At 69.0% G+C, this 56,510-nt stretch carries 53 protein-coding genes (1 of these 53 running past the window's edge); 40 read left to right on the forward strand and 13 right to left on the reverse strand.

Annotation, left to right across the window (positions count from 1 at the left end; translation table 11 throughout):
* Positions 1 to 152: 152 nt before the first annotated feature.
* Positions 153 to 590, reverse strand: a complete 438-nt coding sequence (locus ACFXI3_RS30435) for an Lrp/AsnC family transcriptional regulator (protein WP_344268601.1) — start codon at positions 588 to 590, stop codon at positions 153 to 155.
* Between the two features lie 126 nt (positions 591 to 716).
* On the opposite strand from ACFXI3_RS30435, the gene ACFXI3_RS30440 reads away from it, so the two are divergent.
* From ACFXI3_RS30440 to ACFXI3_RS30460, 5 genes are all read left to right on the forward strand, one after another.
* The gene (locus tag ACFXI3_RS30440) at positions 717 to 1,136 is read left to right on the forward strand and encodes a rhodanese-like domain-containing protein (RefSeq protein WP_378404130.1); all 420 of its coding nucleotides are present in this window, start codon (positions 717 to 719) and stop codon (positions 1,134 to 1,136) included.
* Positions 1,133 to 1,882 carry a type 1 glutamine amidotransferase gene (locus tag ACFXI3_RS30445; RefSeq protein ID WP_378404132.1) on the forward strand — a complete coding sequence of 250 codons (750 nt, stop codon included), beginning with the start codon at positions 1,133 to 1,135 and terminating at the stop codon, positions 1,880 to 1,882. The genes ACFXI3_RS30440 and ACFXI3_RS30445 overlap by 4 nt, the downstream gene beginning before the upstream one ends.
* Positions 1,883 to 1,976: 94 nt before the next feature.
* Positions 1,977 to 3,107 (forward strand): anion permease, encoded by a 1,131-nt coding sequence (locus ACFXI3_RS30450; RefSeq protein WP_378404134.1) that lies wholly within the window; start codon positions 1,977 to 1,979, stop codon positions 3,105 to 3,107.
* A gap of 30 nt (positions 3,108 to 3,137) precedes the next feature.
* Positions 3,138 to 6,113: a bifunctional [glutamine synthetase] adenylyltransferase/[glutamine synthetase]-adenylyl-L-tyrosine phosphorylase gene (locus ACFXI3_RS30455; protein WP_378404135.1), complete on the forward strand. Its 2,976-nt coding sequence runs from the start codon at positions 3,138 to 3,140 to the stop codon at positions 6,111 to 6,113.
* Between the two features lie 10 nt (positions 6,114 to 6,123).
* The gene (locus ACFXI3_RS30460) at positions 6,124 to 6,552 is read left to right on the forward strand and encodes an acyl-CoA thioesterase (RefSeq protein WP_378404137.1); all 429 of its coding nucleotides are present in this window, start codon (positions 6,124 to 6,126) and stop codon (positions 6,550 to 6,552) included.
* 235 nt (positions 6,553 to 6,787) lie between these two features.
* Here the strand turns inward: ACFXI3_RS30460 and ACFXI3_RS30465 are convergent, their stop codons facing one another.
* Positions 6,788 to 7,339, reverse strand: a complete 552-nt coding sequence (locus ACFXI3_RS30465; protein ID WP_344268626.1) for a TetR/AcrR family transcriptional regulator — start codon at positions 7,337 to 7,339, stop codon at positions 6,788 to 6,790.
* Between the two features lie 232 nt (positions 7,340 to 7,571).
* On the opposite strand from ACFXI3_RS30465, the gene ACFXI3_RS30470 reads away from it, so the two are divergent.
* The 25 genes from ACFXI3_RS30470 to ACFXI3_RS30590 all read left to right on the forward strand — a co-directional run bounded on the left by ACFXI3_RS30470 (position 7,572) and on the right by ACFXI3_RS30590 (position 38,829).
* Positions 7,572 to 8,024 carry a (2Fe-2S)-binding protein gene (locus ACFXI3_RS30470; protein ID WP_344268629.1) on the forward strand — a complete coding sequence of 151 codons (453 nt, stop codon included), beginning with the start codon at positions 7,572 to 7,574 and terminating at the stop codon, positions 8,022 to 8,024.
* Positions 8,011 to 8,973, forward strand: a complete 963-nt coding sequence (locus ACFXI3_RS30475; RefSeq protein ID WP_378404139.1) for an FAD binding domain-containing protein — start codon at positions 8,011 to 8,013, stop codon at positions 8,971 to 8,973. The genes ACFXI3_RS30470 and ACFXI3_RS30475 overlap by 14 nt, the downstream gene beginning before the upstream one ends.
* Complete coding sequence (locus ACFXI3_RS30480) at positions 8,970 to 11,141, forward strand: xanthine dehydrogenase family protein molybdopterin-binding subunit (RefSeq protein WP_378404141.1); 2,172 nt, start codon at positions 8,970 to 8,972, stop codon at positions 11,139 to 11,141. Before ACFXI3_RS30475 ends, ACFXI3_RS30480 begins: the two co-directional genes overlap by 4 nt.
* Positions 11,142 to 11,700: 559 nt before the next feature.
* On the forward strand, positions 11,701 to 14,556 hold the full coding sequence (locus ACFXI3_RS30485; RefSeq protein ID WP_378404143.1) for an AAA family ATPase: 2,856 nt from the start codon (positions 11,701 to 11,703) through the stop codon (positions 14,554 to 14,556).
* Positions 14,557 to 14,681: 125 nt separating this feature from the next.
* On the forward strand, positions 14,682 to 16,133 hold the full coding sequence (locus ACFXI3_RS30490) for a DUF4157 domain-containing protein (RefSeq protein WP_378404145.1): 1,452 nt from the start codon (positions 14,682 to 14,684) through the stop codon (positions 16,131 to 16,133).
* A gap of 102 nt (positions 16,134 to 16,235) precedes the next feature.
* A complete protein-coding gene (locus ACFXI3_RS30495; RefSeq protein ID WP_344268644.1) occupies positions 16,236 to 16,994 on the forward strand; it encodes a BTAD domain-containing putative transcriptional regulator in 759 nt (252 codons plus the stop codon).
* Positions 16,995 to 17,038: 44 nt separating this feature from the next.
* Positions 17,039 to 17,254 carry a hypothetical protein gene (locus ACFXI3_RS30500; RefSeq protein WP_344268647.1) on the forward strand — a complete coding sequence of 72 codons (216 nt, stop codon included), beginning with the start codon at positions 17,039 to 17,041 and terminating at the stop codon, positions 17,252 to 17,254.
* 55 nt (positions 17,255 to 17,309) lie between these two features.
* Positions 17,310 to 18,941 (forward strand): phage tail sheath family protein, encoded by a 1,632-nt coding sequence (locus tag ACFXI3_RS30505; RefSeq protein ID WP_378404147.1) that lies wholly within the window; start codon positions 17,310 to 17,312, stop codon positions 18,939 to 18,941.
* A 15-nt stretch (positions 18,942 to 18,956) separates the two neighbouring features.
* A complete protein-coding gene (locus ACFXI3_RS30510; RefSeq protein WP_344268654.1) occupies positions 18,957 to 19,478 on the forward strand; it encodes a phage tail protein in 522 nt (173 codons plus the stop codon).
* Entirely contained in the window at positions 19,475 to 20,176 is a 702-nt protein-coding gene (locus ACFXI3_RS30515; protein ID WP_378404149.1) for a hypothetical protein, read from the forward strand. The genes ACFXI3_RS30510 and ACFXI3_RS30515 overlap by 4 nt, the downstream gene beginning before the upstream one ends.
* Positions 20,173 to 21,027 carry a hypothetical protein gene (locus tag ACFXI3_RS30520; RefSeq protein WP_378404151.1) on the forward strand — a complete coding sequence of 285 codons (855 nt, stop codon included), beginning with the start codon at positions 20,173 to 20,175 and terminating at the stop codon, positions 21,025 to 21,027. Before ACFXI3_RS30515 ends, ACFXI3_RS30520 begins: the two co-directional genes overlap by 4 nt.
* Entirely contained in the window at positions 21,024 to 22,259 is a 1,236-nt protein-coding gene (locus ACFXI3_RS30525) for a DUF4255 domain-containing protein (RefSeq protein WP_378404153.1), read from the forward strand. Before ACFXI3_RS30520 ends, ACFXI3_RS30525 begins: the two co-directional genes overlap by 4 nt.
* Positions 22,256 to 24,070: an ATP-binding protein gene (locus ACFXI3_RS30530; RefSeq protein WP_378404155.1), complete on the forward strand. Its 1,815-nt coding sequence runs from the start codon at positions 22,256 to 22,258 to the stop codon at positions 24,068 to 24,070. The genes ACFXI3_RS30525 and ACFXI3_RS30530 overlap by 4 nt, the downstream gene beginning before the upstream one ends.
* Entirely contained in the window at positions 24,067 to 24,297 is a 231-nt protein-coding gene (locus ACFXI3_RS30535) for a hypothetical protein (protein WP_378404157.1), read from the forward strand. Before ACFXI3_RS30530 ends, ACFXI3_RS30535 begins: the two co-directional genes overlap by 4 nt.
* A gap of 78 nt (positions 24,298 to 24,375) precedes the next feature.
* The gene (locus tag ACFXI3_RS30540; protein ID WP_378404159.1) at positions 24,376 to 25,032 is read left to right on the forward strand and encodes a hypothetical protein; all 657 of its coding nucleotides are present in this window, start codon (positions 24,376 to 24,378) and stop codon (positions 25,030 to 25,032) included.
* Between the two features lie 10 nt (positions 25,033 to 25,042).
* A complete protein-coding gene (locus ACFXI3_RS30545; protein ID WP_344268678.1) occupies positions 25,043 to 25,357 on the forward strand; it encodes a LysM domain-containing protein in 315 nt (104 codons plus the stop codon).
* Positions 25,350 to 26,471 carry a hypothetical protein gene (locus tag ACFXI3_RS30550; protein ID WP_344268681.1) on the forward strand — a complete coding sequence of 374 codons (1,122 nt, stop codon included), beginning with the start codon at positions 25,350 to 25,352 and terminating at the stop codon, positions 26,469 to 26,471. Before ACFXI3_RS30545 ends, ACFXI3_RS30550 begins: the two co-directional genes overlap by 8 nt.
* Complete coding sequence (locus ACFXI3_RS30555) at positions 26,468 to 27,001, forward strand: phage baseplate assembly protein V (RefSeq protein WP_344268684.1); 534 nt, start codon at positions 26,468 to 26,470, stop codon at positions 26,999 to 27,001. Before ACFXI3_RS30550 ends, ACFXI3_RS30555 begins: the two co-directional genes overlap by 4 nt.
* A gap of 11 nt (positions 27,002 to 27,012) precedes the next feature.
* A complete protein-coding gene (locus ACFXI3_RS30560; RefSeq protein WP_344268687.1) occupies positions 27,013 to 27,339 on the forward strand; it encodes a hypothetical protein in 327 nt (108 codons plus the stop codon).
* A gap of 5 nt (positions 27,340 to 27,344) precedes the next feature.
* Positions 27,345 to 27,704 (forward strand): GPW/gp25 family protein, encoded by a 360-nt coding sequence (locus tag ACFXI3_RS30565; RefSeq protein ID WP_344268690.1) that lies wholly within the window; start codon positions 27,345 to 27,347, stop codon positions 27,702 to 27,704.
* A complete protein-coding gene (locus tag ACFXI3_RS30570) occupies positions 27,701 to 30,472 on the forward strand; it encodes a putative baseplate assembly protein (protein ID WP_378404162.1) in 2,772 nt (923 codons plus the stop codon). The genes ACFXI3_RS30565 and ACFXI3_RS30570 overlap by 4 nt, the downstream gene beginning before the upstream one ends.
* The gene (locus ACFXI3_RS30575; RefSeq protein WP_378404164.1) at positions 30,469 to 33,723 is read left to right on the forward strand and encodes a putative baseplate assembly protein; all 3,255 of its coding nucleotides are present in this window, start codon (positions 30,469 to 30,471) and stop codon (positions 33,721 to 33,723) included. The genes ACFXI3_RS30570 and ACFXI3_RS30575 overlap by 4 nt, the downstream gene beginning before the upstream one ends.
* Positions 33,720 to 35,846 (forward strand): hypothetical protein, encoded by a 2,127-nt coding sequence (locus ACFXI3_RS30580; RefSeq protein ID WP_378404166.1) that lies wholly within the window; start codon positions 33,720 to 33,722, stop codon positions 35,844 to 35,846. Before ACFXI3_RS30575 ends, ACFXI3_RS30580 begins: the two co-directional genes overlap by 4 nt.
* Positions 35,847 to 35,855: 9 nt before the next feature.
* Positions 35,856 to 37,922 carry a DUF6519 domain-containing protein gene (locus ACFXI3_RS30585; RefSeq protein ID WP_378404168.1) on the forward strand — a complete coding sequence of 689 codons (2,067 nt, stop codon included), beginning with the start codon at positions 35,856 to 35,858 and terminating at the stop codon, positions 37,920 to 37,922.
* On the forward strand, positions 37,909 to 38,829 hold the full coding sequence (locus ACFXI3_RS30590; RefSeq protein ID WP_378404170.1) for a glycoside hydrolase domain-containing protein: 921 nt from the start codon (positions 37,909 to 37,911) through the stop codon (positions 38,827 to 38,829). The genes ACFXI3_RS30585 and ACFXI3_RS30590 overlap by 14 nt, the downstream gene beginning before the upstream one ends.
* A gap of 113 nt (positions 38,830 to 38,942) precedes the next feature.
* Here ACFXI3_RS30590 and ACFXI3_RS30595 read toward each other — a convergent pair whose 3' ends face one another.
* A complete protein-coding gene (locus tag ACFXI3_RS30595) occupies positions 38,943 to 39,794 on the reverse strand; it encodes an oxidoreductase (RefSeq protein ID WP_378404171.1) in 852 nt (283 codons plus the stop codon).
* 72 nt (positions 39,795 to 39,866) lie between these two features.
* Here ACFXI3_RS30595 and ACFXI3_RS30600 point away from each other — a divergent pair, with 72 nt between their 5' ends.
* Positions 39,867 to 40,469 carry a TetR/AcrR family transcriptional regulator gene (locus tag ACFXI3_RS30600; protein WP_378404173.1) on the forward strand — a complete coding sequence of 201 codons (603 nt, stop codon included), beginning with the start codon at positions 39,867 to 39,869 and terminating at the stop codon, positions 40,467 to 40,469.
* On the opposite strand, the gene ACFXI3_RS30605 is transcribed toward ACFXI3_RS30600, so the two are convergent.
* Positions 40,466 to 41,437, reverse strand: a complete 972-nt coding sequence (locus ACFXI3_RS30605; RefSeq protein WP_378404175.1) for a zinc-binding dehydrogenase — start codon at positions 41,435 to 41,437, stop codon at positions 40,466 to 40,468. The genes ACFXI3_RS30600 and ACFXI3_RS30605 overlap by 4 nt on opposite strands.
* 63 nt (positions 41,438 to 41,500) lie before the next feature.
* Between ACFXI3_RS30605 and ACFXI3_RS30610 the strand changes: the two genes are divergently transcribed.
* Complete coding sequence (locus tag ACFXI3_RS30610; protein ID WP_377928536.1) at positions 41,501 to 41,809, forward strand: ArsR/SmtB family transcription factor; 309 nt, start codon at positions 41,501 to 41,503, stop codon at positions 41,807 to 41,809.
* 156 nt (positions 41,810 to 41,965) lie between these two features.
* On the forward strand, positions 41,966 to 42,853 hold the full coding sequence (locus tag ACFXI3_RS30615) for a hypothetical protein (protein WP_378404177.1): 888 nt from the start codon (positions 41,966 to 41,968) through the stop codon (positions 42,851 to 42,853).
* Between the two features lie 100 nt (positions 42,854 to 42,953).
* Here the strand turns inward: ACFXI3_RS30615 and ACFXI3_RS30620 are convergent, their stop codons facing one another.
* The 8 genes from ACFXI3_RS30620 to ACFXI3_RS30655 form a co-directional block, all read right to left on the reverse strand.
* Positions 42,954 to 43,799, reverse strand: a complete 846-nt coding sequence (locus ACFXI3_RS30620; RefSeq protein WP_378404179.1) for a hypothetical protein — start codon at positions 43,797 to 43,799, stop codon at positions 42,954 to 42,956.
* Positions 43,799 to 45,001: an RNA polymerase sigma factor gene (locus ACFXI3_RS30625; protein WP_378404180.1), complete on the reverse strand. Its 1,203-nt coding sequence runs from the start codon at positions 44,999 to 45,001 to the stop codon at positions 43,799 to 43,801. The genes ACFXI3_RS30620 and ACFXI3_RS30625 overlap by 1 nt, the downstream gene beginning before the upstream one ends.
* Positions 44,998 to 45,360, reverse strand: a complete 363-nt coding sequence (locus tag ACFXI3_RS30630; RefSeq protein ID WP_378404181.1) for a YciI family protein — start codon at positions 45,358 to 45,360, stop codon at positions 44,998 to 45,000. The genes ACFXI3_RS30625 and ACFXI3_RS30630 overlap by 4 nt, the downstream gene beginning before the upstream one ends.
* 139 nt (positions 45,361 to 45,499) lie before the next feature.
* Positions 45,500 to 46,321: a carbohydrate-binding protein gene (locus tag ACFXI3_RS30635; protein ID WP_378404182.1), complete on the reverse strand. Its 822-nt coding sequence runs from the start codon at positions 46,319 to 46,321 to the stop codon at positions 45,500 to 45,502.
* A gap of 50 nt (positions 46,322 to 46,371) precedes the next feature.
* Positions 46,372 to 47,307 carry an AraC family transcriptional regulator gene (locus ACFXI3_RS30640; RefSeq protein ID WP_344268731.1) on the reverse strand — a complete coding sequence of 312 codons (936 nt, stop codon included), beginning with the start codon at positions 47,305 to 47,307 and terminating at the stop codon, positions 46,372 to 46,374.
* Between the two features lie 176 nt (positions 47,308 to 47,483).
* Positions 47,484 to 48,020, reverse strand: a complete 537-nt coding sequence (locus tag ACFXI3_RS30645; RefSeq protein WP_344268734.1) for an XRE family transcriptional regulator — start codon at positions 48,018 to 48,020, stop codon at positions 47,484 to 47,486.
* A gap of 13 nt (positions 48,021 to 48,033) precedes the next feature.
* The gene (locus ACFXI3_RS30650; RefSeq protein ID WP_378404183.1) at positions 48,034 to 49,539 is read right to left on the reverse strand and encodes a sodium:solute symporter; all 1,506 of its coding nucleotides are present in this window, start codon (positions 49,537 to 49,539) and stop codon (positions 48,034 to 48,036) included.
* A 4-nt stretch (positions 49,540 to 49,543) separates the two neighbouring features.
* Positions 49,544 to 49,762 (reverse strand): DUF3311 domain-containing protein, encoded by a 219-nt coding sequence (locus ACFXI3_RS30655; protein WP_344268740.1) that lies wholly within the window; start codon positions 49,760 to 49,762, stop codon positions 49,544 to 49,546.
* Between the two features lie 149 nt (positions 49,763 to 49,911).
* Here ACFXI3_RS30655 and ACFXI3_RS30660 point away from each other — a divergent pair, with 149 nt between their 5' ends.
* The 3 genes from ACFXI3_RS30660 (at position 49,912) to ACFXI3_RS30670 (ending at position 53,098) form a co-directional block, all read left to right on the forward strand.
* Positions 49,912 to 51,183 (forward strand): amidohydrolase family protein, encoded by a 1,272-nt coding sequence (locus ACFXI3_RS30660; RefSeq protein ID WP_378404186.1) that lies wholly within the window; start codon positions 49,912 to 49,914, stop codon positions 51,181 to 51,183.
* A 34-nt stretch (positions 51,184 to 51,217) separates the two neighbouring features.
* Positions 51,218 to 51,868 carry an HAD family hydrolase gene (locus tag ACFXI3_RS30665; protein WP_378404188.1) on the forward strand — a complete coding sequence of 217 codons (651 nt, stop codon included), beginning with the start codon at positions 51,218 to 51,220 and terminating at the stop codon, positions 51,866 to 51,868.
* A gap of 87 nt (positions 51,869 to 51,955) precedes the next feature.
* Positions 51,956 to 53,098 (forward strand): TetR/AcrR family transcriptional regulator, encoded by a 1,143-nt coding sequence (locus ACFXI3_RS30670; protein WP_378404190.1) that lies wholly within the window; start codon positions 51,956 to 51,958, stop codon positions 53,096 to 53,098.
* On the opposite strand, the gene ACFXI3_RS30675 is transcribed toward ACFXI3_RS30670, so the two are convergent.
* Positions 53,095 to 54,306: an oxygenase MpaB family protein gene (locus ACFXI3_RS30675; RefSeq protein WP_378404217.1), complete on the reverse strand. Its 1,212-nt coding sequence runs from the start codon at positions 54,304 to 54,306 to the stop codon at positions 53,095 to 53,097. The two genes, ACFXI3_RS30670 and ACFXI3_RS30675, sit on opposite strands and share 4 nt — an antisense overlap.
* A 205-nt stretch (positions 54,307 to 54,511) precedes the next feature.
* Between ACFXI3_RS30675 and ACFXI3_RS30680 the strand changes: the two genes are divergently transcribed.
* The 4 genes in view from ACFXI3_RS30680 to ACFXI3_RS30695 are tightly spaced (at most 22 nt apart) and all read left to right on the forward strand, a layout consistent with a single transcriptional unit that may run on beyond the window.
* On the forward strand, positions 54,512 to 54,688 hold the full coding sequence (locus ACFXI3_RS30680; protein WP_378404191.1) for a hypothetical protein: 177 nt from the start codon (positions 54,512 to 54,514) through the stop codon (positions 54,686 to 54,688).
* A 22-nt stretch (positions 54,689 to 54,710) separates the two neighbouring features.
* Positions 54,711 to 54,971, forward strand: coding sequence for a hypothetical protein (locus tag ACFXI3_RS30685; protein WP_378404193.1), 261 nt, complete (start codon positions 54,711 to 54,713; stop codon positions 54,969 to 54,971).
* On the forward strand, positions 54,971 to 56,071 hold the full coding sequence (locus ACFXI3_RS30690; protein ID WP_378404195.1) for a hypothetical protein: 1,101 nt from the start codon (positions 54,971 to 54,973) through the stop codon (positions 56,069 to 56,071). Before ACFXI3_RS30685 ends, ACFXI3_RS30690 begins: the two co-directional genes overlap by 1 nt.
* On the forward strand, positions 56,049 to 56,510 hold the 5' portion of the coding sequence (locus ACFXI3_RS30695; protein WP_378404197.1) for a hypothetical protein. 375 nt of this gene lie beyond the right edge of the window; only the first 462 of its 837 coding nucleotides appear in the window; it begins with the start codon at positions 56,049 to 56,051; its stop codon lies beyond the right edge, outside the window. Before ACFXI3_RS30690 ends, ACFXI3_RS30695 begins: the two co-directional genes overlap by 23 nt.

Raw genomic sequence — 56,510 nt, forward strand, 5'->3', positions numbered from 1 at the left:
AAGGGTTGTGGGAGAGTAGGACACCGCCGAACTTAACCAAACAGTCTGGGCCCCGGTCGAGAACCCGCAGCGGTTCTCCCGGGGCCCAGACTCATTTCCAAGCCCGTCAAGGCCCGAACCCCGGCGGGGTTCGGGCCTTCGTCATGTCCAGGTCACAGCGGCAACCCGCGGCTCCGAACGGGAGAAGAGAACACCAGCGAGGTCGTCGTCTCGCCGTAGCGATGGGCCCGCTCCACGAACTGCTCCAGCTCCGCGGTCGTACGGCAGTGCACCCGGAGCAGCCAGCACTCGTCCCCGGTGACGTGGTCGGCGTCGGTGATCTCCGGCAGCGGGAGGATCGTCTCGCGGAACCGCGGGCCGTCCAGGCTGCGGACTCGGACCCGGACCATCGCCTGGATCGGACGGCCCAGCTTCTCCGGATCAACCCGCGCGCCGTAGCCGGTGATCACCCCGCGCTGTTCCAGCCGGCGCACCCGTTCCGTCACCGCCGGCGCGGACAGCGAGACCCGGCGGCCTAGTTCCGAGAACGTCAGGCGGCCGTCATGCTGGAGCAGCTCCAGCAACTGTCGATCGACGTCGTCCAGATCCACTCGCGGCACCCCTTCCCAAGACTCAAGGCTAACTGCCGTCCAGACCTGGAAAACCCTGGTGAAGACAGCGGCACACCTGGATCTTCCCCTGTCTCCCGACCGCAGCGGAACGGGAGGATCAACAGCGTGAAATCTCGCATCCTCTCCCTTCCCCTCGAAGCTCCTGCCAACGCCGCCGAGTACTTCGGGCGCGAACTCGCCTTCGAAGTCGACCCGGTCGATCTCGTCCTGGACCTGGCGGACGGACGCACCGACGGCTACGTCCTCGTCGAGACCCGCAGCCCCGGCGCGTACGAGGAAGCGCACCTGCCGGGCGCGATCTGCTTGCCGTACCGGGAAATGGCCGAGGAAAGCACCTGTGACCTCGACCGGAACCTCGTCTACGTCTGCTACTGCGAGAGCATCTACTGCAACGCCGCCACCCAGGGCGCGTACCGGCTCGCGCGGCTCGGCTTCACGGCGAAGCGGCTCTCCGGCGGCATCACGACCTGGCTCGCCCACGGCTATCCGACGGAGGCCGGCATGGCCGTACCCTGGACGCCGTGACTCGTCTGCTCATCATCCAGCCCGACGCCACTGACCCGCTCGGCCCGCTCGGGGAGTGGCTCACCGAGGCGGGGGCGGAGCTCGACGTGCGGCTGCCGCCGGAGCAGGACCTGCCCGCGAGTCTCGACGGCTACGACGGGCTGATCTGCCTCGGCGGCGGCATGGGCGCGCTCGACGACTCCCGGCACCCGTGGCTCATCGACGTCCGGAAGCTTCTCGCCGCCGCGGCCGGGAAGGCCGTGCCGACGCTGGCGATCTGTCTCGGCGCGCAGCTGCTCGCCGTCGCGACCGGCGGGCAGGTGGCGGAGGGCGAGGACGGACCCGAGGTCGGGCCGGGGCTGGTGTCCAAGAAGGACGCCGCGTGGATCGATCCGCTCTTCGCGGACATGCCCTTCCTCCCGGATGTCCTGCAGTTCCACCGCGACGTCATCACCGTCCTGCCGCCGAGTGCCGAGCTGCTCGCGTCCACGCCGAAGTACGCGAACCAGGCCTACCGGATGAACCGTTGTGTCTACGGTGTCCAGTTCCACATCGAGACCACGCCGGACGTCGTCCTCGCCTGGGCCGAGGCGGAGCCGGAAATGGCGGAACTCACCCGTCCGGGCGCGCTGGAGAGCGACACCTTGATCTCTGCGCACGCGGACATCGCCGAGACGTGGCGTCCGTTCGCGCGCCGGTTCGTCCAGTTGGCCGCCGGTCAGCTACAGGCGGCTCCGGAAAGTCAACGCCAGTTGCCGTTGGCTTAACGGATGACGTCGGAATCACTTACGGCGAGTTAACGGTTCACCCAAACGGTCAGGTACCTTGCGAGAGGTATTTCCGTAGGGTTCGGAGGTCGGGGTGGACCCCTCGCTGCTCGTCGTCGTCGTGATCTGCACGGCGCTGGTTTTCGATTTCACGAACGGCTTCCACGACACGGCGAACGCGATGGCGACCTCGATCGCCACCGGAGCACTCCGGCCCCGCGTCGCCGTCGCGATCTCCGCGGTCTTGAACCTGGCTGGCGCGTTCCTGTCGGTCGAGGTCGCGAAAACGATTTCCAGCGGTCTGGTCGACGAGACGAGGATCGGGCCCGCCATCGTGTTCGGCGGGCTCATCGGGGCGATCGTCTGGAACCTCTTCACCTGGTACGTCGGCCTGCCGTCGAGTTCGTCGCACGCGCTGTTCGGCGGCCTGATCGGCGCGACCTGGGTGTCCGCCGGCGCGGATTCCGTGCACTTCGCCAAGATCGTGGACAAGGTGCTCGTGCCGGCCGCCGCGTCGCCGATCATCGCGGGAGTGGCGGCGGCCGCGGTCACCTTCCTCGTCTACCGGTTCCTGGTCCGCAAGCGCGGCGGGCGCGGATTCCGGGTTGGACAGATCATCTCCGCGTCTCTCGTCTCGCTCGCGCACGGCACCAACGACGCGCAGAAGACGATGGGTGTCATCACCCTGACGCTCGTGGCGGCCGGCAGTCTCCCCGCCGGGTCCGCTCCGCCCGTCTGGGTGATCATCAGCGCCGCGTCCGCGCTCGCGCTGGGCACGTACCTCGGCGGCTGGCGGATCACCCACACGCTCGGCAAGGGCCTCACTGACATCGAAGGTCCGCAGGGCTTTTCCGCGCAGACCAGCAGCGCGGTCGTGATCCTGCTGTCCTCGCACCTCGGTTTCCCGCTGTCGACCACACACGTGTGCTCGGGTGGCATCGTCGGCTCCGGCGTCGGCCGTCGCGAGGCTCCGGTGCGCTGGCGGATGGCGGGCCGGATGGTCGTCGCTTGGCTGTTCACGCTGCCTGCCGCGGCTGTCGTCGGTGCGGCGGCGGGCAAGATCGCGTCGCTCGGCGAGGCCGGGACCATCGCGGTCGGCGTCGCCGGGATTCTCTTCGCAGCCGGGATTTACCTCCTGTCGCGGCGCAAACCCGTCACCGCGCACAGCTTCCAGGTCCCCGAACCGTCCGCCGCCGATACCGAACCGGACCGCCTGGCTGCCTGAACCGCCCCGTGTCCGGCTACGGTGTGAGCGATGGCAGAGCGCGCGCGGACCACAGCTTCGGCGGCCAGGTACGGCTTCACTGACACCCGGGCCGACGGTCAACTGCGCGCGGCGGGCTGGTGGACCGAGGGCGGACCAGCCGACGGCGCCACGGACGTCCTCCTTGCGTTGTCTCGCGCTGCCGATCCCGACCTCGCGCTAGCCGGACTCGACCGCATCCGCGAGGCCGACGAACCCGGCTGGCCTGAGCTGGACAGCACGCTCCGAGAGAACCGCACGTTCCGCGGACGGCTCCTGGGCGTGCTTGGCACTTCCACCGCGTTGGCGGATTTCTTGGTCGCCAATCCCGGTGAGTGGCGCTGTCTCGCGGACAACCGCTGCACCGATCCGGCGAAGTTCGCGGAACGGCTGCTCGAGCGGGTTCGGCAGGACGACGGAACGTACCTCACCGGGACGGCGGCCGAACACGAGTTGCGTGCTGGCTATCGCGGACTGCTGCTCGGCATTGCCGCCGCGGACCTCGGCCACCTTGTGGAGCCCGGGCTGGAACACCCGCAGTTCCGCGACGTCGCCAGCGAGCTGACCACCCTCGCCGAGGCGTCGCTGCAGGCCGGGCTCGTGGTCGCCGAGCAGGAGGTTGGCGCGTCCGCCGAAGGCACGCTCGCGGTGATCGCGATGGGCAAGACCGGCGGTCGCGAGCTGAACTACGTGAGCGACGTCGACGTCATCTTCGTCGGGGCGGGTGACCTCAGCGTCGCGACCCGGCTGGCCAGCACGATGATGCGGCTGGTCGGCAACGCGTGCTTCGAGGTCGACGCGGCATTGCGGCCGGAAGGCAAGAGCGGTGCGCTGGTGCGCACGCTCGAAGGGCACACCGCGTACTACCAGAAATGGGCGAAGACCTGGGAGTTCCAGGCTTTGCTGAAGGCGCGTCCGGTGGCGGGCGATGTCGAACTGGGGCGGCAGTACGCGGAGATGGTCGCGCCGATGGTGTGGTCGGCCGCGGACCGCGAGAACTTCGTGACCGAGGTTCAGCAGATGCGCCGGCGGGTGGAGGACCACGTCGCTTCGGAGCATCTCGAACGCGAGCTGAAGCTGGGCCGCGGCGGGCTGCGGGACGTCGAGTTCGCGGTGCAGCTGCTGCAACTCGTGCACGGCCGGGTGGATCCCGCGCTGCGCTCGCCGTCCACTTTGGAGGCTTTGGCCGCGCTCGGCGATGGCGGGTACGTTGGCCGCGCGGACGCGGCGGAGATGAGCTCGTCGTACGAGTTCCTGCGCACCGTCGAACACCGGTTGCAGCTGCGCCGGTTGCGGCGGACGCACCTGTTCCCCGCCTCGTCGGACACCGATGAGCTGCGGATTCTCGCGCGCGCCTGTGGGATTCGGCCGGTTCGCGGGCGTAGTCAAGGCGAGGCGCTGCTGGCCGAGTTCCGCCGCCACGCGCAGGGGATTCGGCGGCTGCACGAGAAGGTCTTCTACCGTCCGCTGCTGCAGTCGGTGGCGAATGTGCCGACGGAAGCGTTGCGGCTCACCACGAAACAGGCCGCCAGCCGGCTCGCCGCGCTCGGGTACGCCGCGCCGGAAGGGGCGCTGCAGCACATCAAGGCGCTGACCTCGGGGGTCTCGCGGCGCGCGGCTATTCAGCAGGCGCTGCTTCCGGTGTTGCTCGACTGCCTGGCCGACACGCCGGATCCGGACGGCGGGCTGCTCTCGTATCGCAAGGTGTCCGAGGCGCTTCAGGACACACCTTGGTACCTGCGCGTGCTGCGTGACGAGGGCACTGTCGTCGAGCGCCTGGCCTTCCTGCTCGGCACGTCGAATTTGGTGCCGGACCTGCTCGTCCGCGCACCGGAAGTGCTGCAGCTGCTGGGAGATCCGGCGCGGCTGACCGGACGTACTCCGGCCGAAGTGGCGACGTCGCTGCGGGCTGCTGTACGTCGTCAGCCTGGGTTGAGCGCCGCCGTCACCGCTGCGCGGTCGCTTCGTCGGCATGAGCTGCTGCGTGTCGCGTGCGCGGATTTGTTGGGGCTGCTGGATGTTCCGTCGGTCTGCGAAGCGCTGTCGAGCGTGTGGGTGGCGGTGCTGCAGGGCGCGTTGTCGGCGGCTTACCGGCAACGGCAGGCTGAGCTGGGACGTACTCCGGCGACGATCGCGGTCATCGGCATGGGGCGGCTCGGCGGAGCGGAACTGGGCTACGGCTCGGACGCCGACGTTCTCTTCGTCTGCGAGCCCGCCGAAGGGGTTCCGGACGCCGAAGCGGTGCGGTTCGCCTCGTCGGTCGCGGAGACGGTGCGGAAGATCCTCGGCGCGCCGAGCGCGGACCCGGCGCTGGTCGTCGATGCCGATCTCCGGCCGGAAGGGCGCAGCGGGCCGCTGGTGCGGACGCTGGAGTCGTACCGGGCGTACTACCAGCGCTGGGGCGAGGTGTGGGAGTCGCAGGCGCTGCTGCGGGCCCGGTTCGTCGCCGGCGACGAGGACCTCGGCCAGCGGTTCATCGAGATGATCGACCCATTGCGCTACCCGGAGGGCGGGCTCGACCCGACGGACGCGCGCGAGATCCGGCGGATCAAGGCCCGGGTGGAGACCGAACGCCTCCCGCGCGGCGCCGACCCGACGCGGCATACGAAACTCGGCCGAGGCGGTCTCGCCGACGTTGAGTGGACCGTCCAGCTTCTGCAGTTGCAGCACGCGCACGAGGTGCCTGGCCTGCGGACGACGTCGACCCTCGACGCACTGACCGCCTTGGCCGAAGCGGGTCTCGCGCCCGCGGAGTCGGTGGAGTCGTTGCGCGAGGCCTGGCTGCTGGCCACGCGCGTGCGCAACGCGACGATGCTGGTGCGCGGGAAGGCCGCGGACGAGGTGCCCGGCACCGGCCGCGACCTCGCCGCGGTGGCGCGCGTGTTCGGCTACTCGGTGGACGACGACCCTGGCGAGTTCCTCGACGCCTACCGCCGTGTGACGAGGCACGCGCACGCGGTGGTCGAGGAACTCTTCTACGACAACTAACGTGGGCTGCGTGACTGACCGCGAACCGTTCCGCACCCGGATCAAGGTGCGCCACTACGAACTCGACACGCTGGGCCACCTGAACCACGCCGTGTACCACTCGTACGGCGAGGTCTCCCGGCTGGAAGTCTTCGAGGCAGCGGGCGGCAACACCCTGCACGAATCGCGTCTCGCGCCGGTGCTGCTCGAATCGAACATCGTCTACCGGCGGGAACTGCGCGCCGGCGACGAGGTGGACGTAACCTGCGACGCTTCGTTCGGCGACGGCAAGGTGTTCTGGATGACCTCGCGCATCGTGAAGCTGGACGGGACGCTGTCGGCCGAGATCAAGTGCACGCTGGGGCTGATGGATCTGGAGAAGCGCAAGCTGGTGCCGGATCCGCGGGGGCATTTCGAGCGGGCTGGGGTGGATTTGAAGGTGTTGTCTACTTCGGAGTGAGGACTGCGGCGGGTGCGGATTCGCGGTCTGTGAGGGGAACCCTGAGGTAATCAGATTCCCTCAGGGTTCCCCTCGCAGACCGGAAGAGGCGGTCACGTGGGCATCGATCGGGCGTTTCGACGGTGCAAGTGTCCTTTGTGGACGGGAAACTGGCTGAGGCGACGCAGCTTAAGTTCCCGACATTGACTCTAATTCGCTCAGGGTTCCCCTCGCGGACTTGAAGCTTCGCTGAGCGTCAGTCCAGCCGCATTCCGTGCCACACCAGGTCGACCACTCCTTCGGTCTCCGCCTTCCAATCTCCGTCCGGGGTAAGGAAAAACAGCCCGCCGAGGCCGCGCATCAGGGTTTCCGTTTTCAGGTCCGGCCGGATCGTGCCCGCTTCCGCGTTCGCTTTCCGCAGGGTGTCCAGCGCGTCGATCATCCGCGCGTACGCCTGCGTCGGCAGTTCGCTCTGCGACGCGCGCAACGCGTTGGCCAGCCCGCGTTTCGTCATCATGTAGTGCGCCAGGTGGTCCACGATCCAGACGCGCAACGCCTGATCGGGGGAATGTTTGGCGAGTAATTCGGGCACGATCTCGACGAGCTGGTTCACCTCGCGCTCGTAGACGGCCAGCACCAGCGACTCCGGCGTGGGGAAGTGCCGGTACACCGTGCCGACGCCGACGCACGCTTCCTTGGCGACCGCGTTGAACGACACTTCTCCCGCTCGGCTCACGGTTTCCGCGGCCACCGCCAGGATCCGTTCGTGGTTGCGCCGGGTGTCCGCCCGCCGCGGGCTCACCGGCATCGCGCCTCCCGCGTTTGCTTCGCCTTGTCTGACCTGGAGCTGCTCCAGCCTCACCTGGAGCAGCTCCACTTCGTTGCGTAGCGGATTCTAATCCGCTAGCCTCGTTCAAAGCGAGCCAAGCGGATGAATATCCGGTTTACCCCGGCGGCTCGTGTTCCCGAAGGGCCGTCACCACCACCATCACGCCGCAGGACGTCCGCCGCGGACGGGCTGCGGGAAAGCGAACCCTACTGTGGACATTTCCCTTGAAGTCAATGGAAGAACCGAACAGGTCAGCGTCGAGCCGGGAGTGACCCTCCTGGACGCGCTGCGCGAGCGGCTCGGCATCACCGGCCCGAAGAAGGGCTGCGACCGGGGTCAGTGCGGCGCCTGCACCGTGCACGTCGACGGCAAGCCGGTGCTGTCCTGCCTCACGCTCGCGGCCGCTGTGCGCGGTCCCGTCACCACCGTCGAAGGACTGTCCACTGAGGACGAACTGCACCCGGTGCAGCAGGCGTTCGTGGACCAGGACGCGCTGCAGTGCGGGTTCTGCACGTCCGGCCAGGTGATGTCGGCGGTCGCCGCGGTGCGCGACGACGTGTCCGACGTCCGCGAGTTCATGTCCGGAAATCTGTGCCGCTGTTCGGCTTATCCGAACATCGTGCGCGCCGTGGAACAGGCGAGGCAGGCCGATGCGACCGTTTGAGCTCACCGCACCCGCCACGGTCGAGGACGCGCTGGGCAGCGCGGGCACCTACCTGGCAGGCGGCACCACCCTCGTCGACCTGATGAAGCTCGACGTCCTCACCCCGCAGCAGGTGCTGGACATCAACGACCTCCCGCTGCGGGGCATCGACACCGCCGACGGCCTGCGGTTCGGCGCGCTGGAACGGATGGGCGACATCGCCGCGCATCCCGGCGTGTACCCGGCGATCTCGCGCGCGCTGCTGCTCAGCGCGTCGCAGCAGCTGCGGAACATGGCCAGCATCGGCGGCAACCTGATGCAGCGCACGCGGTGCTCGTACTTCCGCGACGTCGCCATGCCGTGCAACCGGCGCTCACCGGGCAGCGGCTGTTCGGCGATTTCCGGCGTCAACCGGATGCACGCGATCCTCGGCACCAGCGACTCCTGCGTGGCCACCCACGCCAGCGACGTCGCGGTGGCGCTGGTCGCGCTCGACGCGGAGGTCGTGCTGGCCGGCGCCGAGGGCACCCGGACGGTCGCGCTCACCGAGTTCTACCGCGAACCGGGCGACACCCCGGAAATCGAGCACGACCTGCGTCCCGGTGAGCTGATCACCGAGGTGCGCGTGCCGCGGCTCGACTGGGCGGCGAACTCCACGTATATCAAGATCCGCGACCGGCAGTCGTACGAGTTCGCGCTGTGCTCGGCGGCGGTCGCGCTCGACGTGCGCGACGGCAAGATCGCCGACGCGCGCGTGGCGGCGGGCGGGGTCGGGACGGTGCCGTGGCGGCTGCCCGCCGTGGAGGAGGCGCTGCGCGGCGCGGAGCTGACCGAAGAGGCCTTCGCCGCTGCCGCCGCGGTCGCGGTGGACGGGGCGAAGCCGTTGTCCGGCAACGTGTTCAAACCTTCGCTGCTGAAGCGGACGATCGTCCGCGCGCTGCTCGAACTGACCGAAGGGAGCCGGGCATGAGCGCGCGGCTGGACGCTCCGCGGAAAGTCACCGGTGCCGCCGACTACGCGCTGGACCGCACTCTCCCGGGCATGCTGTACGGGTACATCGTGCTCAGCACGATCGCGCACGGCGAGATCACCGCGATGGACGTGACCGCGGCGAAGGGCGCGCCCGGGGTGGTCAGCGTCTACAGCCCGTTCGACCCGCTCGAACTGCACCCGTTCAAGTCGCAGCTGATGGGGGACGTGTGGCTGCCGCTGCACGACCGGGACGTGGTGTTCTACGGGCAGCCGATCGGGCTGGTCGTGGCGGAAACGTTCGAGCAGGCGCGGGACGCGGCGGGGCTGATCGAGGTCTCGTACCAGGAAAAGCCCGCGCAGACGTCGATGGAAGACGGGCTCGCGACCGCTGAGGACGCGCCGGAGAGCCGGGGAGCGGCGCCGTCGATCGAGGTGCTCGCCGACGGCGTCGAGTCCATTGTGGACGCGCTGGCGCAGAGCCCGGTCGTCGTCTCGCAGACGTACCGCACCGCGACGCAGAACCACGCGGCGATGGAACCGCATTCGGCGGTCGCGAAGTGGGACGGCGGCGAGCTCACCCTCTACAGCGGAAACCAGGCCAGTCACCTGCAGGCCATGGAAATGGCCGGGGTGCTGGGCATCGAGCCGTCGGCGATCCACGCGGTGAACCCGTATGTGGGCGGGGCGTTCGGCGGCAAGGCGGGCACCTCGGCTCCGGGGATGCTGGCCGCGGCCGCGGCCAAGGCGCTGGACCGTCCGGTGAAGTGCGCGCTCACCCGCGAGCAGGTGTTCACGGCGACCGCGAACCGGCCGGCGACGGTGCAGAAGGTCGCACTGGGCGCGGACCGCGACGGCACGCTGATCGCGGTGCAGCACGATTCCTGGTCCGCCACGTCGATGAGCCGGTCCTTTGTGGAGCCGACGTCGCACGGCACCTCGCGCGAGTGGTACGCGACGCAGAACCTGTCGATCAGCCAGAAGATGGTGCCGCTGCACATTCCGCCGGGCACGTTCATGCGCGCGCCGGGGGAGGCGTCGGGGTCGTTCGCGCTTGAGAGCGCTGTTGACGAACTGGCGATCGCGCTCGAGATGGACCCGATCGAACTGCGCAGGCGCAACAGTTCGCTCGCTCCGCCCGGGGTCGATCTGCAGTGGTCGAGCAAGCATCTCGACGAGTGCTACGAGATCGGGGCGCAGCGGTTCGGCTGGGCGAACCGGTCGCCGCGCGGGCACGTCGACGGGGACTGGCTCGTCGGCATGGGCACCGCGACCGCGATGTTCCCGGGGCTGCGCTTCCCGGCGACGGTCGAGATCACGCTCAACGCGGACGAGACCGCGGACGTCTCCACGAGCGGGGCCGACCCGGGCACCGGGCTGCTCACCGTGCTGGCCACCATCGGGGCAGAATCCCTCGACATCGACCCGGAACGCGTCACCCCGCACCTGGGCGACTCGCGGTACGCACCGGGCGGGATGTCCGGCGGCTCGACCGCCACGGCGAGCACCGGCACCGCGATCATGCTCGCGGCGACCGAACTGCTTGACGAACTGGTGGCGCTCGCCGCCGAACCGGGCGCGCCGTTCGAGGGCGAGGTAGTCACGTACGCCGAGGGCCTGCTGCACGGCAACCGCGGCACCATGCCGTTCGGTGAACTGCTGCGCGCGATCGGCCGGGAATCCTTGTCCGCCAAGGGTTCCTCCGCCCCGGGCGAGGAGATGACGAAGCATTCGTTCAGCTCGTTCGGCGCGCAGTTCTGCGAGGTCCGGGTGCACCGGCTGACCCGCGAGGTCCGGGTGTCGAGGATGCTGGGCGTCTTCGACGGCGGCCGGATCATCAACCCGACGCAGGCGAGGAGCCAGCTGTCCGGCGGCATGATCTGGGGCGTGTCCGCGGCTCTGCACGAGGGGCTGGAAGTGGAGCCGAGCGGCCGCTTCGCGAACGCGGACTTCGCGAGCTACCTGCTGCCGGTCAACGCCGACATCCCGGAGATCGACGTGCAGTTCGTCGAATACCCGGACACGCTGCACAACGCCGTCGGCGCCCGCGGAGTAGGCGAGATCGGCGCGGTCGGCATGGCGGCCGCGGTGGCGAACGCGGTGTGCAACGCGACCGGGATTCGGGTGCGGAGCATTCCGATCATGATTGAGGATCTGCTGGTGGAGTGACCCCGGTGGGGGCGTCCGGGTGCGGGCGCCCCCAACCGCCGGGTCCGGGGTGGTGCACCGGAGGGCTGCGGGCCGGGGATCTTCGACGGCGGCCGGGCAAGCGAGTGCATGCGCAGGCGGTCCCGGAGCGGCGGGCAGCGCGTTCCGGAGTGCGTGCGCGCTCGGTCGTGGAGCAGCGGCGAAGGCACGGCATCGGGCCACGAAGGCGGTGACCTCCGCGGTTCGCTCAGCACAGCTGAACCCGGCGGTTCGCTCAGCACAGCCGAACCCGGCGGTTCGCTCAGCACAGCCGAACCCGGCTAGATCGCCGCGCACGCCGTTTCCGCGGAGCACCTCGAACCGTCGCCGGAACTGCTCCTCGGTCCCATTCACCCCATTGCCCACATCCGGAAAATTGTCCTCAGCTGTGCGGCGCAGGTCTGGCCCCACGTGCCCGGATGCGGCTTCCGCAGGTCAGCGGCCAGATTCTCCTTCCCATTTTCCCCTGGTGAGAAATTCGCTCGTGCTTCCGCTCTCGGGCGGTATGGTTTCGAGGGCACTTGTTCGGGGAGGCTGGCGAATGGACGCAGCACCGGCCGGGAGTGCGGACCTGCCTCGAAGAGGCGGGGTCGGCTCGTATCGCGGATCCGAACCGGGCGTTCCGCTGATTGGCCGGGACGCCGAATTCGCTGTGCTGGCAGGGGCGATCGACGCCGCGGGCGCCGGGCGAGGGGGCGCGGTCGTGGTGTGCGGGCAGCCGGGGATCGGCAAGTCCCGGCTGGCCGCCGAGGCGATCGGGGCGGCTCGCGGCAAGGGATTCGCGATTGTCGAGGGGCGCGCGGACCCGTTGTTGTCGGGCCTTTCGTACGCGCCGATCGTCCAGGCTTTCCGCGGCCATCTGAGTGAATCCGCCGGATTTTCTCCGGAGCCCGGTAATCTCGGCGCATTGTTCCCCGATCTGCGTCCGGTTTCACCCGAATCCGGGGATCCGGGACTGCAGCGCACCCGGATGTGCGAAGCGGTGCTCGCGGCGACGCGGCAGCTCACCGTCGGTAGTCCGGTGCTGCTCGTCGTCGACGACCTCCATTGCGCTGATCGGGGGACCATCGAACTGCTGCACTATCTCGGGCGCAACGCGGAGGAACTGCCGCTGCTCGTGATCGGGTGTTTTCGCTCGGGCGTCGACAACGAGGCGCTCGACGCGATGGCGGAGGCGACCCGGCGGCATCAGGCGGGGAGGCTGCTCGAACTCGCGCCGCTCACCGACCAGGCGGTGCGCGATCTGGTGCAGCACGTCCTGGGCACCCCGCCGCCGCTCGCGTTGCTGCGCGCGGTCACGGCGCGCGCGTCCGGGTTCCCGTTGTTCGTCGTCGCGCTGACCCGGCATCTCGTCGCGAGCCGGATGTGCGGGCCGTTGCCGGAGGTGATCCGGGACATCGTGCGGGAGCAGATCAGCCGGCTCGGCGAGGTGGACCGGCGGCTGCTGGAGGTGGTCGCGGTCGCCGGGACGCACGGGCGGCCGGAGGTGCTGGCCGATGTCTCCGGGATGGGGTTGCCCGCGCTGCACGCGGCGTTGCGGCGGCTGGTCGGGCGCCGGCTGGTCACTGAGCATCAGTCGGAGGTCGAGCCGCATTATCAGGTGGCGCATCCTCTTTATGCTGAGGCGGTTTATCACGAACTTCTGCTCGCTGAGCGAAGGGCGCTGCACGCGGCGATCGGGGCGGCGCTGCATCGCGCGGACCGTACCGTCGCGGCGGCGCCGCATTACGCGGCCGGCGGGAACAGCGTTCCGGTGGACCGGGCGATCGAGGCGTTCAGTGCTGCGGGAACCCGGGCGCTGACCGTCGGGGATTTGGACGAAGCTGCTGAGTATCTCGCGGCTGCGTTGCGGCGGGCGCGTGATGCGCGGCCGGACGCGGTGCCGGCGTTGCTTGTCGACTTAGCGAGATTGCAGCAGGGTCGTGGCCGGTTGGATGAAGCTGCCGAGTTGTTGCAGGACGCGGTCGCGCTCAGCGAGCGGCGTGGGCAGGACACCGAGCGCAGGCGGGCGTGGCGGCATTTGCAGGCGTTGCTCGAAGTCGAGCGCGGGAACCTTCCGGCGGCGGTCGGGCTGGCGAGGGCCAGCGGTCGCCGTCCGGACACGGATCCGCCGACGCGGTTGCTGATCCATTGGATCATCGCGCTGCGGCACGGCGATTTTCCGGAGCTGGCGGTGATTTCGCAGGAGCTCGTCGCGCTTCCGTCCACAAGCGACACTCCGGGGGCGCATTCGGTCGCGCATCTCGGGGCCGGGGCGCTGGCGGCGTTGTCGGGTGATGTCGAGACGGCGGTCGTGGAGTTGCGCAGTGCGCTGGAGCTTGCGCTTCGCTGTGGCGACGAAGGCCCGCGGCTCGCGTTCGCTCCGCGGATGATGCTCAACGGTTTGTCAACGCTGCGCGGTGATCTCGTCACGGCGATCCGGGTCGCGGATGTCAGCAGTACTCCGGCGGTGCGGCAATGGCTGCCGTCCGCCACGTGTTATCTGCAGACAATGCTCGCGACCACGCGGTACTTCTCCGGGGATCTCCGGACTGCACTGTCTGAAATGGACAGTGCGGTGGCCGAGGCGCGCCGGGTCGGGCAGGATCGATTGGTGGGTCGAACCCTTGCTGGACGGGCGTTTGTCCGTGCCGAACGAGGTCATCTCGATGAAGCGGCGGCGGACCTGGCCGACGCGCGCAGGCATTACGACCCTTCGCAGATCGACCTCCTGGACGCGTTCGACCTGGCGGCGACGGCATTGGCGGTTCGGCGCGGGGTGGCGGCACAAGCCCCGGCGCTGACCGACACGTTGCCGTTCGGCGACACGCAGCTCAACTGTCTCCGAGTGTCCTTCGCCGGATACGCCGCAGTGCAGCGGGGAGATCTGACGGAGGCTGACCGCGTGGTCGGCCTGCTTCGCGGGGCGGGCAGCAACGCTCCGGTGCTGCACGCGCTCGCCGACCGGCAGCAGGGGTTCGCCGAGGCGGCCCGGGGGAACGCGACGGAGGCGGTCGACCGGCTGCGTGGTTCGGCGACCGTGCTTCGCGGGTTTGGAATGAATCTGCTTGCCGCGCAGGCGGAATTGGAGCTGGCCGAACTGCTGGACCCGTCGGAGGCGGAGGTGATGGCGTCCTCGGCGACGGCGGCGTTCACCGCGGCCGGCAGTGCGCCCTGGCCGGAGCGGATCGTGAAGCAGGGGCATTCGGTACCGGCGCAGCGGTCCGGGCCGCTCACCCGGCGGGAATCGGAGATCACCGTGCTCGTCGGGAAAGGACTGTCGAACGCGGACATCGCCTCCGCGCTCTTCCTCAGCGAGCGGACGGTGGAGACGCATCTGCGCAACGTCTACCGCAAGCTCGGCCTCAAATCCCGGGTGCGGCTGGCGCAGTGGGTTCGCGACCGGCGCGCTCGCTGACCGACGACGGCGTCGCGGAAAGGAATATGCCGAATTTACCGGCCGTCGCCGCGAAAAACGGTGACGTAGCGGTGACGGATCCCGATGACACTGCCCCGGTGGTCCAGTGATCGGGAGGGTCCTCGATGGAGCAGCACGTCCGGGTGCCCGCGCCGGGACCGGCCGAACCCGGGCCTGAGCCCGCGCGCGGAGGAAACCCGCTCGAACCGGACATCCGGTATTTCATGGAGCAGCGCTTCGGCCAGGACTTCAGCCAGGTGCGCGTGTACTCGGACCGGACGGCAGCCGATTCGGCGGCCTGGCTCGGCGCGAAGGCGTACACAGTGGGCGAGCGGATCGTGTTCGGTACTGGGGAATACCGGCCCGGGACGACGTCCGGCAATCGATCCCTCGCGCACGAACTGGCGCATGTCGTCCAGCAGCGGCGCGGCGGCGGACCGGCGGCCGGGCATCAGCTCGAACGGTCGGCGGACGTGGCGGCGGACGCGGTCGTCAGCGGCGGGCCGGTCAAGGTGTCCGGGGCCAGTGCGCCCGGCGTCGCCCGGCAGGCTGAGCCCGACACCCGGGCGGTGGTCACGAATCTTCGCGGCAACCGGATCTTCGGCGCCGCGCGGGTGGCCGTCTCGGTGTTGTCCGCGCCGCTGAGGTTGCTGGGGTGGGCGATCACTGGCGCCGCGATCGGGATGCGCGCTTCCGGCAATGCCGGTGCGGTGGTCGGGGCGGGCGCGGGGCAGGACACGATGGTCTTCGTCAACATCGAGTCCGGCGAAGTGACGACCGACGTCATCGGTTACGGCGAACTCGGGGTCGGCGTGACCGCGGGAGGCAGCGAAGCGATCGTCTTCGCGCTCCGGCTCGGCCCGGCCGGTCGAGCGGGAAATGTGTCCGGCGCGTATGCGGGCGGAAGTGTCAACGTCGCGGTGAAACTGCTTGCCGGAGTGGGGTTTTCGGTCAGTACCGGGCTTTTCTCGGGGGAGGAAGGCTGGGTGGCGGCCGCGTTCAGTCTCGGGGCCGAGGCCGGCGCGCGAGCGTCGGGCAGTTACGGCGTGAGCGTGACGGACACAGTCGCGCCGGCGGTCGCGGCATGGACTCAGCGCGTCGCGACCGGGCTGGCGTCCGGGGTGCAGACGGCGGGTGCGGTCGCGCAGGGCGTCAGCAGTGTGGTGGCGCAGATGTTCGGCAGTGTGATTGGCATATTCGACTCGGCCAACTGGGATCTCACCGGGTACACGCCGGCGGAGCAGCAGGCGTGGCGCGAGTTCGGCGGGTATCTGGCCCGGGTCATCACGAGCACCACTCTCGACCGGTTTCTCGCCGGGGAAGCCCAGGGGGTGCCGGTGTCGCAGCGGATCGCGTCGATCGGGGACGTGGGAGTGTTCATCCGGGTCTCCGAGGCGATCAACGCGCGGTACCGCCGAATGGCTGGTGCGGCGCTGCGGCCGGGTGACGAGATCTGGCCGGCCAACGCGTTCAACCAGCGCACGTATCTTCAGTTCCTTTCCTTCCTGCGGGACCAGAGACTGCTGGCCGGGGCCGGTCCGGGAGGGTCGTTCACGCAGGCGCGGGAACGGCCGTGAGCGAAGTTACGTGGTAGCACGGATGGCGCGGCGGCGGCACGGTCACGATCATCGGAGTTCGACCGGCAGCGCTCGCGGGGGACGCTGCCGTGGATCGAGGGGGTGTCGGTTCGGATGGTCGGTTCGCGGGCGAAAACGGTGGACTACGAATCGGGAGAGGGAACTGGAACGGCGTCGGTGCTTGTCGTGCAGACGTTGCCGGCCTTCGCGGTGGACGGCGCGGCTGACGCGCGGCCGCTTTCCCGTGCGGCTCAACGGTTAGTGACGTACCTGGCGCTTCGAGACCGGCCCGTGCGGCGGGCCGAGGTCGCGCACGCGCTGTGGGCGGACTCGTCGGAGGAACACGGTGCGGCGAGCCTCCGCACCACGCTGTGGCGGATCGGCCGGGTGCATCGGGATCTGGTGCAGGCGACGGCCGAGCGACTGTCGCTCTCGGACACCGCGGCCGTCGACGTGCAAGCCGCGTCGAGCCTGGCGCGTTCGCTCGCGTCCGCCGACGCGGAGCTTCCCGACGACAGCGAACCGGTGATCGGCTTGCTGTCGACCGATTTGCTGCCGGACTGGTACGACGACTGGCTGTTCGTCTTCCGTGAACGGTGGCGGCAGCTTCGCTTGCACGCGTTGGAATGCCTGGCGGGACGGCTCGGCGAAGCGGGCCGGTTCTCCGAGGCGATCGACGCCGCGCTCACCGCGGTTGACGCCGAACCGTTGCGAGAGAGCGCGCATCGCTGTCTGATCCGGGTTCATCTTCTCGAGGGGAATCGCGGGGAAGCGGTGCGGGCTTACCGCGCCTTGGCGGAATTGCTGCACACCGAACTCGGCGTGCGGCCCAGTCCGGGTGTGCGGGCGTTGCTCGCCTGATCCGGGTGACGGTGCGGTGACGGGGAACCGTTGTACTGCACCGTATGGCAGGTGCGGACCCGGAGCGAATCGCGCTGCACGTCCTTCGGGCGTGGTGCACTTCCGAAGGACAGCTGCGGGTCCGCATCACGACCACCGCGGACGTGCGCACCGACGCGACGACGTCGGAGGTGCTCACGACCCGCGAACAGGTTCTCGCGTCGGTGGACCGCTGGCTGAGCCGGATCGGCGCCGGCGAAGGCGACGTGACGCCGCGGTGACGGAACCAGTGCACGCTCACGACCACGGCCGAGAAAGCCGCGGAGGGAGACGGCCATGCCCATCACGCCCACTTTTCCGGGTGTCTACATCGACGAACTGCCGAGCGCGGTTCGGACCATCATCGGGGTGCCCACCTCGGTCGCGGCTTTCGTCGGCACCGCACCGCGCGGCGTCACGAACGTGGCGGTGCACATCACGAGCTGGGAGGACTACGAACAGCAGTTCGGCGGCCTCGACCCGGCGAGCGACCTCAGCTACGCGGTCTGGCAGTTCTACCAGAACGGCGGCAGCGAGGCCGAAATCGTGCGGGTGTTCGGCACCGCGCAGCCGACCACCCCGCCGTCCGGCACGGGCCAGCCTGCTGCCGAGGACACCACGGCACCGCCCGCGGCCGCGCGGGCGAAGATCGTGTTGCCGGCGGGGCCGACGCTGAACGCGGCCGGAGAAGGAACCTGGGCCAACGGAACGCTGCTGGCGCGGGTCGACTACAACACCGTCAAGGACGAGCTCAACCAGCTGTACAACCTGACTGTGCACGACCGGACCAGCAAGGTCACCGAGCAGTACCTCAACGTCAGCATCGACAAGAATTCCCCGCGCACACTGGGGAACGTCATCGCGTCCTCGACGTTGATCGGATCGGTCGAGAACGCCGAGCGACGGCCGACCGCGCACAGTTCCGCCGGGCTGGAAGACGGGCAGGATCCGTTCCAGGACACCAAGCAGAAAGACATCTGGTACACCGAAGCGGGCCAGGGTGCCAACGGGCCAACGCCGCGGCGCGAGGATTACCTTGGCGACAAGGTGCAGCAAACCGGCATGTACGCCTTGCTCAAGACCGACATCTTCAACATGCTCTGCCTGCCGGGCGCACCTGGGCTCATCGGCGGCGCGCAGAGCGTGCTGGACGACGCGATCAAGTTCTGCGTGGACCGCCGGGCGATGCTGATCGTGGACCCGGACCCGCAGTGGCAAGCGCCGGATGTCGTCGCTAAGGCCGTGAAGGCGGACGGCTTCGTGATGAACAACGATTTCGCCCGCAATGCGGCGCTGTACTTCCCGCAGGTCAAACAGCCGGATCCCAAGCAGGAGAACTTCGTTCGCAATTTCCCTCCGTGCGGAATGATCGCGGGAACCTGGGCGCGCACGGACGTCCAGCGGGGCGTCTGGAAGGCCCCGGCCGGAACCGAGGCGACGCTGAACGGGGTCAGCGGCCTTACCGTCCGGCTCACCGACCTGCAGAACGGCGTGCTCAACCCGCTCGGCGTGAACTGCCTGCGCGGCATGCCTTCGGTGGGGAACGTGATCTGGGGCGCGCGCACCCAACGCGGCGCGGACGTGCTTGCGAACCAGTGGAAATACCTGCCCGTGCGGCGATTGGCGCTCTTCATCGAGGAAAGCCTTTTCCGCGGCACGCAGTGGGTGGTGTTCGAACCGAACGACGAACCGTTGTGGTCGTCGATCCGGCTCAACGTCGGCGCGTTCATGAACAATCTGTTCCGGCAAGGCGCGTTCCAGGGCCGTACGCCGAAGGACGCCTATCTCGTGAAATGCGACGCGACGAACAATCCGCAGAACGACATCGACCGCGGCATCGTCAACATCCTGGTCGGGTTCGCCCCGCTGAAGCCCGCCGAGTTCGTGCTCATCCACATCCAGCAGCTCGCCGGCCAGATCCAGGTGTAGCAGGAGGTAGACGTTATGTCCGACAGCAAGACGAGGCGGCGCGACCCGTACAAGAACTTCCGGTTCCGGGTGAAGTTCAGCGGCGGCGACTATCTGCTCGGGGTCAGCAAGATCACCGGCTTCAAGCGGAGCACCGAGGTGATCAAGCACCGGTCCGGCGGCGATCCGGCGACCAGCGCGAAACTGCCCGGCCGCACCGAATACGACGCGATCACCCTCGAACGCGGCGTCACCGCGGACAAGGTGTTCGCGCAGTGGGCGAACCGGGTGTGGAGTTTCGCCAACTCCGGGCAGGGGCTGGAGACCTCGCTCAAGGACTTCCGCCGCGACCTCATCGTCGACGTGTTCGACGAGGGCGGCCAGAAAGTACTGTCCTATCAGGTCTTCAACTGCTGGGTCTCGGAATGGCAGCCGGTGTCCGATTTGGACTCCAACGCCAACGCGGTCGCCGTGCAGCACATCAAGGTCGAGAACGAGGGGTGGGTCGCCGAGGAGGTTTCGGAGCCGCAGGACACGTCCTTCGAAGACCCGGCGTGATGTTCACCGAAGCGAGCCTTCTCGACGTATGGGAGGCGGCGCACGGGCTGGGCGCGGTACGGCGGGCGCTCGCGCTGGCGGTCGCCGGTGGCGCGGAACCGGGCGAGGTCGGCGATCTCGCGGTGGGCCGGCGGGACGAATTCCTGCTGGCCCTGCGGGAACGGTGCTTCGGGACCGCGTTTCCGTGTCTGGTGAGCTGTCCTTCGTGCGGTGAGGAACTTGAGCTGGAACTGTCGAGCCGGGATCTGCGTCCGTCGCAAGTGGACGCTGCCGCGATCGTGGCTGTCGACGGGTACGAGGTCGAGTTCCGTGCGGTGACGAGCCGGGATCTGCTGGAAGTCCACAGTAGACGGGCGTTGCTCGAACGGTGCGTGGTGACCGCGCGGATGGGCGATCAGGAGGTGGAGCGATCCGAGTTGCCGGACGCGGTGCTCGGCGCGCTCCCGGACGCGTTGGCCGCGGGCGATCCGCAGGCGGACGTCCGGATCGACCTGGACTGCGCGGTGTGCGGCCACCGGTGGGCGTCTCCGTTCGACATCGCGGTTTATCTGTGGACGGAGCTGGAAGCCTGCGCGCGGCGGTTGTTGTATGACGTGCACGCGCTGGCGCTCGCCTACGGCTGGTCGGAGGCGGAGGTGCTCGCGGTGAGTCCGGGGCGGCGCCGGCGGTATCTGGAACTCGCGGGGACGATGGCATGAATGATTTCGTGGACCGGCTGCTGGGCCGGATCGACGCGCCGCCGATCCGGCCGCTCGTGCCGACGCTGTTCGAACCCGCCAGTCCGGTCGGGGCGGAGCCCGGGTTGCCGATGGGCACGTTCACCGAATCGGAGCGGAAGCCGGTGGTCACGAAGGAAACCGAACGGGTCCGCGAGGTTCCGGGTCTGGAGCGGATTATCCAGGAAACCTTGGCGACGCTGCCGGGTCCGGTCGAGCGCGTCCGCGAGACCGAAGTGTCGCACACGGAGCGAGTCGAAGGCGGTCGCGAAACCCGGGTGCTGGGGCCGGAATCAGTCGAGCGAGTCCGGGAAACTTCGGTGCAGTCCCCTCCGGTGGTCGAGCGCGTCCGCGAAGTTTCCGAGCCGGGAGAGCCGGGCACTGTGGTTCGAGAAAGCGTTGTCGAGTCACGGACGCACACCGAGCACGCGACTGTATCGAGCTCGGAGCGGGTCACTGAATCGTTGCGGGAGCACGAAGTGCGTACGGAAAACCTGCAGCGAGAGACGGTACTGCAACCAGTCGCCGCGGCGGAGCGAGAAGTCGTCCCGGTGCCTCCAGAACCAGAACGGGCCGCGCCGGTGCCGGCGGTCGACCCGGTCCGTGCGCATCCAGTCGCGCGTCCCCGTCCGGAACCGGGACCGCAGCCTCAGCAACAACTGCGGCAGCCTTTGGCGATCCGGCGGCAGAAGGCACCGGTCGAACCGGACGTGCACATCAGCATCGGCCGGGTCGAGGTCGTTGCCCGTCCGGCTCCGGCGGCGGCGCCGAAACCGCCGAAGGAACGGAAACCGTTGCTGAGCCTCGACGACTACCTCCGGGAGCGGGGATGAGTGACGCCAACGCGATCGAGGCCGTGACCGAGGCGCTGGTCCAGCTGGTCCTCGAAGGCGCGCGTGAGGTCGAGAGCGGCGCGAAGGTCGAAGCGCGGCCGCCGCACGAGACGCCGGGGCCGAGCGGCGATCCGCAGCTGAACCTGTTCCTCTACCAAATCGGCATCGACGAGGCGCTGCGCAACGAGGATCCCGTAGGGCTGCGGTCCGGAGAGCACGGCGATCCGCAGCTGCCGCTCGTCCTGCACTACCTGCTCACCGCGTACGTCCCGGGCGGCGCGGACACCATCGCGCACCGGATGCTCGGCGGTGCGTTGCGCACGCTGCACGAACATCCGCACCTCAGTCGCGCGCGGCTGAGGCAGGTGCAGTCGCCCAGCGACGTCTCGGAACAGTCCGAACTGGTCCGGCTCACCTGGCAGTCCTTCGCGGAGAAGGACATCTACTCGCTCTGGTCGGCGTTCCAGACCAGCTACCGGCTCACGGTCGCGTTCGAAGCCGGGCCGGTGCTCATCGACAGCCGCCGCCCGCCGCGGACAGCGGTGCCGGTGCTGCGCCGGGGCGCGCTGGACCGGGGGCCGGAAGCGGCTGCCAGCGTCGAATCGCCGTACCCGCAGCTCACCGCCGCGGTGCCGGTCGCGGTCGGTCCCGACGGTCTCGAGCACGAGCAGGCGTCGGTCAAGCTCGGCGGGCGCGTCGTTCTGCGGGGCGCGAATCTCGACCAGGCGAACGAGGCCCGGTTGTCGCATCCGCTGCTGGACGGGCCGGTCTCGATTCCGGTCGTGCCGGGCAGTGCGGCCGAGGTCCGGTTCGAGCTGACGGGGCCGCCGCAGGCGTTTCCGGCCGGTCTGTGGTCGGTGGCGGTGGTGTCCGGGACGACGGCGACGAACGAGGTCTCGCTCGCGGTCGCGCCGGAGATCACCAGCGCGATGCCGATGACTGTGCAGCGTGACGGGACCGCCGCGGTGGTCGAGCTCGTCTGCCGTCCTCCGGTGCGGACCGGGCAACCGGTGCTGCTGGTCCTCGGGTCGCGATCGGTGCTGGAGCGGCGTGCGGTCGCGGCCCAGCCGGAGGACCCGGTGACCGGCGCGGACCTGACCTTCGACGTCCCGGACGCGCCGGTGGGCACCCATCTCGCGCGGCTGCGGATCGGCGGCGTGGACAGCCTGCTGGTCGACCGCACCGGGCCGAAGCCGGTGTTCGACGCCACCCAGACGGTGACGATCTCATGACCTGGGAGGCGGCGAACGGACGCTTCCTCGCCGCGTCGCTGGAGTGGGTGCGGGAGGTGCTGCGACACCCCGGCGAAGAGGTCTCGACCGCCGCCGTCGAGGAAGCCGAGGCGATCGACCCGCCGCCCGCGCTGACGGTACTGGCGGCGCGACTCGGGTTGTCCCGGTTCGAACGGGACACCTTGCTGCTGTGCGCGGCGGTCGAGCTGGATCCGTCGATCGCCGGGCTGTGCGCCGAGGCGCACGGCAATCCGCACATGGCGTATCCGACGTTCGGGCTGGCTCTTCGCGTGCTGCCCGATCCGGCGTGGGAAGCCGTGTCGCCGCAAGGCGGTCTGCGGTATTGGCAGCTCATCGAGGGTGTGTCCGGGCAGGGCGTGGTGTCCGCGCCGCTGCGGGCCGCTGAGCGCGCGGTCAACTATCTGAAAGGGCTCAACAGTCTCGACGACCGGCTGAGTCCGCTGGTCACGCCGCTGGCTCTCACCGAGCTGTCGGCTTCGCAGCAGAGGATTGCCGAGGAAGTCGCCAGCCAGTGGGCGCTCGCCGGTCCGGTTCAGCTCACCGGTGCCGACGAGGCCGCCAAACGACAGGTCACCGCGCACGCGGCGGAGATCTCCGGACTGGCGGCGTACCGACTTGAAGCGGCCGCGTTGCCCGCACAGCCGGTGGAGCTGGACCTGCTGGCTCGCAGCTGGCAGCGCGAGGCCGCCTTGCTGCCGCTGGCGTTGTACCTCGAAGCCGACGACGCGGACGGTTCCCGGTTTCTCGACCGGATCACCGGGCCGGCGGTGCTGGCCGTGCGGGAAGGCGCGCCGGGACTCCGGTCGATCGAGGTCAGCCCGCCGACGCCGGCGGAACGGGCGCTGGCGTGGCGGGATGCGCTCGGGAGCGAGCAGCCGGTGATCGACGCGCTGGCCGCGCAGTTCGCGCTCGACCTGCCGGGCATCGCGGCGGTGGCCGCGGTCGCCGGGGCCGATCCGGAGAAAGTGTGGCAGGAATGCCGTGTTCGCACCCGGCCGCGGCTGGACGGACGCGCGCAGCGACTCGAATCGACGGCGGGCTGGGACGATCTCGTGCTGCCCGAGCAGCCCCGCCGGTTGCTCGGCGAGATCGCGGACCAGGTGGGGCAGCGCACGAGGGTGCACGAGACGTGGGGATTTGGTGAGCGCGGCCTGGGATTGAGTGTGCTGTTCACCGGGCCGAGCGGAACGGGCAAGACGATGGCGGCCGAGGTGCTCGCGAACCGGCTGGCGCTGGACCTTTACCGGATCGATCTGTCCACAGTGGTCAGCAAGTACATCGGGGAGACCGAGAAGAACCTGCGGAAGCTTTTCGACGCGGCCGAGGGCGCGATCCTGTTCTTCGACGAGGCGGAATCGCTGTTCGGCAAACGCGGCGAGGTCCGCGACGCGCACGACCGGTACGCCACGATCGAGGTCGACTATCTGCTGCAGCGGATGGAAGCGCACCGTGGCCTGGCGATCCTCGCGACCAACATGCGTTCGACGCTGGATACCGCTTTCCTGCGTCGGCTGAGGTTTGTGGTCGAGTTCGTCTTTCCCGGGCCTGCTGAGCGGAAGATTATGTGGCAGAAGGCGTTTCCGACGCGGGCCCCGTGCGAGGGCCTCGACTTCGGCCGGTTGGCGCAGCTGCAGACGAGCGGCGCGATGATCCGCAACATCGCGCTCAACGCGGCCTTCCTCGCGGCGGCGGCCGGGTCGCCGATCACGATGGAGACTGTGCTGGCTGCCGCGCGCACTGAGTTCCGGAAGCTTGAACTTCCCGTGCCGGAACGGGATTTCCGGCGGTGATCGAGGTCCGGATCGACCGGCTGGTGCTGACTGGGGTGGTCGAGGATCCTGGTCTGCTTCGCGATGCCGTGCAAGCTGAGTTGGCGCGTCAGATGGTGGCTGCCGCGCCGCGCCGGGGCTGGCGGGAAGCACAGCGGCGGGTCGTGGTGGCTCAGCTGGCGGAAGGCACGCTCGCGGAGGCGATCGCGCGCTCGATTCACCGCGGCATCCGCGAGGTCGCCGGCTGATCGGTGACGGCTCGGTGACGCGCTCCCGGCACGCTTTGGGGCAAGGCGTTCCGCCGTTCGCTGGGGAGGACTACGACGATGACCACCTTTCCGCAGAGCCTGAATCCCGTCCGGGGCGGGTTCGTGCTGGTGGATCCGAACAGCGGGCGGGTGTCGAAGACGATTCCGTTCCAGTACAACCCGGACACGCTCACCCGGACCCTGCAGGTGCAGGGCCTCGGCGGGGAGCCGGGCGACCGGCTGGAAGCGTTGCGGCTCAAGGGGCCTTCGCACGAGACGTACCGGTTCGACGCTGAGTTCGACGCCACCGCGGCGCCCGAGAAGTTTCCCGACGGATTGTTCCCGGTCCTGTGCGCGCTAGAGAAGAGCCTTTCGCCGACCTACGCCCAGCTGCAGAACGAAGACCAGCTAGCCGGCCAAGGGCAGCTGGAAATCGTGCCGGTCGAGGCACCTCTGACCGTCCTGGTTCTCGGGCCTAAACGCGTGCTTCCGGTGCGGATCACCGACTTCAGCGTCGCCGAGGAAGCCTTCGACGCCGCGCTGAATCCGATCCGGGCCAAGGTCAGCATCACCGTCCGGGTGCTCACTGTGGACGATCTCGGCTACCCGCGTCCCGGCGATCCGGGAGCGCGCGCCAAGGGCGGAACGCTGTACCTGACGTATCTCCAGCAGAAAGAACATTTCGCCGACGGGGTCGACAACCCGGTGACCGACGTCGGCGTGCCGACCGTCTAGGAGGTGCTTGATGTTCTCCGCGACCAGTCGTTACTACAGTCTGCCCACCGCGGTCCGCGACCTTCCGGACGGTCGTTCGGTCCGCTTCGTCCAGCGGCGGTTGCTGCCCCAGCCCGAGCAGCTCGCGCAGATCGGCGAGCGCGTGGTCAAACCCCGCGACCGGCTCGATCGCATCGCCGGCGAGGTGTTCGGCGACGCCGAGCAGTACTGGCGGATCGCCGACGCGAACCGGGCGATGGATCCGGACGCGCTGACCGCGGAGCCGGGCCGCCGGCTGCGGATCACGCTGCCGCCCGGGATTCCGGCGGGAGGGACCGGTGGGTAAGAGCTTTCAGCTGCAGCTGATGATCGGCCGCGTCCTCGCCGCGCCGGTGCCGCACGAGCTGATCGACGCGTTGCAGTCCGTGCAGGTCACCTCGTCCGCGGGCGAGCGCAGCGGGTTCCAGTTGACCTTCGCGGTGAGCCGGAAATCGGTGCTCACCCGGACGTTGCTGCCGTCCGGGCTGCTTGATCCGCCCGCGCGGGTCGTGCTGTCGGCGATCGTCGGCGGTTCAGTAGACGTGCTGATGGACGGCGTGATCACCCGGCACGAGATGAGCCCGGGCGCGGGGCCCGGCGAGTCGCGGCTCACCCTGACCGGCGAGGACCTCACCGCGCTGATGGACCTGCGGTACGAGGAAGAGATCTTTCTCGAGATGCCGCTGCACGTGCGGGTGCTGAAGATCCTCGCGAAGTACGCGATGTACGGAATCGTGCCCGCGCCGGTACCGGCACGGCTGTGGGAACCGGAGCCGCCGCTGTCGAGAATCGACGGCCAGTCCGACACCGACCTCGGCTATCTCCGGGAACTGGCGCGGCAGGCGGGGTACGCGTTCTACCTGACCCCGGGGCCGATGCCGGGTGCGAGCATCGGGTACTGGGGCCCGGAAATCCGGGCCGGGGTCGTGCAGCCCGCGCTCACCGTCGATTCCGGGACCGCGACCAATGTGGAATCCCTGTCGTTCAGTTTCGACGGAATGTCCGGCAAGCAGTACACGATCCGGATCACCGAGCCGCACACCAAGATCGGGTTTTCCATTCCGGTGCCGGACCTCGCGTTGCTGCGCCCGCCGCTGGCCGCTCGTCCCGCGGTCGCCCTGCAGGAGCGGCCGTTGCCGGACCTGGACGGCCGGTCCACGACGGACATCTTGTTGCGCGGCCTCAGCAAAACCGCGAAGGCGGCCGACGCGGTGACCGGGCAGGGAAAGCTCGACGTGCTCCGGTACGGCCACGTGCTCAAGGCACGCGCGCTGGTCGGGGTGCGCGGCGCGGGGCTCGCGTACGACGGCCTCTACTACGTCAACCGGGTCACCCACGAGATCAAACGCGGCGAGTACAAGCAGAGTTTCGGACTGACCAGGGACGGTTTCGTCCCCTTCTCCCAGCAGGTGAGCGCATGACCGAGGAAACGCGGTTCGACGGCACCTACGAGGGCGTGGTGGTGTCCAATGTGGACCCGCTGCGGCTCGACCGGCTGCTGGTGCGGGTCCGCGAAGTGCTGGGCGACAACGCCATCTGGGCACGGGCGAGCACCGCGACGCCGGGCATGAACGTGGTGCCGCTGGTCGGTTCCGGGGTGTGGGTCGAGTTCCAGAGCGGAGACATCGGCCGCGCGATCTGGACCGGGTTCCGGCGCGACGTGGCCGAGGAAGGACCGCCGATCGCGTCCAGCATCCTTCCCGGGGTGCCGCAGGTCGTCATCGGGACGCCGCTGACCCCGTTGGGCGTTCCGCCGCAGAACTACCTGCTGATCACCCAGCAACCCGGTCCGACCGGCGGCATCCAGCTGCAGATCCTGGGGCCGTCCGGGCCGTACATCAAGCTCAACGAGACCGGGATCGAGCTGTCCTGCGGTCCCGGTCTCGCCTCGATCCGGCTCGCCGGCACCTCGGTCATCGTCAACAACGGCACTTTCGTCGTTCCGAACTAGGGGGTGGCGGCATGCCGGGTTTCCTGCTCCACAGCGGAATGACGATGACCTGCCCGCACGGCGGCGCGGTGACCGCGATCCCGGCCGGGCCGCCCGCGGCGCTGGTGAACGGTATGCCGGTGCTCACCACGAAAGACCAGCTGATCGTCGCCGGCTGCACGCTGACTCCGCCGTGCGCGACGGTGCAGTGGACGAACATTTCGTCCCTGCTGGCGGGTGGAACGCCGATGCTCACGCAACTTCCTCCGGCCGGACAGGGCGGCGGCACGTGCCTCGGCTCTCTTTCGCCCGGTCCGCCGATTGTGCTTGTCATGCAACAGTCCGTCACGGGGAGGTGACCACTGTGGACATTGACTTCCCGTTCCACTTCGACCAGCGCGGCCGGGTCGCGGAGACCGGCTACGCGAATCACGTGCTCGACCTGATCGAGCAGCTGCTCTTCACCACTCCGGGGGAGCGCGTGATGCGCCCGGACTTCGGCTGCGGACTGCTGGATCTCGTGTTCGAGCCGAACAGCCCGGAGCTGGCGGCGGCGGTGCAGGCGTCGGCGGAAGGCGCGTTGCACCGCTGGCTGGGTGACCTGATCACCGTGCAGCACCTGGAGGTCACCGCGGAGGAGAGCACTTTGCGGATCGAGATCGGGTACATCCTCCTCGCGACCGGCGAACGGCGCGAGGACGTCATCACCGGGAGGGCGGCATGATCGGCTGTGCGGACGAACGCCGCCGGGCGGACGTGCGCGTCGCGGGCGGCAACGGGATCGACTCGGTGGGCGTGAGCGACGACGGTCGTTCGCTCACGGTGGGGTTCTTCGGCAAGGCACCGGAAGAGCTGGTGCCGGCTAACTTCCGGATCGACGGCGGACGGCGCGTGACCGGGCTCGCGGTCGTCGCGGTCGAACTGTGGGCGAGCGACGATCCTGACCTCGCCGACGCGGTACGGCTGACGGTCGACCGGGCCGGCGATCTGTCGACCTATCGATTGTCCATTGTGGAATGCGGACCGATCGGCAAACCGGGAACGAGGCCGTATCCGGGCTTCGATCCGCGGTACTCCCAGGTGGACTTCACGTTCGGCAGCTGCGGCGACGTCGACTGCACGCCGGTCGCGGAAAGCGCGCCACCGGCGGAAGCGACGGCCGAGATCGATTACCTCAGCAAGGATTACGCCAGTTTCCGGCAATTGCTGCTGGACCGGTTGAAGCTGACGATGCCGTCCTGGACCGAACGGCACGTCCCGGACATCGGCATCATGCTCACCGAACTGCTCGCCTACGAGGGCGACCGGCTGAGCTACCAGCAAGACGCCGTGGCGACCGAGGCGTATCTGGACACCGCGCGGCTGCGGGTTTCCGTGCGGCGGCACGCCCGGCTGGTCGACTACCCGATGCACGACGGATGTTCCGCGCGGGCTTGGGTGTGCATCGAAGCGGACGAGGAGGTCCCGCTCCCGAAGGGGACTTTCCGGTTCAGCACGCTGCCCGGCGTCTCCCTGAAGGAAAGCGATCTTCGCGGTGCGCCGGAGATCTTCGAACCGGTCCACGACGAGGAAGTTCGGCTGCTCCCCGCGCGCAACCGGATCAGCCTGTGGACGTGGGGCGACCACGACTGCTGCCTGCCCACCGGGGCGACCTCGGCGACCCTGGTGGACAGTGACCGGGCGCTGGGCCTCGAAGCAGGGGACGTGGTGCTCTTCGAGGAACTGATCGGCGTGCCGTCCGGTCTTCCGGCCGACGCTGACCACACGCACCGGCAGGCTGTCCGGCTGACGTCGGTGAGCGAGACCGAAGACGAGTTGTACCGGCAAAAGCTGCTGGAAGTGACCTGGGGACGCGAAGACGCGCTCACTTTCCCGCTGTGCGTCAACTCTCGCGGCGGCCCGGATTGCCTTGACCTTGAGGTCGGGGTCGCTCGCGGCAACGTGGTGCTGGTCGAGCACGGCTGGCGAGTCGACCCGGAGTGCCACCCCGTTCCCGACCCCGCACCGGACGAGCCGCAGTGTCCGCGCGACTGTGGCTGCGGTTGCGGCGGTGAGACCGAACCCGAACCTGCTTACCCGCCGTTGCCAGTGGTCGTTCAGCCGCAGTTGCGACATCAGCCGGTCACGCAAAGCGTGCCGTTCCCGGATCCCGCCGACATCGCGGCCGCGCAGGCGCGCTGGCTGGTGGGGCTGCCCGGCCGGATTCGTGCGAGGCTGATCAAGCTGTGGCGGAGCGAACTGTCCGAAGAGGACATCAAGTTCGTCACCGTGCTGTTCGGGGCCAAGCTCGTCAAGAAGCTGCACCTTCGCGAGCATCCGCGACGCGCGCTGCGGTACCTGCTGGCGTGTTTCGACGACCTGCTGGAAACCAAGCTGGAGCGAGTGAAAGACCTCATCCGGCAGGCTCGCGCGGGATACGTGCTCACGGCGAAGAACGAGGGCTGGGAGATCGGTCAGAGCTGGGGCGCGGACGAGGGCGCGAAGCTCGACGAGCACCGTGAGGCGTTTCGCGGTCCGGCAAGTCTTGCCACGCAACCGGATCCGCGCGCGGCGCTGCCCGCGGTGACCGTCACTGACCGAAACCATGATGTTTGGCTGCCCCAGCGGGATCTGCTCGAGAGCGGGCCAGTCGACCGGCACTTCGTCGGCGAGCTCACTGATACCGGCGCGACCGTGCTGCGATTCGGCGATGGACGCAACGGCGCGAAGTTCCCCTTGAGCGGCGAGCTGACTGCGTCGCTGCGCGTAGGGACCGGTCTGGCGGGGAACGTCGGCCGCGAGGCCATCAGCAGCATCGTCTTCGACCGCACCGACGTGCCCGGCATCCGAAGCGTGCGGAATCCGTTGCCTGCCAAGGGTGGAGTGGATCCCGAGCCGGTGTCCGAGGTCCGGCTGCGTGCTCCGCAGGAGGTCCGCCGTCGGCTGCTGCGCGCCATCACGGCGGACGACTACGCGACGCTGGCCGGTGCCTCTCCGAGTGTGCAGCGCGCCGCGGGCGACCTGCGGTGGACGGGCAGCTGGTACGAGGCGCAGGTCGCGATCGACCCGCTCGGCACGGAGGTCGCGCCGACCTGGCTGCTCGACGAAATCCGCGCCGGGCTGTACCGCTACCGCCGGATCGGCCACGACCTTTCGGTTTTCACCGCGACCCTCGTGCCGCTCGACCTCACGGTGCACGTCGAGGTGCTGCCGGACCACATCGCCGGACACGTGCGGTCGGCCCTGCGGCGGGCGCTCGGCGCGTTCTTCCAGCCGGATCGCCTCACCTTCGGCACCCCGATCCGGGTCGGCCAGATCGTCGCGACCGTGGCCGCCGTACCCGGAGTCCGGCACGCCGAGGTGACCCGGCTGGAGCGGCTGTTCGGCCCGCCCGGCACCGCACTCGCCACCGGCGTCCTCCCGATCGGGCCGCTCGAGGTGGCGCAACTGGACGACGACCCGAGCCGGCCCGAGAACGGGCAGCTCACCCTCGACCTGGCAGGCGGACGATGAACTGCTGCGCGCGAACCAGCCTGACAACTCCGGCGACGACCTACCAGCGCCCCGGCCTGCCCGCGCTGTCCCGGCGGATCGGCACCTACGCGCGGTTCCGCCAGTCGATGCTGGCCAGGCTGGCGAGCCGGGCGGCGCTGGCCCCGCTCACCACGCGCGACCCGGACGACCCGGCGATCGCGCTGCTGGACTGCTGGGCCGTCGTCGGCGACGTGCTGACCTTCTACCAGGAGCGGATCGCCAACGAGGGCTACCTGCGGACCGCCACCGAACCCGAATCGCTCAACCACCTCGGCACTCTCGTCGGCTACACGCCGCGGCCCGCGCTGGCGGCGACCACCTTTCTCGCGTACACGCTGGATCCCGGCGCGCGGACGGTGATTCCGGCGGGCACCGCCGCGAAGAGCGTGCCCGCGCAGAACCAGCTGCCGCAGACCTTCGAGACCACGGCGGACCTCCAGGCGCGCGAGGAGTGGAACGCGCTCCAGGTCGCCACTGCCGACCCGGTGGACGTCACCGCCGACACCGCCCCGGCCATCGAACAGATCGGGATCCAAGGCACCACTGCGGCGCTCAAGCCGGGGGACCGGTTGCTGCTGTTGTTCGGCAAGTTCCCGCCGGTGATCCGCGTGGTCGCCGAAGCGGCGACGGACTTCCAAGCCAACCGGACGACCGCGAAGCTGGTCATCTCAGGCCTCGACGACCTGAACCGGGCTATCGCCCACCTCCGCAAGGTGATCGGCACCGCGGTGGAGCGAAAGCCCGCGCCGTCGGACTGGATCGACTGCACGGTAACCGTGTTGAACAACACCGAGACCTATCTGCGCGGCCTTGGTACCTCGGCCACGGTGACCTATGTCCTCGCTCGCACGGCCCACCAGGTGAGCACCGAACTGGCGGAGCAGGCCGCGCTCGCCAGGGCGCACGCGAGCTGCGCGGTCCAGGACTGGTTCCGCGATTCCGTCGGGCCGGTTTCGGACGCGACGGACGTGCTGCTGAAGCTCTGTACCGCGGCGATGCGCGAAAGCGATCCGGAGCTGCGCTACCTGAACAACTTCGCCAAGGAACTGTTCTGCTCGTCGCCGGGGTACCGCTTCGAAGGCAGCGGCGACGGCTGCGGTTGCGGATGCGGCTATGGCACCGACTGCGACCGGGCGGCGGCGCTGATCGGGCTCACCCCGGTGCTGCCGTGGCTGCGGCGCGAGCCGTCCCGGCCGCCGCGCAAGGCGGTCGACCTTCCGTCCACAGTGGACCAGTTGTTCCACGCTGGTTCCGACGTGCACCCGAAGCTGCTCATCGAAGCCGACCCCCGGCTGGGGCCGAACCTGCACCACGCGTGGGCGAACGAGCAGATCGCGCCGCCGCCGGCGTTGTCCGGCCTCCAGGTGCTGCGGACCAGGGCGGTCGCGATCGCGCGCCCGGCCGGTGCGGAGGCGGACCCGGCGGGCACCACGAAGGTGTGGCTGGACGCGGTGTACGACGGCATCGCCGGCGGCAGCTGGGTCGTGTTCGAATCGCCGGACGGCAAGCGGTCCGCCGCGCAGGTGACGTTGGTGGAGCTGGCCAGCGTCGACGTCACCGTTCCGGGAACGACCGACCCGGTCGGGAAGAAGCAGGTCACCAAGATCACGGTGAACCAGGTCGTTTCGCCGGTTCCGGGGGCGGGCACGGTCGTCTGGGCGCGCGGCGAACCGCTCACCGCGGTAGGCGACCCGATCACCAAGGACGTCGAAGGCGCCGAGATCGAACTGTCGCGGGTCTACGACGGGCTGCGGCCGGGCCGGTGGCTGGTGGTGTCCGGCGAACGCACCGACGTGCCGCACACCAGCGGGATCCAGGCCGCCGAGGTGACGATGGTCGCCGGGATCCGGCAGCGGGTAGAGCCGACGCGCAACGGCAGCCGGGTCCGCACGTTCCTGTCGCTGGCCACGGAGTTGTCCTACCGGTACCGCCGGGACACCGTGACCCTCTACGGCAACGTCGTGGAGGCGGACCAGGGCGAGACCCGCACCGAGGTGCTCGGCAGCGGCGATCCGGGCGTCGCGAATCAGGTTTTCCAGCTGCGCCAGGCCAATGCGGACAATCCGCTCACGTTCCGGCCGTCCGCCAACGTTTCCGGCGCGGAGAGCACGCTCACCGCTCGCGTGGCCGGTGTCCGCTGGCACGAAACCGACGGGCTGGTGTGGTCCGGGCCGACAGGCCACGACTACGAGGTCTCCGTCGGCGCGGGTGGCACCCGCTCGCTTCGATTCGGCGACGGTGTCCACGGCGCGCGCATTCCCGCAGGCGTGGAGAACGTGACGGCGGTTTACCGGATCGGCGCGGGCCATGACGGGAATGTCGCGGCCGGGCAGATCAGCCAGGCCACTGGCCGGCCGCCGGGCGTGCGCGCGGTGACCAACCCGCTGGCGTCCGGCGGGGGAGCGGACGGCGACGGACCGGCGGACGCCCGGGCGTCGATCCCGCTGCGGATGCTCGCGCTCGACCGGCTGGTGTCGATCCGCGACTACGAGGACTTCACGCGTGCGCGGGCCGGGATCGGGAAAGCCAAGGCAGTCAAGCTGTCTGACGGCGGACGGCGGGTCGTGCACGTGACGGTCGCGGCGACCGGGGACGCGCGGATCGACTCGTCCTCCGGCCCGGTGGTCGCGCTGGAAGCGGCGCTGGCCGGCTTCGGCGATCGCGGGGTCGAGGTGCGGGTCGCGGTGCGGGAACGGGTGCTGCTCGTGCTGCGCGCCGGGGTCAAGGTGCTGCCGGACTACTCGTGGGAGCTGGTGGAACCCGCGGTGCGCACCGCGTTGCTGGACAAGTTTTCCTTTGCTCGCCGGGAACTCGGCGAACCCGCGTTCCTCAGCGAGGCGTTCGCCGCGATCCAGGCAGTGCCGGGCGTCGACTACGCCGCGATCACTGTTTTCGACGGCATCGCCGGCGACGTCACGCCGGTCGAGCTGGCCACGGTCGCGGACCGGCTCACCGAGGCGAAGCCGTGCGTCGGGGCGTCCGGGGCGCGGTTCGAGGAGGTTTTCGACGAGGTGGGCTACGTGGACTCGTTCGGCAAGGACACCTTGACGACGATCGCGCTCCGGCACGGGCTGACAGTGGACGAGCTGGTCCGGTTGAACCCGGGGCTGGAGTCGACGGAGCTTGAGTGGGGGCAGAAGTTGACTGTGTACCGCGGAATCCGGCCCGCGCGGCTCGCCGTGCTCCCGGCGGGAGTGCCGGAAGCGCTGATGTTGGTGAGGATCCCATGACTCGCAATCCGGACCGGCTTTACGACCTGATGCCGTCGGTCTACCGGCGGCGCGACGAGGAAAACGCGGGGCCGCTCAAGGCGTTGCTCGGCGTGATCACCGAGCAGGCCGACCTGATCGGCACCGACCTGGACGCGCAGTACGCGGACTGGTTCATCGAGACCTGTCAGGACTGGGTCGCGCCGTACCTCGGTGATCTCGTCGGGTACCAGATCCTGCCGGGCGCCGACGAGACGCTCGCGACGGGATCGGCGGCGGCCCGGCGGTTGTTGTCCGCTCTCGCACCTCGTCGCGATGTCGCGCACACCGTGGGCAATCGGCGGCGCAAAGGCACCTTGGCGTTGCTGGAACAACTCGCCGCGGACGTCGCGGAATGGCCAGCGCGGGCGGTCGAATTCCGGCAGCTGCTGGCGGTTTCGCAAGCGATCCGGCTGCACGGCCGAGACCCGCGTGCGGATAGGCGACGGCTGACCAGGGGACAGCTGACCGACCTTCACGGAGCCGACGCGCTCGACCGGCTCGACGGGCCGTTCGATGAGCTCGCGCATTCCATCGACGTCCGCCGGATCACCTCGCACCGGGGGACCGGCCGGTACGGCATCCCGGAGATCGGCCTGTACGTGTGGCGGCTGAAGCCGTATTCGATCACGCGCGGGCCCGCGTATTGCGAGGACCGGGCGCGGACCCGGTTCACGTTCAGCATTCTCGGCAACGACACTCCGCTGATCGTCTCTCCGGTCCGGGAGCCGTCGCCGACCCACATCGCCGACGAGACGAACGTTCCGGTTTTCATTCGGCGGCAGGCGTTTGCCGAGCGACCGGCGGTCTACTATGGACCCGAGAAGAGCCTGTGCGTCTACCTCAGCGACGGGAACCCGATCCCGCTGGACGACATCATTCCGGCGGATCTCTCCGGCTGGCGTTACCGGCCCGCGCACGGGAAGGTCGCGCTCGACCCGGTGCTCGGCCGGATCGCCTTCCCCGCCCGGCAGGCGCCGGAATCCGGGGTGTGGGTCGACTACCACTACGGGTTCTCCGCCGACATCGGCGCCGGTGAATATCCGCGAGCGCCGGAAACGGCGAAGCACGTCTATCGCGTCGGTCCCGGGCACCACGAACTCGTCATGGAAGCCGTCGAGGAGTGGCAGCGGGACAAGGAAACCGACAAGACGGCGCGCAAGGCGGTCATCGAATTCACCGACAGCGGGGCGTACCAGGAGCAAATCAAGCTGGTCGTCGACCGCGGCGATTGCCTGACGCTGCGGGCGGCGAACGGAAAGCGTCCGGTGCTGCGCCTGCTCGACTGGAACAGCAACCGTCCGGACGCGCTGCGGATCATCGGCACCGACCGCGGCGCGAAAGACGATCCGCTGCCCAAGGTCGTCTTCGACGGTCTGCTGATCACTGGGCGCAGCGTCCAGGTGCACGGCCCGGTCGGGCAGTTCGCCTTGCGGCACTGCACTTTGGTACCAGGATGGTCGCTCGACGCGCAGTGCTGTCCGGAACACGAGGAAGAGGCGAGCGTCGAACTCACTGACACGCCAGCGTGCCTGTGTGTGGAACGCAGCATCCTCGGCACGATCCTCGTCACCGCCGACGAAGTGCACCGCGAACCCAACCAGATCCGGCTCACCGACAGCATTCTCGACGCCGCCGGACCCGGCCTCGCCGCGCTGTGCGGCCCGGACGACGGCTGTGCGCACGCGGTGGTCGACTTCCGCCGGTGCACGGTGTTCGGCTCCGTCTTCGCGCATGCCGCCGGATTGCTCGAGAACTCCATTATGGACGGTCGAGTGCGGATAGCCCGTCGCCAAGACGGCTGCGTGCGGTTCTGCTGGCTGCCGGAGAGTTCGCGCACTCCGCCCCGATTCCATTGCGAGCCGGAGCATTCCGGCGATCCGGTCCGCGTCGTCCCTCAGTTCACGTCCGTCCGCTACGGCACTCCGGGTTACGCGCAGCTCGCGCGGTCCGGGCCGGAAGAAATCAGCCGCGGCGCGGAGGACGGTTCGGAAATGGGGGCCTTCCACGACCTGTTCCACCCGCAACGCGAGGACAGTCTCCGGCTGCGGCTCGCCGAGTACACCCCGGCCGGCACGGACGCCGGCATCCTGTTCGCCACTTAGGAGACCGCCATGCAAGCCGACTTCTCGCGCCGCACCTTCGACTCGCTGAAGCACTTCTCCGCGGTGCTGGCGCAGCAGGGCCGGGTCCAGCTCGACGCGGACGCGAACGAGCAGGCCGCGATCCTGCTGTACCAGCTGCGGACCACGGTGGCCGACCTGCTCGGCCAGTCCGCCGCGCCCGCCGGGGCGCACGGATTCCGGATCGACCCGCACCAGGAGAACTCGAAAATCACCGACCTGGACATTTCGGCGGGCCGGCTGTACGTCGACGGGCTGCTGGTCGAGAACGACCAGGCCACGAGCTACTGGGCCCAGCCCGAGGGCTACCTCGACCAGGAGAACGACGAACTCCCCGAGACCGGGCCGTTCGTGGTGTACCTGCGGGTGTGGGAACGGCTGATCACCGCGTTGCAGGACCCGGCGATCCGCGAGATCGCGCTCGGCGACCCCGGCCCGGACACCGCTGCGCGGGCCAAGGTCGTCTGGCAGGTGGCCTGGTGCGCGGGACAGACCGTCGACGATTTCGAGACCTTCCGGAAATCGCTGAACCCGGAACCCGGTCTGCTTGCCGCGCAAGCGAAACACCCGGGCGACACCGATGCCTGCCATCTGCCGCCGGAAGCGCGGTTCCGCGGCCAGGAGAACCAGCTGTACCGCGTCGAGGTGCACACCGGCGGTCGCGGGTGGACGGATTCCGTGCCCACCAAGGGTTTCCGCCGGACACTGCACGGCGCGACGTTCAAATGGTCGCGGGAGAACGCGTCGGTGGTGTTCCCGATCGTCTCGGTGTCCGGTGCGACGGTCACGCTCGGCACGCTGGGCCGGGACAGCAAACTGGACCTGGACGTCGGCGACTGGGTCGAGCTGCTCGACGACGCGGCCGCCACCCGCGTCGCGGACGACATCCCCGCTGACGACCGCCCCGAATCCGCGCCCGCGCTGCGGAAGGTCATCGCGGTCGACCCGGCGGACCGGCTGGTCACCCTCGACGACGAACTCGACGAACGCTGCGGTCCCGGTTCCGACCCGGACCTGCACCCGTTCCTGCGCCGCTGGGACCACCTCGCCCCGGACGACAGCGAGGACGGCGCGGTGCCGCTGGTCGAGAACACCTGGATCGACCTGGAGGACGGCGTCCAGGTCCGGTTCGAGGCCCCGCCGAGGTCGTCGGCGGAGGTCGCGGCCGGGCAGCCGGGCACGTACCGGCGCGGCGACTACTGGCAGATCCCGGCCCGCACGGTGACCGGGGACGTCGAATGGCCCCGCGACGACGACGGCCCGCGTCCGGTGCCGCCGCACGGGGTCGAATACCGCTACGCCGTGCTGGGCGTGCTCGACGCGAACGGCAAGGTGACTCATCCGCCGGACACCTTCGAGCCGCTCTTCCGGCCGGGAGCGAATCCTGTCACACCTCCCGCGGAGACCCCGAAGAAGACGACCGTGATCGACGCACCGCCGCCGGCCGCGCATCCGACTGATTCGGTGGTGTTCGAGGCGGAGAAATCAGCCGGTGCGTCCACCGGTGCGAAAGCCGCGTCCCCGGCGCCGAGCCCGACTCATGCGACGGGCACCGCGGGCGCGGGCGGCAACGGTGCGACTGCGTCGGTCGTCCCCCCGCGCGACGTCGCCACCGAACCGGATCTCCCGGACGCAACTGTTACCGCGCCGAGCACTGCAGTCACCGCACCGACCACCACCGAGCCGACCACAACCGAGCCGTCCGAACCCCCGACCACCCCCGCCACCGAGCCGGAGAAACCAGCCATGACGCAACCGACCACGCAACCGACCACGCAACTCGGCGACCACTTCACCTCCTGGCTGCGCACCGTCGTCCCCGGCCTGTGGTCGGCGCTCGTCGCGTGGCTGGTCTCGCTCGGCCTGCCCGCTTCGGTGACCGACGCGGTGTCCGGGCTCGGCAACCAAGTGATCGTCCCGGTCGTGCTGGCCATCGTGTACGCGTTGCTGCGGCAGCTCGAACCGCAGATGCCGCCGTGGCTCACGCGGGTCCTGCTCGGCTCCAACCGGCCGCCGAGCTACGCCGAAACCGGGTCGGACCACCATGCGCTGGGCTGACTATTCCGAGGGCACGCCAAGCCCAGGGGCGCTCAAGGGCGCCGGTTTCGACGGCGTGATCCGCTACGCAGGGCTGGGCCGCGGCACGAAACGGCTCACCGGCCCCGAATACCGGACTCTCGTCGGCGGCGGGATCACCGTCGCGCTGGTCGTCGAACTGGGCACCGACGACGCGTGGGGAAGCGGCAACGACGACGACTTCGCCCGCGGTGTCGCGTTCGGCCGGGCGGGACTCGCCGACGCGCGCGGCATGGGTGTCCCGGACACAGCGCTGATGGCCTGCGCCGCCGACGCGCACGCGGCGGCTTACCAACTCGACGACGTCGTGCGGTTCGCGAGCGGGTTCGCCAGCGTGGTCGGCCGGAACCGGGCCGGGTTCTACGGGTTTTCCGAGACGCTGCGCGCGGTGCACAACGCCGGGGTCGTGTCCTGGTACTGGCGCTGCGGTTCGCAGCCGACGGCCGCCGAGCGGACCTGGACCCATCTGTGGCAGCGCAACGACGGCAAGGTCAAGGTCGACCGGATCACGTGCGACATCAACGAGCAATACATCCCGCTTTCCGGTGGCGGCACCGGACCCGCTCCCGGCAATGACGAGGAGACTCTGATGCTGATTCCCGCAGCCCCGAACGGCGACCACTTCTACATCCCGCTCGCGGGACGGCCGCCGTATCTGTACCTGTTCGCCGGATACGGCGACACCATCGAGATCAAGCAGATGGACTTCGTCCGCGCGACCAAGGAAGGCACCCAGGGCGACTTCGTGCCCGGCGCGGAGATCCGGAACTTCACGTTCCTGTCCGACCGGCCGGGCCCGCTGGACCTGCGCAGCGTGGCTGCGGCCGGCGCCATCGGCATCTCGATCTGGTACCAGGCCAAGCACTCCTTCACCGCGTACGTCGGCTGACGCTTCGGCCGGTGCCCCCAATGTGGCATTGGGTGCATCTGACGCACCGAACGCCACATTGGGTGCATCCCGCGCACCCAATGCCACATTGGGGCGGCGGCCCCGGCGCGAGCTCAACCGGGCAGCTGGGCTCCGTCCGGGAAGTCGGTGGACCGGCTCAGCTCGGCCCATTCCTCGATCTCCTTGTCGACCGCGGCGCGGCCGTTCGCGACGAGCCGCAGCGCGTCCGAGCCGAGGACCAGGTGTGCGGGCGGGTTCGGGACGTCGAGGATGCGCAGCACGGCCTCGGCGGCCTTCTGCGGGTCGCCGAGCTGTTTGCCGCTGGCCGCGAGGCGGTGGTCGCGGATCGGGTTCATCACCTGGTCGTAGTCCGGCACGGAACGATCGGTGCGGACCATCGACCGGCCCGCCCAGTCGGTGCGGAACGATCCCGGCGCGATCGCGGTGACGTGCACGCCGAACGGCGCGACCTCCTTGCCGACGGTTTCGAGAATGCCCTCCACGGCGTACTTGCTGCCTTGATAGAAGGACGTGCCGGGCACAGTGATCAGCCCAGCCATCGACGTGACGCCGAGGATGTGCCCACGCCGCCGCTGCCGCAGGTACGGCAGCACCGCCTTTACTGTCGCGACGACGCCGAAGACGTTGACCTCGAACTGCGCGCGCAGCTCCGCCATCGTCGACTCTTCGAAGACGCCCTCGTGGCCGTATCCGGCGTTGGCGATGACGACGTCGATCGGGCCGACCTCGGTCTCGATCTCGTCGACGGTCCGGAACACCGCCTCGTCGTCGGTGACATCGAGCAGGCGCGCGAGGGATTTCCCCGGCTGGAGCTGCTCGAACGCCTCGGCGTCGGCCTGCTTGCGGACGGTGCCGACGACGGTGTGGCCGGCCTGGAGCGCGGCCTCGGCGAACGCGCGGCCGAGGCCGGAGCTCGCGCCGGTGATCAGGAAGATCTTGGTCATGAAGCAAACTCTACACTGTGCTGAGAAAAATCTGCACTGCGTCAAAAATAGTCGGCGTGATAGAACGTGCAAGTGGAAGAGCAAGGCACCCGGGCCCGTCGCCGGACGGCTCCGACCAAGGGAGACCTGCGCGAACGCGCGATTCTCGACGCGGCGGAGCAGCAGTTGAACGCGACGGGCGGGGCGTGCATGACCGTCGCGACGATCGCGCAGGAGGCCGGGATCACCCGGGGCGCGCTCTACTTCTATTTCGGGTCCAAGAACGACGTGCTCGCCGCGCTGGTCGAACGGACGGTGGCCAAGCTGCGCACCGAGGTCGACGCAGTGGACGCGGCCGCCGAGGTTCCCGGCGACGCGGTCCGGCAGGGGGTCGAGCAGACCGCGCGGATGTGGCGCGAGCACGGCACGGTGATGCGCACGGCTGTCGAACTGTCGCCGTCGGTTCCGGCGATCGACCAGGCGTGGCGTTCCGCGGTGGTCGCGCTCGCCGACACGATGGGCGGGGTCGCCGAGCGCGCCGGACTGCCGTCCGGAACCGCGGCGGAGGTCGCTGCGGCATTGGTCTGGATGACTGAACGCGTCTTCTACCAGGCGGTTGTCGCCGACAGTTCGCTGGACGACGCGGCGGCGACGCTGACTCGGGTGTGGCTGGCGGCGCTCGGTCTCGCGACCTAGCCCACGGTGATGGCGACCTTGCCGCGCGGACGTCCGCCAGCAGAACCGCCTTCGACCAAGGCGTGCGCTGACGCGATGTCGGCCAGCGGGAGCACGGCACCGATCACCGGCCGGAGCTTGCCTTGCTCGATCAGCTGGGTGAGGGCTTCGAGCTTCGCGCGGCCGGGGCTGACGAAGAGGAAGTGATACGTCGCGTTGACGCCCCACGCGGCGAGCAGGTTCTGCGGTTCGGGAATGTCCACAATGGACACCACGCGGCCTCGGTCGGCGAGGACCTCCGGGCTGCGGGTGAGGGTGTCTCCGCCCACGGTGTCCAGCACGACGTCCACCCTGCCTAGAGCGCGGACCTGCGGCACGTAGTCCCTAGCCGAGAAGTCGATCGCGGTATCGGCTCCCAGTCCCGCGACGAACTCGTGGTCCCGAGCTCGCGCGGTGGTCACCACCTCGGCGCCCAGTGCGCTGGCGAGCTGGACGGCGACCGAGCCGACCCCGCCCGCTCCGCCGTGCACCAGGACCCGTTCGCCGGCCCGCACCGCGGCGCGTTCGACCAGTGCCTCCCATGCCGTCACGCCCACGAGCGCGAGACCGGCGGCTTCGACGTGCGACAACCCTGCGGGCTTGCGGGCGACCAAGGCCTGGTCGACCACGTGGTACTCGGCGTAGGTGCCCGGCCCGGCGAACACCGGCGCCAGGTACCAGACCTCGTCGCCCGGCTCGAAGTCGCTTGCCCCGGGGCCGGTCTCGACCACCACGCCGGACACGTCGTTGCCGATCACCGCGGGCAGCGCGACCTGGTCGCGGTAGTCGCCGCGCCGGGTCTGCAGGTCGAGCGGGTTCACGGACGTGGCCGCCACGCGCACCAGCACCTGGCCAGGGCCGGGGACGGGTCTTGGCAGCTCACGGGCGGTGAACGCGGTGTCCGCGGCACCGAAGCGGGCGAGTTCCGCCACGCGCATCGAAGTCGGCATGCGGCGAACATAGATCTACATATCGCGAATTGTCAATATGAGAGTGCGCGTTAGGATCGTCCGGTGTTCTCGGAGGCGGAGTTGCTGGCGGTGTTCCGCGCCCTGTCCAACCCGACCCGCCGCCAGATGCTGGTCTGGCTCAAGGATCCGATGAGCTTCCCCGGCCAGGAGCCCGAGGACGTCGAGATCGGCGTCTGCGTGACCGACATCCAGCAGCGCGCGGGCCTCGGCCAGTCGACCACCTCGCAGTACCTCGCGATGCTGCGGCAGGCGGGCCTGGTCGTCGCCACGCGGCGGGGCAAGTGGACCTACTACCGCCGCGACGAGCCGAACATCGCCCTCCTTCTGGAGACCCTGCGCGACGTGTTCTAGGCCGGGGGTTGCGAGGCCCGCCGAGGTCCTGCCCGCGCGGACCAGTCGAGGGCGACGTTGGGGCAACTATGGCTCTTCGCGGAACTTCCGGGCAACGTCATTCGGTGCTTCACGTCTTTGGGGTCAGAGAATCGCCAAAGACACGGGGAGCGCACAATGGGATTCACCGCGATGAAGTCGATGAAGCTGGTCATGGTCGGCGGGGCGGTCGCCGCGACCGCGTTGCTTTCCGCGTGCAGCGGAAACAATGTCGACGGAAATGGTTCCGCGGCGACGAGCGTTTCCGACGCGGCGGCGGTCAAGCAGGGCGGTTCGGCTGGTGCGGCGGGCACCGCGGCGACGTCGAACGGCGACGTGAACTGCAGCAAGCTCGGCGGACAGGTCGGCCCGGCCGGCGGCAAGCAAATGGACCTGATCGCGGTGCAGAGCACCAGCGGAAGCATTCCCGGCTGCACCGAGGCATTCAACGTGATGACGAAGTACTACGAATTGGCGCCGTCGCAGGGCGAAGGCCCCGGCCACCGCGTTCTCGGAATCGAAGGGCACTGGGACTGCGCATTGGGCGCGGAAGAAGAATTCACCCAGGGCGTCGTGAACTGCGGCAAGGACGGCGGCAGCGAGTTCATGATCAAGACCGCGCCGACCGCGGGCAAGGGCTCCGGCCAGCAGCCCGCCGCCCCGACGCGCCGCTTCCCGAACACGACGCAGACCGTGCAGTTCACCGGGTTCGACCGTTCGGTCAACATGGCCCAGTTCCAGCTGATCACCTGGAAAAAGGGCGGCGCGGACAACGGACACTTCGTGCCCGTTCCCGGCGACGGCAAGACCTACCGGCTGCCGGTGAGCAAGACCGCGCAGGTGTTCGGCGCGGCCGAACTGTGCCCCGGCGGCGACGTGGCCATCGACCAGCAGGGCCGCGGCACGAACCCGTGCACCGAGCAGGCCCTGATGGAGGCCCTGACCGGCCCGACCCCGCCGCTGGCCGAGATCCACGTCGACAAGAACGACAACATCGACGTCGCCAAGGAGCTTTACCGCCCCTGACGGAACCGGCGGGATTGCCGTCCGTGAGGGGAACCCTGAGGGACTCTGATTCCCTCAGGGTTCCCCTCACGGATCTGAGACCACCTGGGCGCCGGTCGTGTTAGGCGTCGAGTTTCTGTTGTCCGGCGTCGAAACTGCGTAACGCGGCACCGACGGCCGCCGCGACGGTGATCTCGTAGACCTCGTCTTCGCGGTATTTCGTGGCCAGTTCGGCGAAGTCAGCATCGGTGAGCCGGTAGGACGCGTCACGGACCTTCGCCGCGAACGGCTGCAACGGCGCGGGCAAACCATCCCCGCTCGCCGCCGCGCCGCGAAGCGCCTGATCGGTCACCGCAGGTGCACTGAACACGGAATACCGCATGTTCTCCACCGGATCCTCGTGCGTTCCTGCCGGACCGTCCGCGAGCAGGAAGCCCGGGAACCGGTACCCGAACCGGTGCAGGGCACGGGTTCCGCTCTCCAGCTGACCTTCGCGGAGCACGAACCCGAACGCGTTCGCGAGCCGGTTCACGATGTTCCACACCAGATTCACCCGCAGCGCCTCGCCAATCGCCGCCGCGGGAAGATCCGGCAGCACGATCTCGTCCGGGCGCAGCGTGACAGTCTCCAGAAACGCCCGAACGGTCCGCACCTCAGGCCGTGCCGCGTCAGGTCGCAAGGGATCGATCTCGCCGTGTCCGGCGATCCGCGTCAGCTCCGCATGCGAGTCGACGCAGAACGGGCACTCGTGCAGCAACGCCGTTGACATGGCGAGAAACTCGCGTTCCCCGGCTGTCCAGTACGACGGTCCGCGCATCGCCGGAGCGGTGAGATCCAGCAGCGGCCGGGTGAGAAAGCCGGGACGGTACAGCAGCATCTTCACGATGTCCGGCGGCTGTTTCGACGTGATCGACAGGAACAGCCTGGCTCGCAGGCGATGTCCGTTGTCGAGAATGGACAGTCTCATCAGGACTCCAAGGTGGCTAAGCGGCCTGCGAGAAATCGCCGGTCGGCGGGGTTGACGGCGAGTTCGTGCGCCCGCCGGTACGCGGCCATCGCGTCGGCGGTACGGCCGAGACGGCGCAGCAGATCGGCGCGCGCGGCGTGCATCAGGTGGTACCGGTCAAGGCCTTCGATGCCGTCGATGAGCGCCAGGCCCTCCGACGGGCTCGTGGCCATGGCGACCGCGACAGCGTGGTTCAACGCGATCACCGGTGAGGGATTCGTGTCGTACAAACGGAGATACAGCCCGGCGATCGCCGCCCAGTCGGTGTCCGCCGCGGAACGAGCCTGAGCATGCTGGACGGCGATAGCGGCCTGCAGCTGATACGGCCCCACCATCTCAAAGCGCAGCGCACGGTCCAGGAGCCCGATCGCTTCGGCGATTTCGCCGTGGTCCCAACGACTTCGGTCCTGGTCTTCGAGCAACACGACGTCGCCGTCCGGCGTATAGCGGGCGGCGGCGCGCGAATCGTGCACGAGCAGCAGCGAAACCAGGCCGAGCGCTTCCGGCTCGTCCGGCATCAGCGTCGCGACCAGCTTCGCCAGCCGGATCGCTTCCTGTTGCAGCTCGCGATCTCCCCCAGCGGTGTAGCCTTGGGTGAAGATCAAGTACAGCACTGCCAGAACCCCGGACAGCCGCTCGGACAGCAGATGATCGGGCGGGACCGCGAGGCTGATTCCGGCGTCGCGGATCTTGCGCTTGGCCCGCACCAGCCGCTGCGCTAGCGTCGCCTCGCTGACCAGGAATGTCCGCGCGATCTGCCCCGCGGTCAGCCCGGCCACCGCCTGCAGCGTCAACGCGACGCGCGCGTCCTCGGCGAGCGCGGGGTGGCAGCAGGTGAAGACGAGGCTGAGCCTTTCGTCGCCGATTTCGAGCAGGCGTTCCTCGGCCGGGCCCGCGCTCGTGGCTGGTTCCTCGAGCTGCGCGAGCTTTTCCTGGCCGCGGCGGGCGCGCCGGAGCCGGTCGATCGCGCTGTTGCGGGCGGCGGTCAGCAGCCACGCCACGGGGTCGTCCGGCGGCTCGTCGCCCCACTTGCGCAGGGCGAGCGCGCACGCGTCCTGCAGCGCGTCCTCGGCGAGTTCGAAGTCGCCGAGGACGCGGACCAGCGCCGCGAGCATCCGGGCCCGGTGCTCGCGGTAGGTCTCCCGCAGCAATGCCGAGGTCATGCCTGGTGGGAGAGCCCCGGCACGCCGGCGACCGGTCGCACCTCGACGGTGCCGACCTCGGCCATCGGGCACAGCGCGGCGAGTTCGAGGGCTTCGTCGAGATCGCGGCAGTCGAGGACGTAAACGCCGCCGAGATGCTCGTGAGTCTCCAGGAACGGCCCGTCGGTGATCAGCGTCTTTCCCTGGCGGACGCTGACCGTGGTCGCGGTGTGCTCGCCCCGCAGTGGATGCCCGGAGACGAACACCCCGCGCCGGCGGCATTCGTCGGCGAACGCGTTCACCCTGGCCAGCGCGTCCGGGAAGGCCGGATCGCCGGGTTCGGGACGGTCGCAGTTGTAGATCACCAGCAGGTACAGCATGTGTCCTCCGAGAGCCGGTCCGACGTTGTCGTAATGGAAGACGAATGCGTCGACCGTAACTCGACAGCGCGGGGGAGGCTTCCCGGAAAAACGGAGAACGGCGGGCCCGGGGGAGCCCGCCGTTCTCTTCAGGAGGGGATCAGCCCTTCTGCCACAACGCGGGCGCGTTGGGCGGTTCCCAGCCCTGCTGGGCGGTGTGGCCTTGCAGGCACACGTAGCTGACCCCGTTGAACGTGACGCGCGTACCGGCGGTGTACGCCTTGCCGGTGGCCCAGGACGTCCCGCCCGGCTGCCCGGTCGGCGGTCCCGTGGTCGGCCCGCCGGTCGGCGTCTGCGCGACGTTCAGCACGAAGTCGAACGCCGCCTCCTTGGCGTTGTTCGGGGCGTCGCGGACCGTCATGAGCAGCCGCGGGTCGAAAATCGTGTCCGTGTTGTTCCGCGGCTCGCCGGGGAAGTACAGCTGCGTCGTCAGGATCGGCTCGTTGGGGGCCTGCACCTTGACGTGGATGTGCCGCGTCCGGCCGGGGTAGAGGCCGGGCACGATCGTGGTCAGCTTGAACTCGCCGAGGTCGTTCGTGTACTGGTGGCCGCGGAAGTTGTAGCCGACGTTGTCGTACGCGCCGTTGTCGTCCGCCTGCCAGAAGTCCAGCAGCGCGCGGCCGATCGGCTGGCAGGCCGTGCCGAAGACGTACCCGCTCACCGTCAGCCGCGTGCCCGGGGTGCTCCCGTCGACGAGCACGCTGCGCTCGGGCGAGCCCGGCGTGAAGTACGGGCCCTCGGTCTGGTCGATCGTCGGTTCGTCGCCGTCGTGGCAGTACGGGGTCGGCTCGACCCGCTGCCCGCCCGCGAAATTGGTGCGGGCGAGCGCGGGTCCGCCGACGAGGGCGACCGGAGCCGCGACTCCGGCGGCCAGTGCGGCCTTCAGCACTGTCTTGCGGCTGAACTTTCTTTCTTCGTCCATGCCTGCTCCTCGGTGGGGGCTCGGGATTCCCTTCGACGGTAGGGAGAAGATCAGCCCGCAGCGATGGACGGAGTCATGCAGTCGTGGTGAATCTTCGGGGCGGCGTCGCCGGTGCGGCGGAATCCGCCGGGGCTCAGCCCGGTTTCGCGCCGAAAGAACCGACAAAAGTAGGCTGGATCGGCGAATCCGACGCGGCTCGCCACCTGCCGCACGGACAGATTCGTCCGCAGCAGGAACCGTTTCGCCTCCTGCGTTCGCGCCTCGCGCACCAATTCCGCGGCGGTACGCCCGGTTGCCGCCTTGACGGCCTCGGTGAGGTAGCCGGGAGTGACGCCGAGCCGTTCGGCGTGCGCGCGCACCGACCACAGTCCCAGCTCGGATTTTTCCGCCTGCTGCGCGAATTCCGCCGCGACCGCGCGGGCTCGGACGGGGGCCGGTGCCGGCGGAATGCCGGGAAGCCTTCCGGCGCGCACGATCAGCACGTGCAGCAGCGCGCGCAGCACGGATTCGCCGTCCTCGCCGCCGCGGCGGAATTCCTCCTCGAGTTCGGCGATCAGCCGCGCGGTCCGGTCGTGTTCGGTCCCGTCCAGCCGCAGCCACGGCCGTTCGCGCAGCCTGCGCAGGGTTTCCCGGTCGGCCGGATGGTCGAAAAGGAAATCGTCGGTGAACAGCACGACCGACCCGGTGAGCCCGCTGGCCTCCCAATGGTGCACCTGGCCCGGCGTGACGACGCCGAGGTGCGGCGGGCTCAGTTCCCACCGCGTCAGGTCGACGACGTGCGCGCCGGTCCCTCCGGTGACGAGCACGATTTCGTAGAACGTGTGCCGGTGCGGGAATTCCGCGCGCGACAACGGTCCCACCGCGTCGAAAGAGCCGACCGCGAACGGCACCGCGTCGGGCGCGGGCACCTCGAGCCGGTGCAGTGGAAGTTCACCGGTTTTGACCGGTCTGCAGCACATTCCCGGGGGCACCGTCGTCCCACGCATCAGTCCGTCCTTTTCGCCGGTTTCGGAACGAAAAGTCTAGACCAATTTCGGAGCGGATACCTCCGACGGAAGTATCAGTACTGTGCCGGATGGTTACTGATCCGACCACAGTCACGGCCTATGACTTCGCTGCGACGGTTACGTGCCGCTTCAGGGGCGGCCTGCTTTTGGTCGAATCAGTAACTCGGAGGAGTGACGCTGACGAGGAACCGGGCGGTGGTCCGGCCGTCGTTGCGGAAGCGGTGCGGGATCGCCGAATCGAAGTGGCAGCTGTCGCCGGTCTTGAGCACGTGCGTCTGCTCGCCGACCTGGACGGTCAGCCGCCCGGCGATCACCACCACGCATTCCTCGGACGGATGCGAACGCAGTTCGTCGGACGAGACGCCGCCCGGTTCGAGCACGCCTTCGAGCACTTCGAGCTTCGCGCCGCCGGGCGACGCGCGGGTGTAGGTGATCGCGTGGTGCGGCGAGGAGATCCGGTACCGGTCGTCGTGCCGGATCACCGCGACGGTTTCCTCGTCCGGCTCCTGGAACAGGCTGAACAGCGGGATGTCGAGCACCTCGGCGATCCGCCGCATGGTTTCCAGGCTCGGGTCGGTCACGCCCCGCTCGACCTGGCTGATCAAGCCGGTCGACACTCCCGCCTGGTCGGCAAGCTGGCGCACGGTCAGCCCGCGCAGGGTGCGGAACTCGCGGATCCTCGTCACGGTCACCCGATCATTATCGTCAAACGGCGCTTCGGCGCAGGTCACCGGCCTCGGCGGGGCCAGCTGGGCGGTCCCCAGCTCCGACTTCGATCGCGGTCCGCGACGGCGGCCGGGTCACCAGGCTGACCGCCACCGTCACGATCAAGTTGACGACGAGCGCGGGCAGTCCGACGACGGTCCCGGGCGGCATCGTGTGCGCGACAAGCGAACCCAGCGCGGGCACGCCGACGATCAGCCCGCCGCACAACGCGCCGGCCGCGAGCCCTGGTGCGGTGACCCGCCGCCACAGCATCGAAAGGAACAGCGCGGGGGCCAGTTGCCCGACGGCGCTGTACACGTTCGTCATGATGCTCAACAGTTTTTCGTTGCTGTGTGCGACAAGAAGTACGGAAAGCGCGGTGAAAACGAGAACGCCCACGCGCATCGCAGTAAGCGACGAGGCCCATTTCGCCGAGCGGGCACCGAGCACATTGCGGGTGAACAGACTGCTGGCTGCGAGGACAAGCACGGCGGTCGGCACGAGCGCGACGAGAATGCCCGCGCCGCCGAGCAGCCCGATGACCCATTCCGGATACTTCTCGCGCACGAAAATCAGCAGTGACGCGTTGGCCTGCTTGCCGGTCAGCTTCGGCAGCGCGAGCACCGCGGCGAGCGCGATCATCACGATCAGGACGTAAAACAGCGAATACAGCGGCTGGACCACCTGATTGCGGCGGATCGTCGCGACGTCCTTCGCGCTGTAGGACACCTGGAACATGTGCGGCAGCGCGAACGAGCCCAGCGGCGTGAGCAGCAGGAAGCTCATCCACCACCAGGTGTTCGTCGCGGCCGAGCCGTGCAGCCCGGGCAGTGTCGCGCCGCTGGGATGCGCCTGCTTCATCGCGTCGAACACGCCCATCGGGCCGCTCACTCCGGCCGCGTTCGCCGCGCCGATCGCGACCACGAGCAGGATCGCGATCAGCAGCACGTCCTTGACGATCGCGGTGAACGCGGCCCCGCGCATCCCGCCGACCAGCACGAACCCGGCGACCAGCACGCCGCCGGCGATGACGTAGACCAGCGACGGGACCTCGCTCCCGAACAGGCTCGCCAGGATCAGGCTCAGCCCGGTCAGCTGGACCTGGGCGTACAGCAGCAGCGCGACGATGCCGAAGACGGCGACCAGCCCGCCGAACCAGCGGGCCTCGAAGCGGGTGGTGAAGTAGTCGGCCATGGTGACGAGGCCGTGCTGCTTGCCCGCGCGCCAGATCTTGGGCACCACCCAATAGCCGACCGCGGCGGTCAGCACGACCGTGCCGAGGACGTAGAACCCGGGCGCACCGTTGCTGAACACCCCTTGCGAGGCGCCGAGCAGGGCGAACGTGGTGAATGTTTCGCCGACCAGCAGGAACCAGAACAGCCAGGTGCCGAACCGGCGTCCGCCGACGGACCATTCCTGCAGATTCATCGCCCGGCCGCGCGCGGCGGCGACGGTGCCCCAGACGATCGAGCCGACCGCGATCAGCAGAGCGAGCGCCAGTGCCATCGCGTCACACCCGGTCCAGGTCGCCGCGGCGGCGGTCAATCGCGTAGACGAGACCGATCGCGCCGGAGCCGATCAGGACGCCCGCGGTCATCCACACCAGCAGGAACGGGATCGAGCCGAAGACGTAGTCGATCCGGTTGACCAGGGGAATCGCCGCGACGCACCACGCGAACGGGACGACGAGCAGAAGCCAGTGCCAGCGGCGTTTTTTCGGTCGGGCCATCGATCGCTCCTCAGCTACCCACGTCACTGTGTTCAGCCTGGATGAATGTGCATCAGTGTGAGCGATGACTTGTGTCGCGTCAATGACGACGATCGGGTGGACGCAAGAGAGGCTTGCGCAGTGGGAGTGCTGACTGTTCACTGTGGCTAATGGCAGCTCAACGTATCTCCGCGGAGGCAGGCATGATTTTCACCGCCGCACGACTGCTGACCGACGCGTCCGCCCCGCTGATCCGCGACGCCGCCGTGGCCGTCTCGGACGGCGTGATCACCTATGCCGGGCCAAGGAATTCCGTCCCCGCAGGCGAGGTTGCCGATCTCGGCGACGTCACTCTGATGCCCGGCTTGATCGACTGTCACGTCCACCTCTGCCAGGACCCAGGCTCCGGCGAGGTCACCCTGGAAATGTCCGCCGACGACGATGCCCTGAGCCGCCGGATGATCGCCAACGCGCGACGATTGCTGGACGCTGGCGTCACCACTGCGCGCGACCTTGGCTCGCCCGGCACCTTGGGCACCCGCGTACGGGATCTCCTTGCTGCCACGCCGAAAGCCACCCCGAGAATGCTCGCCGCGAACGCACCGATCACCGTCACCGGCGGCCACGCCGCGTCGATGGGCGGCGTCGCGGACGGCGTCGACCAGGTCCGCGCTGTGGTGAAACAACACTTCGACGACGGCGTCGACCTGATCAAAGTCATGACCACCGGCGGCTTCATGACCCCCGGGAGCCATCCGTCGGAAGCGCGCTACACCGTGGACGAGCTAGCCGCCTTGGTGTCTGAAGCGCACTCTCGCGGGTTGCCAGTCACGACGCACGCTCTCGGCGTCGAAGGCATTGAACGAGCCGTACTCGCCGGTGTCGATTGCATCGAGCATTGCGGCTGGGTCACCCGTACTGGCACCGAATTCGATCCGCGGATCGCCGAGATGATCGTGGCGCGCGGTGTCGCCGTCAGTCCGACCATGAACACCGCTTGCACTGCAGCGGATTACATGTGCCCGTGGGACGAACGCGACGCCGTTGTCGGCAACCTCCGCGCGCTGATTTCCTTGGGTGCCACCATTGTCGCCGGAACCGACGCCGGAATCCCGTTAGTCCACTTTGAACGCTACGCCGACTGCCTGGACACCTTCGCCGAAGCCGGAATGACTCCCCGGCAAGCGATCGCCAGCGCCACCTCGGTCGCCGCCCGCGTCTGCGGCCTGACCGACGTAACCGGTCGATTGGCACCCGGATTCCGCGCCGACGTCATCGCTGTCGACGGCGATCCGACTGAGTCGCTGGCCTCCCTGCACCGCCCCCGTTTCGTCATGGCCGACGGGCTCCGCCACGAAATCCGCGGCCACGACGTGGGTACCGGCGACTCCGCGGCCAGGGACCGAATCCGCCGAAACCTCGAACAGGGGGCCGGACGATGACAGACTGAAGGTCCACTGAGCGGAGGGGGACCTGATGTTGTTCGACTGGACGCCGGAGGCGGTCGTCTTCGATTGCGACGGCCTGCTGATGGACACCGAACCCTGCTGGTCTGTCGCCGAAACCGAGCTGTTCGCCCGCCGCGGCCTGCCGTTCGGCGCGGAGCAGAAGGCGCTGGTCATCGGCAAATCCGTCGCCGCGGCCGCCGACACCATGGCTGGCGTGTTCGGCGAACCGGGCAACGGCCCCGCGATCGCGGACGAGCTGCTGGCCATGGTGACCGAAGTGGTGTCCGCCAAGGCCGAAGCGATGCCCGGAGCCCACGAACTGGTCGAACTCGCGGCCGCCGCGGTACCGGTCGCGGTGGCCAGCAATTCGCCCCGCGCGCTCTTGGAAGCCGCGCTGGCGCGAGGCGGTTTCGAGTTCCAGATCAGCGTGGCCGCCGACGAGGTCGCCGAGCCCAAGCCAGCACCGGAGATCTACCTGACGTCCTGCGCCCGGCTGGGCGTGGCCCCGGCCTCCGCACTCGCCTTCGAGGACTCGATGACCGGCCTGCGGTCCGCCCGCGCCGCTGGCGTGCCGGTGGTCGGCGTCCCGACGTTGCCCGGTACCGAATTCCCCGCCGACGTCGTGGTCCCGTCCCTGCGGGACGCCGGACTCCTGACCTGGATCAAGCAGTGGCGATGACCCCGCGCCCCGGGTGAAGACCCGCCCGTCTCGTGATTGACTGGCCGGCATGGCCGTACTTCCGCATCCGGGTGCTCGGGGTCCGCAGTGACCTCCGAACCGGCTGCGGCCACCCGTCCGCGCAACCGCAAGCAGCTCATCGTCGAGGCGGCGGGCCGGGCCTTCAGCGAACGCGGATACCACGCGGCGTCCATGGAAGAGATCGCCGCCGCCGTCGGAATCACCGCGGCGGCGCTGTACCGGCATTTCCCGAACAAGTACGCCCTGTTCACCGAATGCGCCAACGTGATGGCAGACCGACTGGTCGCCGCCCTGGACGCAGTCCCCGCTGATGCCCCCGCGGACGACGTCCTCCGCCCGCTGGCCCGCGTCACGGTCGCCCACCGCGAGTCCGGCGGCCTGTACCGCTGGGAGGCCCGCTACCTCGACCGAGCGGACCGTCGCGTCCTGAGCGCCAAATTCGCCCACGTCGTCGCGCGGGTGACAGAGGTAGTGCAGCCATCACCGGACGCGGACCTGCGAGCGGTAGCCGCACTCGGCGCGATCGGCTCGATCACCATGCACCGCACGTCGATCGCCCACCACCGTGCCGAGAACCTGCTGACCGAATCCGCCCTGCGCCTGGTCACCGCAACGACCACCGCGTCCGCGCCCGCCGTCTCGCTGCCCACCCAGCCTGTCCCGCGAACCCGCCGCGCGCAGATCCTCGCCGCCGCCGTGCCGCTGTTCGAACGCGACGGATTCGCCACCGTCACCAACGCCCGAATCGCCGAGGCAGTTGGGCTGGTTCCTTCCGCCCTCTACCGCCATTTCCCCAACAAAGCCGAAATCCTGGCAGCCGCGTGCCTGCAAGCCGCTGGACTCCTGTCGCAAGCGGTAGAACAAAACCTCCACGGCACCACCGGCGCGGAAGCCCTGCCCGTCCTAGCCGCGACCTACGTGGCCTACAGCTTCGAACACACCGCCCTGACCAACGTCGCCGCCGCCGAACTGGGCGGTCTCCCGGCCGCGTTGCAACGCCCGCTGAACCTCGCCCAACGCGAGCACATCGCGGTCTGGGAACACCAACTCCGCCTGGCCCGCCCGGAGCTGGACGCGCACCAAGCCCGCGTACTGGTGCACGCGGGCTTCGGCGCAGTAGTCGAAACCGGACGGCGGCTGCGGTGGGAGGACACCCCCGGCCACCGCGCCGCCGTCACCGCCTTCCTGCTGAGTGCGCTGGGACTCTAAGCACCCGGCCGATTCGCCGTGGGAAGCGTGATCGGCGTCTGAGTCGGCGACGTCCCGTTGTTGAGGTACAGCATCGAAATGCCGCGCACGAACTGATCGAAGAGATAAAAACTGCCCGGCATGATCTTGGACGCCCCCTCCCTGAACGCGACATACGCCGGCCACTCGATCCGCACGAGTGCCGCCTGCGCGTAATCGCGGGGGAGCCCGAGCCAATCGCCCATCTGGTCGTTGAGCAGATACCGCACCAGTTCATTGACGAACCCGGAATCGAGTCCGAGCGTCGGCTTCTCGATATACCCGAGCAGCGTCTTCGCCAGGCTGACCCCTTCGTCGGTCGGCCCGAGCACCGGCCACAACATCTGCTGTGCCTGAGCTTCCGCGTCCGCCCAGGTCTGCGGAATAAACTGCTCCTGCACGCCGAGCAGATGCAGCGCGACCTGCCAGGCATGCAGATCCGCGTCCTGCTCGGCCGTCGACAACGCGATGTTCCACTTGAGCATGTTGCTGCGCGCGAACGTCGCCACCGAATGGAACGTCCGCAAAATGTCACCGTTGCTGATCGGCTTGGGCTGATCCGCTCCAGCTTGGTACTTCGCCGACGTCGGCAGCAAATTCCGCACCACAGCATGTACGAGCCGGGTCTTGTTGGCCGTGACGACGAAATGCCCGTCCGGCGCCCAAGCCTTGGAATTATGCAGGTCGTACCCGAACGTGAACGTCTTCGCGGCCCGCTGTTTCATATCCGCGCCGCCGGCCGACCAGTAAACCGCCCGCGCCTCCCGCGGAATGACGGTGCTCATGATCCCGCTGCCCAGCGTCTCCGAGACGAACAGATAACTGCTCAACCGGGTATACAGCTTCTCCGAAGCAGCGAGCTTGGCCGGATCCGCCCACGACGGCAGTTTGTTGACCTGCCGCAGATACGCGACCACATAGTCCGGCATGCCGGCAGGCAACGGCGCGTTGTTGTCGATCCAGCCCTGCCAAGCCGTATTGACCGCGGGAATCTTGCCCTCTTTGAGCAACGCCGCGGCGACCGCGTCCGCCGTGTCGTCCCAGACCTGGAACGGATCGGCCCCCGTCCCGCTGCCGGCGATCGACCCCTTGCCCGACCACGCCCACGCAGTGCCGGTGGTGCCCGCCATGCCCGCGATGCCCAACGCCGCGCCGAGGGTCAGCACCTTCCTTCTGCTGAGATTCTCCATGTACTTGTCTGCCTCTCTGGTAGGCGTCGTTGCCATCCCATCACCGGCCAGGGGCTGCTCGCCGCCCCGTGTCGACAGTCTCGGAAGAAGTGATTTCTCATTAACATAACGGCGCCGGTCGGCTGGTGGCAAGAGGTGTCGCCGCTCCGGATCAACGCCCCGCGCGGTTTGCGGTGTGCGCGCCGGTTTGTGACACTCGACGACTGTGAGTGATTCGGCAGCGCAGGAACCGGCTTCGATCCCGCCGGAGTTTCCGCCGGTGGTGTACGTGCCCTGCGCCGAGCACGTGGAGGAGATCGCGGACGCCCGGCCGGTGCTGCGGCGGACGAAAGAGGGCAAGGTCGCCCTCTTCGCGTACTCCGCGCTCGACCGGTATCGGTAGGGGATACGAGCTCGGACCGGGGGTGCTCGACGGCATCCGGGGCCAGCTGAGCGACGCTCGCGGCCAGGTCGAAGGACTGTCCGGCTCCGTTCCGCAAGGTGTCGACGCCGGACTGCTGACCGGCCCGCTCGACGCGGCGCTCTCGAGTCTGGTCGAAAGCGCCGCGCAGTTCTCGACGGCACTCGGCGGAGTCGCCGACGATGTCGAGACCGGGAAGAAGGACTACGAACGCGCCGAGGCCGACGTGCAGGACCAGCTGCCGAGGCCGGGCGGGGGTGCCTGATGCCGATAGAGACCAAGGTGGACGGCGATCCCGGCAGCATGCGTGCCGCGGCGAATTGGCTGAGACAAGATCTTTCGCAAGCGATTCACCGCGCGAACGACAAGGTGTACGGCGCGCGGAACAGCGCCGCGAGCGGCCTTCGGGGCGAGGCGGCCGATCAACTGCGGCAGAAGCTGACGACGGGCGGCAGGCAGGCCGACGACTTCGCGGAAAGCGTTTCCTCGGTGGCACAGAAAGTGGACGCCGCTGCCGACGTCTTGCAGCAGGTGCAGACCGACCTGGGGCGAATCCGCTCGGACGCCGCCAGCGCCGGGTTGTCCGTGACGGGAACGGTCATCCAAGATCCCGGGCAGTCTGGCTCAGCCGGGGATCACCAGGCCAAGGCCGACGCGTACCAGAAGGCCAGCGCCGAAGCGGAGGACGCGCGCCGCCGGTGGAAACAGCAGGTCGAGCAGCGGTCGCAGGACTTTCAGAACACCAAGAACAAGACTGTCTTCACACTCGCCGGATTCGGGGTCACGGGCGGGACGGAAGCGGCCAAGGTGCACAAGTCGATCCTCGAGAAGGATTCGACCGAACTGCGCACCCGCGCCGCGCAATCCCTCAAGCACGCGGAAGCCATCGGTGGAGCCGATCCGAAGGGCTTCTACACGAATATCGACGCCGCGGCGGCGGACACCGCGGCAGCGGACAGCCAAGCCGCGCGAGCCGCGAAGTTCGGCAAGACGCTCACCCGGGTCGGCAACGTCGGCGGCGGCGCCTTGGCGTTGGGCGGGATCGCCTACGACATCTCCCACGGCAAACCCGTGGCACAGGCGGTGACGTCCGGCGCGGCGGGGTTCGGCGCGTCGATCGCGACCGGGGCCGCGGTCGGCACCGTGATCGGCGGCCCGGTCGGCACCGCGGTGGGCGCGGTCGCGGGAACGGTGGTCGGCGCGTTCACCTCCGGCGCGGTGGATTCGATGTTCAAGCACGGCGGACACGTCGGATCGGCGATCGACGACGGGATCAAAGCGGTCGGGGACACCGGCAAAGCGGTGGGGTCGCTCGCATCGGACGCAGGCAGCGGGGTGAAACATGTCTGGGACTCGATCTTCTGATTGCCTGACGGTTCCGGAGGCGTGGGCCGCCGGCCCGGCCGGCCGGTACCGCAACGCGCTGGCCATCCTGATGCTGCTGACGCTGGCGGCGGCGGCGATCAGCGTGTACCTGTACACCGGCGGAAGGTGGATGGCCGGAACCGGCGCGGCGTGGTTCACGGTGCTGCTGGCCGTTTTTGTCTACGTCGGCACGGACGCCCGGTTGCGCCAGAAGCCGACGGGATCGGCTGTGACCACAACGGTGACCGCGCAAGGACGGCCCGCGACTGAACTGAGCTATTCGGCGCTGCAGTTCTCGGGCTACCTGTTCATCCTGTCCTGGATCGCGTTCGGCCTGTTCCTGTTCGCTGTTCTCGCGCACGAATCGGACGACTCGACGGTGCGGAACGCGACGATCCCGTTCGCGGTCGCGGGCGTGCTGATCTTGACTTTCCCGGCG

It is taken from the genome of Amycolatopsis sp. NPDC059235, assembly GCF_042754125.1.
GTDB classification, from domain to species: domain Bacteria; phylum Actinomycetota; class Actinomycetes; order Mycobacteriales; family Pseudonocardiaceae; genus Amycolatopsis; species Amycolatopsis albidoflava.

Coding starts and splice junctions, on each gene's coding strand:
- ACFXI3_RS30510 (WP_344268654.1), top strand. CDS start 18,957: ATGTCCGACAGCAAGACGAGGCGGCGCGACCCGTACAAGAACTTCCGG.
- ACFXI3_RS30655 (WP_344268740.1), bottom strand. CDS start 49,762: ATGGCCCGACCGAAAAAACGCCGCTGGCACTGGCTTCTGCTCGTCGTC.
- ACFXI3_RS30590 (WP_378404170.1), top strand. CDS start 37,909: ATGCGCTGGGCTGACTATTCCGAGGGCACGCCAAGCCCAGGGGCGCTC.
- ACFXI3_RS30575 (WP_378404164.1), top strand. CDS start 30,469: ATGAACTGCTGCGCGCGAACCAGCCTGACAACTCCGGCGACGACCTAC.
- ACFXI3_RS30595 (WP_378404171.1), bottom strand. CDS start 39,794: ATGACCAAGATCTTCCTGATCACCGGCGCGAGCTCCGGCCTCGGCCGC.
- ACFXI3_RS30660 (WP_378404186.1), top strand. CDS start 49,912: ATGGCAGCTCAACGTATCTCCGCGGAGGCAGGCATGATTTTCACCGCC.
- ACFXI3_RS30465 (WP_344268626.1), bottom strand. CDS start 7,339: ATGCCGGTGAGCCCGCGGCGGGCGGACACCCGGCGCAACCACGAACGG.
- ACFXI3_RS30560 (WP_344268687.1), top strand. CDS start 27,013: ATGCCGGGTTTCCTGCTCCACAGCGGAATGACGATGACCTGCCCGCAC.
- ACFXI3_RS30525 (WP_378404153.1), top strand. CDS start 21,024: ATGAGTGACGCCAACGCGATCGAGGCCGTGACCGAGGCGCTGGTCCAG.
- ACFXI3_RS30605 (WP_378404175.1), bottom strand. CDS start 41,437: ATGCCGACTTCGATGCGCGTGGCGGAACTCGCCCGCTTCGGTGCCGCG.
- ACFXI3_RS30530 (WP_378404155.1), top strand. CDS start 22,256: ATGACCTGGGAGGCGGCGAACGGACGCTTCCTCGCCGCGTCGCTGGAG.
- ACFXI3_RS30580 (WP_378404166.1), top strand. CDS start 33,720: ATGACTCGCAATCCGGACCGGCTTTACGACCTGATGCCGTCGGTCTAC.
- ACFXI3_RS30505 (WP_378404147.1), top strand. CDS start 17,310: ATGCCCATCACGCCCACTTTTCCGGGTGTCTACATCGACGAACTGCCG.
- ACFXI3_RS30455 (WP_378404135.1), top strand. CDS start 3,138: ATGGCAGAGCGCGCGCGGACCACAGCTTCGGCGGCCAGGTACGGCTTC.
- ACFXI3_RS30635 (WP_378404182.1), bottom strand. CDS start 46,321: ATGGACGAAGAAAGAAAGTTCAGCCGCAAGACAGTGCTGAAGGCCGCA.
- ACFXI3_RS30520 (WP_378404151.1), top strand. CDS start 20,173: ATGAATGATTTCGTGGACCGGCTGCTGGGCCGGATCGACGCGCCGCCG.
- ACFXI3_RS30480 (WP_378404141.1), top strand. CDS start 8,970: ATGAGCGCGCGGCTGGACGCTCCGCGGAAAGTCACCGGTGCCGCCGAC.
- ACFXI3_RS30545 (WP_344268678.1), top strand. CDS start 25,043: ATGTTCTCCGCGACCAGTCGTTACTACAGTCTGCCCACCGCGGTCCGC.
- ACFXI3_RS30490 (WP_378404145.1), top strand. CDS start 14,682: ATGGAGCAGCACGTCCGGGTGCCCGCGCCGGGACCGGCCGAACCCGGG.
- ACFXI3_RS30630 (WP_378404181.1), bottom strand. CDS start 45,360: ATGCTGTACCTGCTGGTGATCTACAACTGCGACCGTCCCGAACCCGGC.
- ACFXI3_RS30625 (WP_378404180.1), bottom strand. CDS start 45,001: ATGACCTCGGCATTGCTGCGGGAGACCTACCGCGAGCACCGGGCCCGG.
- ACFXI3_RS30475 (WP_378404139.1), top strand. CDS start 8,011: ATGCGACCGTTTGAGCTCACCGCACCCGCCACGGTCGAGGACGCGCTG.
- ACFXI3_RS30585 (WP_378404168.1), top strand. CDS start 35,856: ATGCAAGCCGACTTCTCGCGCCGCACCTTCGACTCGCTGAAGCACTTC.
- ACFXI3_RS30570 (WP_378404162.1), top strand. CDS start 27,701: ATGATCGGCTGTGCGGACGAACGCCGCCGGGCGGACGTGCGCGTCGCG.
- ACFXI3_RS30690 (WP_378404195.1), top strand. CDS start 54,971: ATGCCGATAGAGACCAAGGTGGACGGCGATCCCGGCAGCATGCGTGCC.
- ACFXI3_RS30500 (WP_344268647.1), top strand. CDS start 17,039: ATGGCAGGTGCGGACCCGGAGCGAATCGCGCTGCACGTCCTTCGGGCG.
- ACFXI3_RS30665 (WP_378404188.1), top strand. CDS start 51,218: ATGTTGTTCGACTGGACGCCGGAGGCGGTCGTCTTCGATTGCGACGGC.
- ACFXI3_RS30620 (WP_378404179.1), bottom strand. CDS start 43,799: ATGAGACTGTCCATTCTCGACAACGGACATCGCCTGCGAGCCAGGCTG.
- ACFXI3_RS30540 (WP_378404159.1), top strand. CDS start 24,376: ATGACCACCTTTCCGCAGAGCCTGAATCCCGTCCGGGGCGGGTTCGTG.
- ACFXI3_RS30615 (WP_378404177.1), top strand. CDS start 41,966: ATGGGATTCACCGCGATGAAGTCGATGAAGCTGGTCATGGTCGGCGGG.
- ACFXI3_RS30650 (WP_378404183.1), bottom strand. CDS start 49,539: ATGGCACTGGCGCTCGCTCTGCTGATCGCGGTCGGCTCGATCGTCTGG.
- ACFXI3_RS30675 (WP_378404217.1), bottom strand. CDS start 54,306: ATGGAGAATCTCAGCAGAAGGAAGGTGCTGACCCTCGGCGCGGCGTTG.
- ACFXI3_RS30485 (WP_378404143.1), top strand. CDS start 11,701: ATGGACGCAGCACCGGCCGGGAGTGCGGACCTGCCTCGAAGAGGCGGG.
- ACFXI3_RS30555 (WP_344268684.1), top strand. CDS start 26,468: ATGACCGAGGAAACGCGGTTCGACGGCACCTACGAGGGCGTGGTGGTG.
- ACFXI3_RS30640 (WP_344268731.1), bottom strand. CDS start 47,307: ATGCGTGGGACGACGGTGCCCCCGGGAATGTGCTGCAGACCGGTCAAA.